Consider the following 57,671-nt stretch of genomic DNA (forward strand, 5'->3'; position numbering starts at 1 on the left):
CTTCAGGAGTTAAGGTCAGAAAAGTTGGATGAAGTCGATGCAATCGCCGATGATATCAGGGAACGCGTAGATCAATGGAAAGAAGAAATGAGCAGAAAAAAAGATGAACAAGGCGACCTGTGGTAATTCGACAAAATTCGGGTGGTGACAGGCACCACATCAAGGAGGAACATCATTGAACAAGAAAGACATCGCCAATATTCGTAAACAATTTAAAGTAAATAATGACCTACTGACGATTAGTGAAATTTTTAATGTGTATATTATGAAAGAGTCCAGCGAGGTTTATCATTATCAAAGCATGCCTTTTGAAATGCTGGAAGAGGAACAGAAGGAACTATTTATGAATAACTTTAAAAAGGTCCTAACCGGTCAGCTCGACCAGAAACTATTTGAACTTAAATTCCAGCGTGATGCGGAAAACAGCAGTCAGCTCATTCTTCATCAGGGAATGCTTAGTCAAACCTCTGAAGACTGGACGAATCAAATGCTTCAAATCGTAGAAAAAATGCTAAAGGATAAGCAGTATGAAATGGATATTGTTGTAACCTTTATCCGCGGCGAATACATGAAGCCAATGAAAAAACGCAATGACGAGGCGGAAGAAAGTGAACGGGACACGGTTTATTCCCATCCTTTTATTCTTTGCAGTGTGAACCAAACGCAGGATCCGAAAAAAGAACTGCTGTTTGACTATGTGGAGAAGGAATTTAAGTATAATATTGCAGTTGATCCCGTTATCGATCTGAAAGCTCCCATCTCTGGATTTTTGTTTCCCACCATTACAGACAATGCGTCAGATGTTAATTACATCCTTTATTCAGCCGGGAAAGACGCTGATATGAATGAACATTTTATTGAGGAAGTCATAAATGCAGAAGAAGTAATCACAGCAGAGGAAGAGAAATTTGTTTTTGAGGAAGTTGTCAAGAACGTAGCCGGGGAACAAATGAATACGTCCACCCTGTCCAATGTTTACGAAGAGGTTCACCGTGTGCTGGAAGAAAATGAGGAAGAGGATACCCCGAAATTAGATTACAAAGATGTTGAAAAGGTTTTAAAGAGCAGCGGAGTCGAGAATATAAATGAGGAAAGGCTGGAAACAGCCTTTAAGAGCGTTGTTGATGATGAAAAGTATGAGCTGAAGGCAAGTAACATCATTCCGAAATATGACTCAAAATCAATCAAAATCAAAACAAAGGTAGCGGATATTTCCATAAGTCCGCAAGACCTTAGTTATGTTCGCCAGGTTGACGTAAATGGAAAGCTTTACTTAATGATTGAAGTTGAAGAAAATACTGTGATAGATGGCTTTGAAATGATCCCGGAGGCTTTATTCAAAAAGGCACCGGAAGATACAGAGTAAGCAGCACGCCCTCATAAGTGAATTCAAACCGAGAATTGATGTCCACACTTGCGCCTTTGTTTTCTTGTCCAGGACTATTTGTGATTAAGAAATCATTAGAAGCTACGTTCGCCTGCAGCGCACAGCGACTAGTGAGATTAACTAGTGAGATTTCCTTCACATAAACCACATTAATCATCAGAGAATAACGCTGCTTTTAATGGACAGACTAAGACTGATATTGTTGGGACACATGTCCAACTTCTATTGGACCTAAGATTAGACCGTCAGTCCCATAAGATCATCAATGGAGGGGCAAAACATGGTTAAAGATTCACATGCACCGAAGAAGCAAAGAAACGATAAGGATCGAATACCTGCTGAACAAAGAAGAGGAAAAGGGAAATCAAATTCCAGAGGTGGACGTAATTAATCAGTGCTTTTTTCTGCATGCAATAGTACAACAAAATAAGGGATGCTGAATGGGCATCCCTTAGCTAAATTCATTCCATTTTCCTTCAGTAACTGAGGATATCGTGTTAAAAGAAATCAGCGAGATAAGTCTGCCGCTTTGGAATAATCATTTCCAATTGCTCAATTGCTTTTTCATCTCCATCCAATAAACCTGCAAGATAATATTCCATGGGGCGTTTAAAGCCCAACAGCATACTGCTTAAAATTTGTATTGAGCAATAAATGGCAGGCTGCTGTATCTGGGAGTGGCTAAATGTCACACTGGTGGTATCTTTGGATAAGTTCAGGATATAAGTCCCTGTATTTTCCGGGAAAAATTCATCATCAACCATAATCCCCAGAGAAAGCAAAACGTTTTTGGAGGTACGATCAAAAGGATAACTTTTTAAAAAGGCTTGGACATCAACAATTCGTGCCATAAAATATGGGTTGATAGTTTGATCAAACCGTGGCTCATCAATGAAAAGGGGAAGGAGGTCATTTTCAGGAACAACCATTTTCACCTTTTTGGCCATGGAGTCATGATTGCCAATAAAATGTAGTAATTGTCTCAGTCCTGCCACATGGCTATATACCATTTCCCCGATATTCATGATCTCATCTTTTACCACATACATCACATAACCTACAGGGGTTTTTTGATTATTATAGGCCACAGCGATGTTATATTCATCCTTTAAGACACGCTGTTTCCACCATTTCTCGTCTCGATTGAGCATCCCGTTAAAGTTTTCTGCGTATTCGTTATATAACTGATTAAGTAAGGGAATATCCTGTTTGATACGCCTTACAAAACCGTTTATTTCCCAGTTCTTTTTAAATTTCTCAGTAAGAATCGTATACGTTTTTTCATTAAAAGCATATTCCCAGCCGTATTTTCGGTAAAAAGGAAAGGAGAAAGGGTGAAGAAACGAGATTGTCTGGCCATTTGCCTTCATATGGTTTAAAGCGTGGAAAAGTAATTGCTTTACCATTCCCTGTCTGCGATATTCCGGCCACGTGGCAACCCCGCCAATTCCTCCCATCTTAAAGTTCTTTCCATTGATATAGCAGTTTAATGGAAGGAGGTGCAATTTAGCCGCCAAACCTTCACGATCCTTCCATCCCCATATGATGTGCCGCTTAGCTTCTTCCTTCTTTTTACTTAATTGTTCCTCACTTAAATTGTATTGAAAGGCAAATTGGGAAAGTTCAAAAATCTCTTCAAAATCTTCAACTGACAATTTATGTATCTTACTCAAGATAGAACCTCCTTCTATAGGTATTGCTCAAACGCTTACTTAGGGGTTATTTTACCATACACTGACATAAATGATATGAAGAACGGGAATTTCAGGTGTGTATGGGCGCAATTGATCTAAAAATACTTCATCACAAAATCTTCTATGGCCACCCCTCTGATAACAGGCATCGTGCTGCATACAAAAATAATCAAGCGCATTAACGGGGGGACCCGGACCTCTGCAGCCCGGGCCACAATAACGATATCCCGGCAGGCACGGCATCGCTTTCACCTCATCAATTCAATGACATATCATTCAGAATTATCCATAGTATATGTAAGAGGAAATACCAGTGTAATAGGCAAAACATAAATGATGAATGAAAAGGGATTTCAAATGGAGGATGTACTTTAAGACAAGCCAGGAGTCATGAATTTTTTATGAAAAATATCTCATTTTTAGCTAAACAGGTTTACAAAAATTTACTTTTTATATATAATATATATTCGTTGTATAATGGAATATATGTTAATCTTGAACATAGATTCTTATGATGAACTGTCGATGGCAAAAATAGGATAAATTGCTGTTAAAATCTATCAGTCTAAAAAACGAAAAAAAGTTGACTTCACGACGAAGGATATATAAAATCATGTTTTATGAAGCTATTAAATTATAAGCCTATGAGGTGAAAAAAATGAAGAAGATATTGTCCTCTAAAATGGGATTCTTCTCAATTGCTGTATTTATTTTCTGGATAAAAACGTATGTTATATATAAAACTGAATTTACTCTTGGTGTAAGTGGATCTATGCAGGAGTTCCTGCTATTCTTTAACCCACTTAGCTCAGGATTGATCTTTATTGGTCTTGCCTTATTTTCAAAAGGACATAAAATAGGAAGAAGAATCATTATCGTTGAAGCGATTATGAGCTTCATTTTGTATTCAAATGTTGTTTATTATCGATTTAACAGTGACTTTATTACACTCGCTACATTAATGCAGACAGATAACTTTGGAAGTCTTGGCGGCAGTATTTTAAACTTGATGGCCCCTTATGATATTCTCTATCTGTTTGACATAGTCCTTTTAATTTTCCTTTATAAGAAATTTAAACCAAACTGGACATTTGAACGTTTGCAATTGCGTAAACCATTGCTTGTATTAGCTACAGGTCTTGTAGTGTTTAGTGTGAACCTGAGTTTAGCCGAAGATGACCGTCCACAGCTGTTGGAGCGGACTTTTGACCGGAATTATCTGGTGAAGTATTTGGGGATGTATAACTTTATCCTCTATGATGCTGCCCAGAATATAGAAAACTCAACCCAGAGAGTTTTGGCAGATAGTGATGATATTACAGAAGTTCAAAACTATACCAAAGCAAAATATGCCCAGCCTAATGAAAAACTGTTTGGTGCGGCTAAAGGGAAAAATATTATAAAGATTCACTTGGAGTCCTTCCAGTCTTTTCTTATTGACTATAAGTTGCATGGAGAAGAGGTTACACCTTTCTTAAACTCATTGGTGCACGATGAGAGTAAGAGTTTCACGTATTTCGATAATTTCTTCCATCAGACCGGACAGGGAAAGACCGCTGATGCGGAATTAATTACGGATACCTCTTTATATGGACTGTCAAATGGGTCTGCATTCTCAACAAAAGCAGACAATACGTTCCAGGCACTTCCGGCTATTCTGGATCAGCGTCAAGGCTACACAAGCGCTGTCTTCCATGGGGATGGAAAGTCATTCTGGAATCGGGATAATATGTATAAAAGTCTGGGTGTCAATGAATTTTACTATGATAGCTATTACGACATGAGTAAGGAAAATGTCATTAACTACGGTCTGAAAGATAAACCATTCTTTGAACAGTCCATGCCATACTTAAAAAACATGGAAAAACCATTTTATGCGCATATGATGACCTTAACCCATCATCACCCTTATTTGATTGATGAAGAGGATGCGACCATTGCACCGGCAGAAACAGGTGATCCATCTGTTGACCGCTATTTCCAGACTGCCCGCTATTTGGATGAAGCTTTAAAACAGTTCTTTGAAGATCTAAAAGAAGCTGGATTATACGAGGATTCCGTGATTATGATTTATGGAGACCATTATGGTATTTCTGAAAATCATAATCGGGCTATGAAGGAAATTACCGGAGAAAAAATTACATCATTTAAGAGCGCACAATTACAGCGGGTTCCGTTTATCATCAAAGTTCCTGGTGTTGAAGGACAGGGAATTAATCATGAGTACACGGCAATGACTGATGTGATGCCTACATTGTTACATCTATTAGGTATAGACGCACAGGATTACATTCTGTTTGGTACCGATATGTTCTCTAAGGATCATAAGGAAATGGTTCCATTCCGTAATGGAGACTTCATTACTGACAAATACAGTTATGTAGATGGAGCTTTTTATAATAATAAAACGGGAGAGAAAATTTCAGATCCTACTGAATCAATGTTAAATATGAAAGAAACGGCACACCATGAGCTGGAGCTTTCAGATAAAGTGTTAAATGGAGATCTGCTTCGATTCTACTCTCCAAATGAACAGTGGGAGCCTGTAAATACCGGAGACTATTTCTATCCAACGTTAAAAGAAAATGAAAAGATTAATGATACTGATGGTGTGAAAGATTTAGAAGATGATACTAAAGCTTCAAATGAAAATAGGGTAGATGTCAGTGAGAATGAAGGCAGCAAAGAAGAAGGTTATGAAGAGGAAGACCAAAATCAAAACGAAACAAAAGCAGAAGAGCAACAATAAAGATCATGATCGCATATTAGCTAAAACACATCCACATCTTTGTGGGTGTGTTTTTTTATCACGTATTAACTGGCCGTAATACCCCCACTTCAAGTTTTGAGGGTAACCCAACAAGACTATGTGGGGGATAAACGGCCAGTAAAAACCTGATAAGTTCAACTAACCATCAGTGGGGGATGGAAAGACCCCCCACTGATGGAAGTTTCACTTTATAAAATCATATCAAAAGGATGAGCGTGTTCGATTCCGGAAAGGATAAGACAAAAACACAGGTGAGAACATGCTTTTGCTCAAAGCTGGAATGTTGCTAACTATTTTTATAATGGGATTAGGGTGTGTGTACTTTATAAAATTAGACTGGAAGAAATACGGTCTTCTATATATATTTGCTGCAGTTTCTGCAAATGTTTTATGCTATCTTTTCACGTGGTCAGGACTGTATTCATTTCCGAATAATCTATTGCATGGTGATTTACTTATGCCGATTGGTCTGGTTTCAACAGCATTTCCCTTAGCTGTACTATTAGGAGTGAGATTCAGTCCTGAAAAGTGGATATGGAAAATCCCTTTCTATTGGGGAATCGTTCATATTGGGATGGTTGCGGAGGCTGTCTTAATGATTACACCGATCTTTAAATTTGGACCAGAATGGGATTTATGGGACTCCTATTCATTACGATGGGGGTACTACCTGTTGTTTGAATTGTTAGGAAGTAAAATGATCCCCCCTCATTTAAGAAAACCGATGTCTCATGAATCCTTCCGATACGGCGGATGGGCCTGGATTGTATTTCATATTGTAGTCATTGTCACCATTTTCTTAATGGGAGTTTATACGGGGATAACTTTATTTTAATTTGGAGTCTGCATCGGATGGGTCCTGTGGTATATAACAGGACCTGAAAGATAAATGGTTAAAAAAGTTAAGCACAGGATTGACAACCAGGTGTATTATGCATATAATACACCTTAGATGTATGAACCAATTAATACACACACTAAAAATGAGGTAGTTACTTCATGGTCGTATAGGAGTTGTTTCGATGAGTGTGAATTTTAACAATCGGGATCCCGTTTATTTGCAAATCATACGGTACTTCAAAGAGAAAATTGCCATTGGTGAACTGGAGCCTGGAGAGGAAATACCATCAAGAAGGGAACTTGCAAACAGGTTGAAGGTGAACCCTAATACGGCGCAACGGGCGTACAAGGAAATGGAGGAGCAGGGTTTGATTTATACAGAACGAAATCTTCCGAGTAAAATTACGACAGATACAGAAATATTGGGAAGGGTGAGAGATGAATTAATTATAGAAGCTGTAGATACCTTTGTTGGATCCGTTCGTTCCATTAATGTACCTGTGGATGAATTGCTTGAATTAGTCAGAAAAAAGTACCTTGAGAGTGATGGGGAGGCGTAAACATGATTGAAGTGAAAGAGGTTGAGAAGAAATTTGGTCGTAAGAAGATACTTAGGGGCGTGTCATTTACTGCGAAAAAGGGTGAAATCACCTGCTTGATAGGGATTAATGGGGTAGGAAAGACAACGATTTTAAATGCAATTATGGCTCTGACCCCGGTTCAAAAAGGGGAGATTCTATTAGATGGAGAGCCGATTAAGGAAAAGACATTTGAGAAAATTTCCTTTATTCCTGATGCACTTACGATGCTCCCAAACATGACTATAGAGAAAGCCATGGAGTTTATGAATGATTTTTATACTTGCTGGAACATGGAACGTGCGAGGGAACTATTAGGCTTTTTCAGATTACATAAAGATGATCGGATTGCCTCCTTATCAAAAGGAAATACAGCCAAGGTAAACCTGTTGCTTGGTTTGGCCTTAGATGTGGATTATATCTTAATGGATGAGCCATTTTCAGGTATAGATATGTTCAGTCGTGAGGAAATCGCAAATGTGTTTACAAGCCACTTGATTGAAAACAGAGGAGTGATTATCACGACTCATGAAGTAAGCGATATTGAACATTTAATCGATAAGGTTGTGCTGCTGGATGACGGGGTGGTTACCAAAGAATTTGACGCTGAAAAAGCACGCGAAGACGACGGAATGTCTGTAATCGATGTGATGAGAGAGGTGTACCAGGGATGAAAAATTACTTAAAGCTCGTTAATTTTGAATTTAACCGAGTTGTGAAACTATTTACCATTTTGCTGGGCATAACCCTTGTAGTCCAGATGGCTGGGGTGATTGTACAGTCAAGAGAGTATCTCGGTAGGGCTAATGAAAAGATGAATGAAGACCTAATGTCGAAAGCACAGTTTTTAACAGATTATGGCCAAATCAGTTTTGCACACATTGTAAGAAGCGTATGGTTTTTGGGACCCATTGCTTTATGTGCAGCTGGTGTAGCATTTTATATTTTTCTGGTTTGGTACCGTGACTGGGTTGGAAAAAACACGTTTATTTACCGTTTGTTAATGCTTCCAACAACGAGGTTAAATATCTTTTTCGCCAAGATTTCAAATATACTCATCATGACACTGGGACTGGTGGCATTTCAATTAATTTTATTACCTTTTGAAGCATTGGTATTGAAATGGATGGTACCTGATGATTTCCGGAATGATATGGGAGTTAAAGAGACAATTACCAGTATACCGGAATTAACGATTATTATTCCGAACAGCTTTGTTGAATTTGTTTTGTATTATGGAGCAGGACTGCTGGCTGTTGCCATTTTATTTACTGCGATTTTAATGGAAAGAAGCTTTAAATGGAAAGGAATCATTGCGGGTGTGCTTTATAGTGCCATGGCTATTCTTGTTCTCATTTCCCCCGTACTCTTACAAGAATTGGTACTAAATGGGTTCTTTTATCCGATGGAACTGTTTGTCATTGAAATTGTAATGGGGATCATTGTACTGGCAGTTTCCATATGGATGAGTGGATTCCTGCTGAAGAAAAAGGTAACGGTATAAGGGAGTGTACACAATGAAAAAATACTGGAAATTTACAGCTATTATTGCTGTTATTGTGCTTAGTATTGGAACGTTCTATGTGAATTCAGCCATATCGGCAGATCAAAACCCTGAATTTGTGATTAAGAAAGAAAGCGGGGATACGAAAGAGCTGGAGCCATTGGTGCTGGAGGGGTCCTATCAGGGTGCTTCCTCAGGGAATTATGTAAGCAGGGACTTAAAAATCACCAGGCAGGGGACAGAATATAGAAATCCATCTTTTCTTAATCGACTGATTGGATCCCCGATGCCTGTGATAGAAAGTCTGCAGGAGCAATATCGGGGCTTCATGCGGGGGAAGAGTCCATCGGAGAATTTGTTTTTTGAGAACGATCGCTTTCTTGCTTATGCAAATGTGGATTATGAAATCGGGTTTAATTCCCGTGAATCAAAGGATTATACATTTGAAATAGATATTTTAAATAAAAAAGAGGACAGCACAGACTCTTTTACTATGAAAGTGCCAGACGCTAACAAAATGGATCATGTTTTTGTGGATGATGTACAGATCATAAATGGTGAATTAAACATCATCACAGAAAATATGGTCAGAGATAATAATAGTGATAGACTCTATGGTGAAAAACATATCTATACAATTGATATGGCCAATCAGAAGTTCATAAAACATGAACCGATTATCAAAGAACCAAAAGGACAGGACAATACTCATTTCGACATAACGTTCATTGAAGCAGAAGGATCAACGAAAATGCATGAAAAGCTATTATTCCTGACAACGGAAAGAGAGGTCATAAAGGATAGGGAATCGACAAGAATTGGTGACACAAGTCGGGAAGCTATATCCTACAATCTGAAAACCAAAGAAAAAAGAAGACTCTCTGAAGACTTAAATTTAGAAGAGAATGAAATAAGTGCATTTGACGGGTCCGCGATTTACCTGACGAAAGTAAATGGACAAAAGGTTATGGTAACGCCTTTTCATTTAGAGAAGAAACAGCTGGGAGATTCCTATTTATTTCAATTATCCGATAAACCCATGAATGAAGTGCCCCCACTGATTAAGATAAAGGATGGGAAGTTGTATGCGGCTTCCAACCGGATGAATTCAAATACAACTGCAAGTGTTATAGTTGCTGACTTGAAGACAGGTGATTCTCTCTTTAAGGGGGAATTAAGAATAAAAAATTCAGAGGATGAGATAGAAGATTATGATTTATATATTCATGATATCTTTGTAAAATAGGGTGTCCTTTTTAAGAAAAGAGGATGATCATATGGAAACCAGTCAAAACAAAGCGGTTTACCTGGCAAACTTAAATCAACGTATGATGGACCAGGATGTAAATGAGCTTTATGCTGAATGTAAAAAGAAAATATTTTCCATCGCCCTTTCCTATGTAAAAGATCATTATTTGGCAGAGGACCTTTCACATGAAATTTTGGTAAAATGCTACGTTACCCGTGATAAGTTCAAAGGTGATTGTTCCTTTCATACATGGATGTGTCGCATTGCAAAAAATCATTGTATTGATTTTTTACGAAAGAGCTATCGGAGCCGTGATTTGCTTTCTGAAGATATCGATTTTATGTACAAAGGCAACATGTCCTCGCCAGAATCTGAGTTCTTAAGGCTGTGTGACAGGGAAGAACTGAAACATCATCTGAGGAAGCTGCCAGCAACATATCTGGAAGTCATAACACGTTTTTACTATAAAGAACAATCCTTGAAAGAAATTGGACATCATCTGAATCTGAAGCCATCGACCGTCAAAACAAGGTTATTTCGGGCAAGGAAAATGTTAAGAGATCAATATCATATCCATATCAATCAGGAGATCAAATGAATCAGAATTTGGTCTCCTTTTTTTGATATAATTGTGGAAACGTATACTTTAGGTAATAGACAAAGGGAAAAGGGGACAATTACTTTGGATAACCAATTTTTAGATTTATTGGCACAAAGATATGACAGTGAAGATAAAGTCGTTACAGAAATTATTAATCTTGAGGCTATTCTTCATTTACCAAAAGGGACGGAGCATTTTGTCAGTGATTTACACGGGGAGTATCAAGCCTTTCAGCATGTACTTAGAAATGGTTCAGGGAAAGTGAAGGAGAAAATCAGAGACCTGTTCAGTGATCGTTTGTCAGAAGATGAAATGAATGAAATGGCGGCTTTGGTCTATTATCCTGAAGAGAAATTACAGCTGCTCAAAAATCGCTTTGATCATCATCAGGAATTAAATGAATGGTATTCACGAACCATTGAGCAATTGATTGAATTGATTGCCTATGCATCCTCGAAATATACACGGTCAAAGTTACGCAAGGCCCTTCCCCGGCAATTTGTTTATATTATAGAAGAGCTTTTATACAAGTCAGATGAATTTACAAATAAGAAATCCTATTACACAAAAATTATTCAGCAGATTCTTTCCCTTGGCCAGGCTGATAAGCTTATTGTCGGTCTTGCTTATACGACTCAGCGACTGGTGGTTGATCATCTGCATGTTGTGGGTGACATTTATGACCGGGGACCGGATCCTGACAAAATTATGGATACACTTATGAACTATCATTCGGTCGACATTCAGTGGGGCAATCATGATGTGCTGTGGCTTGGAGCATATGCCGGTTCAGAGGTTTGCCTGGCGAACATTATTCGCATCTGTGCCCGTTATGACAATCTGGATATTATTGAAGATGTATATGGAATCAATCTTAGGCCTCTTCTCAATCTTGCAGAAAAATACTATGAGGACAATCCGGCTTTTCGACCGAAGCGACCATCCGATAAAAGAATAACGGAATCGGAGCAGCTGCAAATTACGAAAATCCATCAGGCTATCGCGATGATTCAGTTCAAGCTGGAAATACCAATCATTAAGAGACGGCCTTATTTTAATATGGCTGATCGTCTTCTGCTCGAAAAGATGGATTATGAAAATCATGAAATTACTATCCAGGGGAAAACGTATCCTTTGGAAAATACGTGCTTTGCCACTGTGAACCCGCAACAGCCCGATCAGCTATTAGACGAAGAAAAGCAGGTGCTGGAGAGGCTGTTATTCTCTGTTCAGCATTCGGAAAAGCTGGCCAGACATATGAACTTTCTTATGAAAAAAGGAAGCCTATACTTGAAATATAATGGGAACCTCTTAATTCATGGCTGTATTCCTATCGATAAAAATGGAAATATGGAGCATATGCAAATTGAAAATCAAACCTATTCAGGGCGGGATTTGCTTGATAGATTTGAAGACTATTTAAGAGAGGCGTTTGCTCATCCTGAAATAAGTGATGATCTTGCCACCGATATGGTCTGGTACTTATGGACAGGAGAATATTCCTCCCTCTTTGGAAAAAGAGCGATGACCACTTTTGAGCGGTACTTTATTAAGGATAAAGAAACCCACAAAGAGGAGAAGAACCCGTATTATTATTTACGCGAGGATGAAACCATCTGTCGTAACATTTTACAGGAATTTGGCCTAGATCCAGACCAGGGTCACATTATCAATGGCCATACACCTGTCAAAGAGATTGATGGAGAAAATCCAATCAAAGCGAACGGAAAGATGATTGTCATTGATGGAGGCTTTTCGAAACCCTATCAATCAACTACAGGTATTGCAGGTTATACGCTGCTGTATAATTCCTATGGGATGCAGCTTGTTGCCCACAAGCATTTCCATTCAAAAGAGGATGTGCTGCAAAATGGAACAGACGTCTTATCTGTAAGAAGATTGGTAGACAAGGAACTGGAACGGAAGAAGGTTCTGGAAACAAATATAGGAGAAAAGTTGTTAAAGGAAATATCTGTTTTGAAGAGTCTCCTGGAATATCGCTATATGAAATAAGGTTTTAATCTGAAAATGGAAAATGCAACCTTACAAATGCTTCTGTTTAACGTTTGTAAGGTTTTTTATCACGCATTAACTGGCCGTAATACCCCCACTTCAAGTCTTGAGGATAACCCAACAAGACTAAGTGGGGGATAAACGGCCAGTAAATTCCTGATAAGTTATGTACACCGCCTTTGGTTTTCACAAAATATTCATAAAAAAGGACATACAATAATAGGGTATCGACAAAAGGTCTTATTTGATGCTCCCCTGAAAAATCGTGACATACTTCTCCTGGATTGGAGGACATAAAGCGGGATGGCCATCAGACAAGATGCAGCCTTTATTTTTAAGTTTTTAAGAAAAATTGTTAGGAGGGTACCCTATGAAAAAAGTGAAGAATCGCTGGCTCATTGCGGCATCCGCTGTAGGCATCCATATTTCTATCGGTTCTGCGTATGCATGGAGTGTATTCACCAATCCAATGGCCGATTCGTATGGATGGGAAACAACGGAAATTTCCATGGCCTTTAGTATTGCTATCTTTATTCTTGGGCTGGCAGCAGCATTTATGGGAAGGTTTGTAGAAAAACAGGGTCCAAGAAAATCAGGTATGCTAGCAGCGCTGTTCTTTGGTGTTGGTGTTGCGGGTTCAGGGCTGGCAACATCCATTGAGTCTTTGTATCTATTGTACCTGTTCTATGGAGTGATCGGTGGAGTTGGTTTGGGAATTGGTTATATTGCACCGGTATCCACTCTTGTGAAATGGTTTCCGGATAGGCGTGGATTGGCAACAGGTTTAGCAATCATGGGATTTGGCTTTGCATCCTTAATTAGCGGACCAGCTGCCGCAGCGTTAATTGAGTCCGTTGGGATTTCTGCGACCTTCTATATTCTTGGTGTGATTTATTTTGTGGTGATGACTGCATCTTCCCAATACTTAGCACCGCCTCCTAAGGAATGGGTTCCCAAAGGTTTTAAGGCTGACCAGCAGGAGGGTAAAGGGAAGCAAATTAAACCGGATCTCGCTCAATTAACAGCAAATGAAGCAGTAAAAACCCGCCGTTTCTATATCCTCTGGTTCATGTTATTTATTAATGTCACTTGTGGAATCGCTATCATTTCTGTTGCTTCCCCAATGGCACAGGAAATTGCGGGCATGACACCAATAGCTGCGGCTGCAATGGTCGGGCTTACGGGTCTGTTTAATGGATTAGGAAGAATCGGCTGGGCATCCTTATCCGATTATCTGGGCAGGCCCAATGTGTATACAGCCTTCTTCGTAATCCAGATCATTGCTTTCTTCACTCTGCCAGTCGCTTATAGTGCGCTTTTATTCCAGGTATTAGTGTTTGCTATACTCACTTGTTATGGAGGAGGATTTTCTACTGTACCGGCATTTATTGGGGATATTTTTGGAACGAAACAGCTTGGCGCCATCCATGGCTATATTTTAACAGCATGGGCACTCGCCGGAGTTGTGGGACCTATTCTTCTATCAGCTGTCTATGATTTAACCAACAGCTATAATTCTACCTTGTACATTTTTGGCGTGCTGTTTGTGGCAGCATTTGGGCTGTCTCTATGGATACGGTCCGATATTAAAAAGCTGCAGAACGAACAGCAAGAGCCAAATCCAAATATGGCGGGTGCAGAGCTGTAATTATTCTGTGAATCGGAAACGGAAATGTCGTAGTGTCTATCATTAAGATGCATTACGGCGTTTTCGCGTTTTCGGAATTTGAATGGAGAGCCACTGATGTAATCAAACAACCGCTTCATGTTTGAGGTTTTAAATTTCGTACAGGATTCATATAAATAGAATCAAAACTAATCGTAACGGAGGGATTTCTGTGGGAAACACAAAGCACTCCGGTCCTGTTAAGCTGCCGAAAAAACCTGATCCGGACTTATGGGTGAGTAAGGTACCTTTTGGTTTGGGGAAAATAAAGCCCCATCATATTCGGGATATGATGAAGGTTGCCTGGGAAAATAAAGATCATTTACCATATGCAACACGAATTTTACGTAAGGGCGTCTGTGATGGATGTGCTTTAGGGGTGCTCGGTTTACAAGATCAGACTCTTAAAGGTCCGCATCTATGCACAACCAGATTAAACGTACTCCGCCTGAATACTATGCCGGCCATGAAAGAGGATGTGGTTCATGCCGACATTGATGAGTTAAGAAAAATGAGCAGTACAGAATTAAGGAAGTTAGGACGCATTCCCTATCCGCTTATTCGCAAGCCTGGAGAAAAAAGGTTCAGACGTTTGTCCTGGGATGAAGCCCTGGATACCGTGGCGGAAAAAATGAAACAGCTGGATCCCAAACGTTATGGCTTTTATTTAACATCAAGAGGAATTACGAATGAAACGTATTATACAGCGGGCAAAGTCGCTCGTTTCCTAGGAACGAATCATATAGACAATGCGTCCCGTATCTGTCACTCTCCTTCCAAGACAGCCTTATCCCGTTCACTGGGAATCGGGGCATCAAGCTGTAATTATAAAGACTGGATTGGAACCGACGTCCTCGTTTTCTGGGGATCTGTGGCCGCCAATAACCAGCCGGTATCCACCAAGTATATGTATGCAGCAAAGCGCAAGGGAACGAAAATTATCATCATCAATCCTTATTATGAGCCGTCCATGGATCAATATTGGGTACCATCGATTCCGGATTCTGCATTATTTGGAACAAAACTTGCCGATGATGTCTATCAGGTCAACATTGGCGGAGACATTGCCTTTATGCATGGCATCATGAAGCACTGGTTTGAAATGGAGGAACAGGAACCAGGATCGGCCATCGACTATGAGTTTGTTGAGCAGCATGTTAATGGCTTTGAAGAATTAAAGCAAAAAGTTACCGATTATGATTGGGGTATTTTAGAAAAATCATCCGGGTTATCGAAGGAGAGAATGAGGGAACTTGCTGAAATTCTGGCCAAATCCAAGTCAGGTGTTTTTGTCTGGTCCATGGGTCTGACCCAGCATCGTTTCGGTACGGATAATGTGTCACAGGTGGCCAATCTGGCTATGCTTCGAGGCTTTATTGGCAGGGAGAACTGCGGAGTTATGCCTATTCGGGGACATTCTGGTGTTCAAGGCTCCGGGGAAATGGGTGCAGCCCCATTTGTGTTACCTGGAGGACCGATGAATGAAGAAAACCGAAAGCGTGTGGAAAAAGTCTGGGGCTTTCCAATTCCTGACTGGCAGGGCGATATTGTCGGGGTTTCCCTTGAAAATGCTCTTCTTCCCGAGGAGCACGAGCGGAAACTGCAGCTTTATTATATGTCAGGTGGAAACTTCCTGGAGACGATGCCAAACCCTGATTTTGTGAAACAGTGCCTGGAAAATATTGATGTCCGGGTGCATCAGGATATTATTTTTAATACATCCACCTTTGTTGATGCTAAAGAAGCGGTGATTGTGCTGCCTGCCATGACGAGATATGAGCAGCCTGGTGGTGGAACCTCAACATCGACGGAAAGAATGGTCTATTTATCACCGGAAATTAAAGGTCCAAGAATAGAAGAGGCACGGGCGGAATGGGAGATTTACGTGGATCTTGCCAAACGAGTAAAGCCTGATCACCAGCACTTAATAAATTTTGAAACGGCCCAGCAGATTCGAAATGAGATTGCCGAGGCAGCCCCTAATTACGATGGCATCCAGCATTTAAGTGAGGAAGGGGATGTCTTTCAATGGGGCGGTGCCTGGTTATGTGAAGGGGGAGAATGCCCGACTCCGGATGGAAAAGGAAATCTTATTGCTGTGGAGGTTCCGGAGCTCCGGAAGCCGGAAGGACATTTCAATGTAACCACCCGGCGCGGAAAGCAATTTAACTCGATGATTTACAGTGAATCCGACCCGTTTAATAATGCAAGCCGTGATGATGTTCTTATGAATGAAGAGGATGCGAAAAAACATGAAATTCAGGAAGGCGATACCATCATTGTTTACAATCAGCATGGTACATTCAACGGCCGGGCAAAATTTGAACCGATTAAACAGGGGAATATAGAAGTTCATTGGCCGGAAGGGAATGCTTTAATCCCTAAAGGTGTTTATGAAGAATTTGCCGGAATTCCGGAATATAATACATCAGTGATCGTAGAAAAAGCAGAAACCTATTATGCGCATAAGGATACTAAGTATGTAGAAAAACGAATCGAGGAGCTGGAGATGGATCCACATTAACAGGAGTCATGATAGAAACATATGATGGATAGAATAAAAGTGGGAGGCAGCTGCGGATTAGAAAATAACCTGTAGCATCCCTCCCTATTTTACCTCTATTACGTACGGATCAATGGACTGGATTGGGATCTGATTTAAAAAGGGTGAATGTCTATGTCTATGTCAGATGGAACCATAAACCATTGGAATATTATCGAATATGACGGGGAAGCATTATCTGAGAAGGACGAAATGATCGCAACAGAATTGCCAGTTACCGTTGTTGTGAATGGGGTGGAATTTGCAACGATGGTCTGTTCCCCTGAGGATTTACATGATCTGGTCGTCGGTTTTCTTGCTTCAGAAGGTCTTATTCTCTTTTATGAGGACATAAAATCCATCGATATGGATGAGGATGCCGGGTTTATTTATGTTGATTTGCATAAACCCTTACCTGAGGATACTGAGAGTCATTCAAAGCGTTTTATCGGTTCCTGCTGCGGGAAGAGTCGTCAGTTTTATTTTAAAAATGATGTAAAAACAGCGAAAACGGTCCTAAGCCGAATGATGATTACGGTGGATCAGAGCTTATCGCTGATGAAGGAGCTTCAGGAACATTCAGAGTATTTTCATCTGACAGGCGGCGTCCATAATGCTGCCCTCTGTACATTGGATGAAATGCTCACGATCCGTACAGATATTGGACGTCATAATGCTCTGGATAAAATTTATGGTCATGTAATCAAAAACAAAATCAGACTGTCGGATAAACTGATTGTTTTCAGTGGCCGTATTTCATCAGAGGTGTTATTAAAAATATCCAAAATAGGGGTGGGGATTTTAATTTCAAAATCTGCCCCGACGGACTTGGCTCTTCGTCTGGCCAATGATCTTCAGATTACGACGATAGGATTTGTCAGGGGGAATAAACTGAACGTCTATACCCATCCGGAACGATTGCTGGAGGTCAGCGGTACAGAGGCTTGAATCTCTTGAGATAGGATTCTAGCCTATTTTCGTTTTGTGGCTGACAAGCTCATCATTGGACATGCTGGTTTGATACCGATACGATATACATATGTAAGAATAAGGAAAGGATGGTTACAATGAAGGTTCTTGTTGTAGGAGCAAATGGACAAATTGGAAAGCATCTTGTTTCATTTATTCAGGATAGTGATCATCTGGAAGCAAAAGCTATGATCCGAAATCAGGAGCAGGCTTCCTTTTTTGAAGATCTAGGAGCAGAAACCGCAGTGGTCGATCTGGAACAGGATATTGATACGATTGCCAAAGCTGCTGAGGGAGTGGATGCGGTCGTCTTTACGGCAGGATCAGGTCCGCACACTGGAAAAGATAAAACCATCATGGTTGACCTGGATGGTGCGGTTAAGACGATTGAGGCTGCAAAGACGGCTGGTGTGAAGCGGTTTGTGATGATCAGCTCGTTTGATACCACCAGAGAGGCCATCCAGGAAGCCCCATCCTCATTTGCTCCTTATGTTGCAGCGAAGCATTATGCGGACGAGTGGCTAAAAGGTACAGATCTGGATTATACGATCATTCATCCTGGACTTTTAACGAATGATGAAGGAAAAGGTCAGGTGGAAGCAGCCGTTAAAGTGGAGCGAGGTGAAGTACCGCGCGAGGATGTGGCACGTGTAATTGCAGCCACACTGGAAAATGATTCAACCATTGGCAAAGAGTTTCAGTTGGTAACGGGTACAACTCCTGTTAAGGATGCAGTTGATTCGCTTTAATAGCAAGAGTAAATAAGGAGGGCATGTATAGATGATATACATGCCCTTTGTTTGGTCGAATTGCCTGGGTTGGAAAGGCGATTGATTGTTTATAAATGCTCAATCATCTCCGTAAATATCACAGCTATTTCCTGCATATATATCATTACATACATCTTTGTAAAGAGGTGAAGAACCGTATGCCTGTCATATCTGTGATGAACTACAAGGGAGGTGTAGGGAAAACCACATTATCAGCCAATATTGCTGCTGGTATTGCTAACCGTGGGAAAAGGGTGTTAGTCATTGATTTGGACCCGCAGGCTAATTTAACCCTGTCCTTTGTGAGCATTGAGGAATGGAAGGAGCTTGACCACAATGCACGAACCATTAAACATTGGTACGATCAATACCTGGATTATAATCAGGATATTTCGTTAAAGGAGCTCATCATTTCTCCTTCCAGAGTCAACACCAGAATGAATCAACAGGGTCACGGAGGACAGCTGGATTTAATTTGCTCCCACCTTGAATTGGTTGAGGTGGATATGGAGCTTTCCAGTAAATTGGGCGGTCCCAACCATCGGACAATCCAGAATAATTACATAAATGTGCTATCACGTCTTTGCTGTAAAATCAAAGAACTGAAAAAGGATTATGATATGGTCATCATCGACTGTCCACCGAATTTTAACCTCATCACACAAAATGCTATCGTCTCAAGCGATTTCTATATTGTACCTGCGAAAACAGATTACCTGTCTACTCTGGGCATCCATACACTAAAGAAGCATGTCGATTCTCTCAAACAAAAGTATAATCAAACCCTTCAGGAATTAAGTCGCCGTAACATCTCACCTATATCCCCGCAACCCTTGGGCATTATCTTTACCATGGTAGCCTATCACGGTGGAATTCCCATATCTGCACAACGGGAATATATTTCCCAGCTTAAACGGAGCGAACTGCCCTGCTTTGATCATTTACTAAGAGAAAATAAAACCCTGTTTGCCAGTGCTCCGGAATCAGGTGTCCCAGTTGTATTGAAGAAAACCTACAATACCCAGGGAGAAAAAGTTAAATCCGAGATTCAGGGGATGATTGATGAAATATTATTCTCCATTGGTGAAGAGGAGGGATAGAAGGAAATGGGGAAAAAGGATACGCAGAAAATGATTCAGATTGTATCTGATTTCATCAGTGAATTAAGCGATGAACAGTTTACAAATCTGATAAACGGAAATGCCATTATTGAATATAAGACAAATTATAAGAACAGCTTTGATCAGATAAAGGCGTCTGTACAGCAAGGACAATCTATGAGAGAGGTGGAAAAATGTTTTAAGGGAATGTTAAAAAAAGATATTATGGCATTCTGTAAAGATAGTAGAATCGATTTCAGAAAAAAAGACACAAAGAAGGAGCTCTATCATAAAATTGCCGTTCACTTTGATATAAAAAGGTCAACAAAACCGGACGAGAAGGATTTTAAGGCGTTAATAAAAGAATTTGAGCAGTGCACAGATGTGAAGGAAGCAGTAGAGTTTCTGAGTGAAGCCGGAGAGTTAAGGACCAAGGAGGACCTTATTCGTTTTGCCAACGTTCTTGATGTACATATCAGACCGAAAGAGAAGAAAGCAGATATCATTCATCGGATTGCAGAATCAGTGGTGGGATCCCGGATAAGAGCACAAGTGATAAAGAATGTCTAATGCTTCAAGCAGTGAACCAGCTCAACAGCATGGCTTTTAAAAAAGTGTTAAATTTCAGTGAATCATCTGAAATAGGTGCCCGCATCATTATCCTTGTTTTCCTTAACTTGTTATAATGAACATAGATGATTAACCTGCAGCAGGTGTGAACAGCCTGTTTATAAAAGGAGGAATCAATGATGAAGGATACAGTAAAAAAAGGCTTATCTTTAGGTATTGGTTTAGCTCTCACAAGTAAGGAACATGCAGAAAAAGTCCTGGATGACCTCGTCAAAAAAGGGGAGCTGACGAAACAGGAATCAAAGGAGTTTTTTAATGAAATCCGTGAAAGAGGAGAGGAATCACAGGAAGAGCTGGATGGAAAAATACACGAAAAATTAAATAAGGTACTGAACGATCTGAATGTCGCGACGAAGGAAGATCTAAGTGACCTTGAAAAACGTCTGGAGCAAATCGAACAGCAGCTGGATCGCCAAAACTAAACGTTTGCCATGTCAGGAAAGGAGGGGGTCCTTATTTTTGAAAAACGAGTTCGGCATATGCAGCGCTACAGAGAAATTGTGACGGCATTCTCGCGTAATGGCTTTGGTTTTTTTGTCAGGGAATTAGGACTGGATACCATTCTTTCTCTACCAAAGCGGATGATTATTCGTGATAAAGCGGAGAATGTACATACCAAAACCAGAGGAGAGCGGGTCCGGCTATTTTTAGAGGAACTGGGCCCAACCTTCGTTAAACTGGGACAAGTTGCCAGCACACGGCCTGATTTACTTCCGGAAGACATTATAAAAGAGCTGCAAAAGCTGCAGGATGACGTTCCTCCTTTTCCATATGAGGATGTAAAACCCATTATTGAACGTGAACTAGGTGCAGACGTTGATGAAATTTTCGATGCATTTGAAGAAACCCCTCTGGCAGCCGCTTCCATTGGTCAGGTTCATTATGGTGTCTTGAAGTCCGGGGAAAAGGTAGCGGTTAAAATTCAGCGTCCGGATATTGAGGAACGAATTAAAACCGATTTGGAAATTCTGCTGCAATTAGCTCTCATGGCCGAGCTCCGGCTTGAGTGGGCAGCCCATTATCAGGTCAGAGAGATGGTTGAGGAGTTTTCCAAAGCGATTCTGGATGAACTTGACTATACCAAGGAAGGTAGAAATGCCGATAAAATGGCGAGACAGTTTTATGATACACCGACTGTTCGGATACCGGACATTTATTGGAATTTATCAACGAAAAAGGTTCTCACCATGGAATTTGTGGAAGGTACTAAGCTGAACAATGTGGATCAGCTCAGGGACATGGGCTATGACACCAAGCGATTGGGAGAGCGACTAACGAATGCCGTTTTACATCAAGTATTAATCGAAGGCTTTTTTCATGGCGATCTTCACCCCGGCAATATTTCGGTACAGCCGGGCGAGGTCATCATATTCATGGATTTTGGTCTGGCAGGTCGAATCACAGCGGATATGAAGGATAACTTTGCCTCGTTAGTGATTGCGATGATGCGTCAAAATACGGATGGAGTCATCCGGGCCGTCACCAGAATGGGACTGGTTCCGGACGATGTGGATATGAATATACTGCGTGCTGATGTCGATGAGCTCCGGGAGAAATATTACGATGTATCTCTAAGCCAGATTAGTCTGGGGGATGCGGTTAATGATTTGTTTGACGTGGCGAATCGGCATCGGATTAAACTGCCGTCTGATCTGACTTTATTAGGAAAAACCCTTCTCACTCTGGAAGGAATCGTTGAAAAGCTCGATCCTGAGATTAGCATTATAAAGATTGCTGAGCCGTTTGGTAAGCAACTATTAAAAGAACGTTATCACCCCAAAACAATGGCTGAAAATATGTTTAACCAGTGGAGTGGGTTTCGGGACATTCTTGTTGATGCACCGGGAAGTGTCCGAGAGCTGTCGTCCATGATTAAAAAGGGAAAAATTCCTCTTGAACTGTCTATGCCGAGGCTGGAGCAGTTCTTAAATAAATTGGACAGGATCAGTAATCGGCTGTCCTTCAGTATCGTTTTACTGGCATTCAGTATCATTATGGTCGGTTTAATTGTTGGTTCAGCTATAAGTGGAGAATCCTCACTGGTCTGGGATATACCGGCAGTGGAAATCGGATTTGTCGTTGCTTCCCTGATGTTCCTCTGGCTGTTGTATTCGATATTCAAGTCGGGGAGATTTTGATAATAGCTATATAAAAGTCCTTGCAATCATTGGAAACAAAGGTTGCAGGGACTTTTTTTGTGCATCTCAGATTACCGGAGAATATATCGATAAACTTCAATGGGGTTCAAACTGGGACGAAACTGGGCTGGCGCTTCTGTCAAAATGGCGGCCAATCGACTTCACGGATTTATCGATCTAAATTCCCGCTCAATCAGTCGTACCCTCAGTGAAGCCCGTCGCAACCTCATTCCCAGCGTGCACACAACAAAACAGTGACCCAGAAAAAAGCCACCATATCCGCAAATATGATGGTTTTTACCAAAGTAATGCTTTTCCATTAACTTTTAAACATTATTCTCCAGCATTTAGCCCCTTCTGAAGCGTAATCATCTCATCGGCCAGTTTCTCCATACGGCGAATTACTTTTTCGTCCTCGAGGTCGCCTTCTTCAGCAAATGAAGTATTATGAATAAACACATTATGATTCGGGACGATGCCTTTTAAATATGCAAGGATGGGCTTCAGCTGATATTCTCCGACTAGAGCGTGCTTGCCGGATCCGCCTACTGTAATGAAACCGGTCACTTTTCCTTTAAATGCGTTTTGCGGCATGTAATCGAGTAAATTTTTGAAAGCACCCCCAAATGAGGCCTGGTAAATGGGCGTGGCAAAAACGAGAAAATCGGCTGAAGTAATTTTATGAATCACATCCCATGTATTTTGATCGTAGAAGGAAAGGGATGGTCCATGAAATAATTCGATATCTTCATCTTTTAAATCGATAAGTTCTGTTTTAATATTTGGATCCATGGCCTTCGCTGTATTTAAAAAATGATATACGGATTCAAGGATTTTTGAGCCGACCATTGAGCCTGACACACCTACTAATTTCATGAAATGCCTCCTATATCAAAAGTGTTTCCAGTTATATGGTACCACTTTATGAAATAGGTTGACAGGATAGAGGGTTTAAATAGTGTGGTCCTCCTTTATAGTCAGCGTAAAGGTTTGCTCGTTTATTTAAAACTATTAATCAGTTTCAAGTTCATGATAAGCGATGTAAAAATGGCAGGGTATAATATTGCCGAATACCAAAGCTGCCAGCCATTATAATAAAAAAAGCCTGTTTGCAAAGATAGCCATTCAAAAGAAATAGAAAACCCTGACCATAACAGGATATAAAGTACCTTCTGCCCTGCCCGTTTGTTAAACGGATAGAAATTCAGAAAAAGAAAACTGATGGCAGGAAAATACATAATGATTGCAGTCAATCCAAGCCAGTCAAATCCCTCATTGAAATAACCATATAGATTATAATTCAGGTCTAATATCGTATCTGTTAAAAGGCCATAGGTAAAAGCAAAAAATGAAGTTGCATAGATATCCATCTTATTTAGTCTCTTTGGTACATAAAGTGCAATGATATTTATGATGAAGAAGAACACAAATATAAATCTCCAGATAGTCTCTCATCCTCCTGATTCAGCTATTTTTGCTACCCCTAAAGCGTAATGACTCCAAAGAATCTCTTCTATTAATTCTGCCTGGTTTTCATCACAATCAATTATAAGGATAATCTCTGAGTGCTTCCCCTTAAGTATTCTTCTGTTCGTTTTAAAAACCTTTTCAGTAAAAAGACGTATAACAAATCCGACTACAAAACCTGTAAACGCACCGATAAGTCCCCAATATATCGGTCCCCACGCTAATTCAAAACCGATACTGGCACCAATTACCGAAAAAGCTGTTGCAAGTGCCAGACCAATATCAATAAGGGTAGTGCCATCTGAGCGATGTAGGGTATCAAAGACATTACGTTTTTCCTGACGGTTATCGAGTGGAACAGCGTATATCCTACTTTTGTTAATCCCGTTTTTCTCCAATGTAGAAATCGTTAATTCTAAAAATGAATGACTTTCAAACGTGGAAAACACTTGCACCATAATCACTTCACTTTTTGTCCTTTTAATATTTGAAATTCAGGATTTTGATAATTTTCTTTTAAAAATTTTCTCTGTTCTTTTTCATATAATTTGTTGTTTTCAATCGTTGCAGTATAGGAATCATATGTGGCAAAACCATAAAGTGATGGAAAAAACAACAACCACTCAGGATTCAAAACGGAAGTTGCCTTCTGGATTTCTCCCCAAAATAAAAAAGTAATAGCTTCCAGCGCGTGTGAAAAATAAAAAAAGGCCAATGACCAGATGAGGACAAAAGCTGCAGTCAGGATTCTGTGAATGTAAAGCTGACCTAATCCTGGCATAAATAGGGACCATACAAATGCTAAGAATGGATTTCGTTTATCTAAATAGTTAATTTCGATTGGCGAGATGACAAATGTATTATGTATTAAAACGGTGATTTTCCCGTTCGGCTAAAATGTACACCTTGTTCATGTCTACTGTTGTCCGGTAACTATCCCATATCGCAAACAAATAAACAGGAATATAAATTAACAGCCAGCGGGTATCCAATATATCCTTTGCCAGATCAATTTTTCCCTGGAATGAATAAATCATTCCCAGGTTTAGATTTGATTGGACATTCACGACCACCTCCCAAATAAATAACAGATACCCTCGTATATATTTTGATAGTAATAAATGTCCAAAACCAGGGAAAGCCATACTCCACCAGGCAACAATATAGGGATTCCTTAAATGAATTTGGGTCGTTCCCATAACACTGACAAGAGCTTTATATCTTCTGGCTGTATTATCATTTGTGTAATTTTGCATAAAATCCAACCTTATAACACTCGTTAGTAGTAAGTTTTCCGTTCAAAGTGGAACATATACGGCCGGGGGGACGGAGGGACAGGTTCCTTGTCCCTTTCAGTCAGTCTGGTTTTAAGGCTTATCTCCTTTAATCAGATGACATTAGCTTGGTGAATGCGTCTTTTTTTAATTTTATCAATTGATTTTGGATGAGTATCCATCAATTTATCAGATGAATCAATCAAAATGTAGAAAGTATCCGGCAGATCGAAGGTGATATCCGTTAAATTGTAAAGGATATCAATCAGCAATCTCCATGTTTCCGTCGAATTTCGTCATTTATCTGTCGTTTTACCAATCATATCAATCAAACTGCATTCTATCGGTCAAAAAATCAAATGTATCAATCCATTTCCATCAGGTATCGGTCAAATTCCAGTAAATATCAACCATAATCTTCAATGAATCAATAAATCAATAAACCAATCCATATATCCCCATAATCATCAATAAATCAATCAGCCGCATCCATCTGGCACCGTGCACCGGACAAATCCAACTGCCATAGCTGCCGAAAAGGGAAGATAAATGAAAAGAGGAATTGGCCCTATAAAGCCAATCCCCCTGTCATATTAAGCTATACCCATTCAATTTGAAATGCTGTCCCGCCTTTAATATAAGGCAGCAGGCGTTGATCTTCCGGAATGACCTGCCCAATGACATTAACCCTTTCGTCTGCGGGGAGAGTTCTCTTTGTGATTTGAATTTCTCCCTGATATCTTCCATATTTTTCGTTATCGACTGTAATCGATCCTATCGTTCTTTCTACTGTGTGAGATGGTTTTACTGGAAAATCCCCAATCAGGCCATATTGTCTGGATTCGGCTGAACGAATGACATCTCTTGCAGGGTCGAGACGGTTGGTTTGCTTTTCTAGTAACCGGTTTTTTATGTTCTCGTGGTCCGTATCGCATCTTGCTCTTAAACGAATAATCTGATTACAGTAGTCTGCAAATTGATGCTTGGAAGACTCATTAATTGATGGATCTCCAATTAAAATTTTATCGACCCACTTATTGTCCTGAAAATCCATAAAAGATGAGAAGCTTGAGCGATTCCGATGCGTTTCAATCGTTGGAAGCCCCTCAAAAACAGGACCTCTTTGTTTTCCATCTCCGGGAACAAAGGCCATAACTGTTAATCCTTCACTTTTCAAAAACTGATTTTTTTCATTAAAATCCTCTAAACTCAAGCCGGTTTCCGGGCGGGGATAGTAATTATGCCAGGCTTCAATGGTGGAAAAATCGGCTCCGTGTTTTCGTAAATTTTCCATGTTTCCATGAGTAATGGTACTGGCATTTAAGGCAACGGTCATTTTATTCGATAGCTGTGCAATGGTTTTATCAGAAATTCCGTAATCCACACGTAAGCCTGTCAGTCCCCATTCTTTTAAGCCAACCGCATTTTCCCAGTTAAATCCTAAATAGGATAATGACTTAGGAGAAATATCGGCGAATAATTCCATCCTGTACTTTATGGCAAGTTTCCCTAGGTCAGCGAGGCCCTGTTTATAATCTTCAGGGTTGTCCTCAGGAATGTGCAGGGAAGTAAAAATGCTGTTAAAACCGAGTTCGCTCATTTCTTTGATGTAGGTTTCCTGCTCTTCAAATGTTTGATTTGATAAATAGATTGATATACCGAGCATGATGTTCCCTCCCTTATATAAAAGAGGGAGAAAATGAATTCTCCCTTTATTATTGTCTAGGATTTTTATAAAATTACAGATTTGTTGATAAAAAATTATGAGTGGCCACGTCCGGCTCCAGCGCCCAGCGACTAGCGAGACTTCCTTCACCTCCGTCCGATAAGTCAACATCGACTCAACAAAGTTTCGTCGTGTTTCCTTCTCCGCGTGTTAACTGGCTGTAAGACCCCTTTAAGAAATAAGTGGGGGTCAACAGCCAGTAAACACCCGATTTGTTCAACTAACAATCAGTGGGGGATTACCCCCACTGATTGAAGTTTCACTTTATCTCCTCCGGCTCAGTCCAGTCCGTACGTCGCTAATAAGAAAAGCGGAGGCGACCGTTTAGGCCCGACGGCATAAGCAGAATATCCGGAGTGGCCGCTTTTTGGCCATGTAGGGTATTCTGCTTATGACCGCTTGGGCTTGGGAGCCGCAGCTGGACAGAGAAAAGCGGAGGCGACTGTTCAGGTCATGCGGGATAAGACGAAGACATGGAGTGGCACGGGTTTGGCAACGTAATGGCTTTGGATTATATCCGCCTTGACCTAGGAGCCCTAGCTGGCCAAACGGGCGCTACCGCCTTTGTTCTTAGTTCAAGTTATCGGCCATTTCTTCTTTAAATCCGAAGAAGTACGTAAAGATAAATCCTGCTATATAAGCGATGAGTAGTCCCAGGGCATATAATAGGAACTTGTTATCTACAATTAAAGGAATTAATGGAATACCAGATAGTCCGATTCCTGAAGATGCTGTACCTACAACTGCCTGGAAAGCACCGCCGAATGAAGCACCGAGACAAGCTGTGATAAATGGACGTCCCAGTGGCAGCGTTACACCATAAATTAAAGGTTCACCAATACCTAAGAATCCGGTAGGCAGACCACCTTTAATCACATTACGAAGGCGTTTGTTTCTGGTTTTGACAAAGATCGCAATGGCTGCACCAACCTGACTGGCTCCAGCCATCGCCAGAATTGGTAGTAAAGCAGTGGAACCAAGGGAATTAATGAGCTCCATATGAATCGGTGTAAGTCCATGATGGAGACCAAGCATAACCAATGGAAGGAAAAATCCACTGAGTAAGGCGCCGGCAATGGCACTTCCTAATGCACCGCCGAGACTTAATACAGCATTAATTCCAGCTGTAATACCGGTCGAAAGAATTCCGGCGAAAGGCTGAACAACTACTAAAGTGAGAAAACCAACAACTAAGATTGTCAATAAAGGAGTAAATATAATATCGACTGTATTCGGAACAACTTTTCTAAATTGTTTCTCAAAGAATACCATTAACCAGGCAGCAAACATGGCGCCAATTAAACCACCGTAACCGGGGGCTAAATCGTTTCCAAAAATAGTGATGTCTGCTAATGCTGGGTTCATCGTGATAATACCAGCAATACCACCTAATACAGGTGTTCCTCCAAATTCTTTAGCTGTATTCCAACCGACCATGATGGCTAAGTAGGAGAAAATACTGCCACCTAAAACAATCAGGATTTGCATCCAGGTTAAGGACGTATCTACACCTGAGTTATTTAAAAATCCGGCTGTACCATTGATAATACCAGAACCTACAATACCTGGAATGAGCGGAATGAAAATCCCGCCAATTTTGCGAAGGAGATTCTTAAAGGGTGTATTGTTTTTTTCTTTAATTTCTCCTTTTTTCATACTGGCAAGATCATCCTCGTTTACATCGAGTTCCTCACCCATTTGGATTCCTGTTATTTTCGTGATATGGTCAGAAACTTTGTTAACGGTTCCAGGACCAACGACAATTTGCAGGGTGTCATCCTCAACAACCCCCATAACACCTTCTTTTTCTTTTAATTCGTTAATATTTGCTTTTCCATCGTCTTTTAAATTAAGTCGTACACGGGTCATACAGTGGGTAAAGGATTGAATATTTTCTCCTCCACCAATTTCATCAAGTATCTCCCTGGCTAATCTTTCTTCCTTTCTCTCTTTCGCCATTAGGTTTCCCCCCTAATCATTCATCCTATTTTGTGTAACGTATAAACCCTTTTGAATCAGCTAATTTTTGAACCGCCTGATCATAGGTACAATTTAATAGAATCATAACGATAGCTGCTTTAACATTGTGATGAGCTTTTTCGAAATGCTCATCAGCAGTGTCATAATCAACGTTGGTTGCTTCCATAATGATTCGTTTTGACCTTTCTATTAACTTCTGATTGCTGGGCTGCACATCCACCATTAAGTTTTGATAAACCTTGCCTATCCCAATCATTGCTGTAGTTGTAATCATGTTTAAGACAAGTTTCTGTGCTGTACCCGCCTTTAATCGAGTTGAGCCTGTCACTACTTCGGGACCTGTTACCACTTCAATAGCTACCTTGGCTAATGTTCCAATTTTAGACTTTCTATTATTACTGATGCTGACAGTGTTTGCGCCTATATGATTTGCATATTCCAACCCTCCAGCCACATAAGGTGTTCGGCCACTGGCTGCTATTCCAACGACGGTATCATGTTTTGTTAGTGAAATGGCTTTTAGGTCATCACCTCCTAAATGGTCACTGTCCTCAGCACCTTCAACGGCATCGGTAATCGCTTTCATACCGCCTGCAATTAAACCTTGAACCATTTCATGAGATACACCAAAAGTGGGAGGGCATTCTGAAGCATCAAGTATTCCTAATCTACCGCTTGTTCCAGCTCCGATATAGATTAATCTGCCACCTTGATTAAACGATTGAATGACAAAGTGTACAGCCTTTTCAATTTGAGGAATTTCTTCGGCAATAGCTGCTGGAACCTTATGATCCTCCTGATTAATCGTTTGCAGTATTTCTTTGATCGATTTTGTATCAATATCCATACTGGCAGGGTTCCTGGTTTCTGTTGTTAATTTGTTGAGCATCGTTTAACCCTCCTAGGAAATCGCTTTCATACCCACATTTTATAGGTGGTGAAACTATATGTCAATAAATCTATTAAAATTTATGAAATTAAGTTTCATATAAGTCAAAAAATCATTCCTTGAAGAATCAGATCATTATCTTCTAAGTCGAACAACTTCATTTCTGGCTTCATGATATTGAGGCAGGACATCCTCACCCATTGCCTTGAAAACACTGAGATACAGAGCGTCAATAATCGTCAGCTGGGTCATTCTGGACGGAATACTTCCAATTCTGTAATCATGTTCAACTATGGGGGTGCACAGGCGAATATCAGCTTCTTTATAAAGCGGTGATTTATCCAGGTTCGTGATCGCAATGACCGTTGCCTCTTCTTTTTGGGCAAATCGGGATAATTCCAATACATCTTTCGTTTTACCAGACATACTAATGGCGATTATGATATCGTTTTTCTTTAAATAGGGAATGGAGGATAGCAGAAAGTGAAAATCATGATGAGCTGTACATGGATAGCCTAATTTTGTGAATTTATAAAACCCATCGACAGCTGCCGTTGCTGAACCGCCAACGCCATAGAAAACGAGCCTGTTCGCGTGTTGGATAGTATCAACGGCATTCTCAAACTCCCTGCGATCCAAAGACGTAGAAATGGCCTCAATGGCAGATGTATTAACGTGGGTTACTTTTTGAAAAATGTCATAGGGCTCACTTTTATCCTGCAAAAAATTAAAGTCTGTCAGATTATCCTCACTCATGGCTAATTCTTTGACTAACTCCAGTTTAAACGTTTTGAAGCTGCCAATCCCAATAGATTTGCAGAAACGGACTACACTTGATTCACTCGTTCCTGACTTCTGGGCAAGCTCCTTTGTTGTCATATTTGGAACAAGGTCCGGATTTTCCAATACATATAATCCCATCTTTTTTTCTGCTTCAGAAAGGGAGGGGAGGTTTCCTTTAATTCTGTTCAGTAATGTGCCCATATACAATGTTCCTCTCTTTATATAATAATCAATATTATACAGAATATTTAGCCGAGTTGTACAATCCGTTTAAATTGATTGCTGCAAAGGATGAGCTTTAAAGGCAGAGCGCAGACGAACTTTTCTGTTACTCTTTGAAAAAACTTGAAAAATTATCTACTTGAAAAATAAATTGCAAACGCTTACGATAAAATCGTGAGACAGCTTAGAATTTTTCGAATCTATCAAAAGGAGATTTTTACATGAAATTGCAGACGATTATTCCTGATCATGAACGTCTTTTTCTGGATAAGGATGTTCCCGAAGCCTATAAAACCGATCATTCCTGGAAAGATGTTGCTGCTGTAAAAGCTGTAGCATTACCGGAATTGGAACAGGAAATTATAGATTTAGTCACCTATGCCAACCAGGAGGACCTTACGATTATTGCACGGGGAGCTGGAACAGGTGTAGCCGGATCTCAGGTGCCAACTAAGGGTGGAGAAGTAATCATTGATGTTCACCGGATGAACCGGATTCTTGATCTGGATGAAGAGACGATGACGTTAACGGTAGAACCAGGTGTAAAACTACAGGAAATTCAGGAATTTGTGGAAAGGAAAGGCTATTTTTACCCACCTGACCCTGGCTCAAAAAATTCAACCATAGGCGGTAATATAGCTACAAATGCAGGTGGTATGCGTGCGGTGAAATACGGCACCACGAGGGATTATGTACGTGAGCTTGATGTTGTATTGCCGGATGGTCAAAAAGCCACATTAGGAAGCCTGAATATCAAGGACAGTTCCGGCTATGACTTAAAGGATCTCTTTATCGGCTCAGAAGGAACCCTGGGAATTACAACCAGGATAAAGCTGAAAGTACTTCCGATGCCAAAATATAAGCAGTCTGTGATACTGGCTTTTGATTCGTTAAAAGCGGCTACTAATGGTGTATTATCGATTTTAAAAAATGGGGTGGAACCTGCAGCTTTAGAACTATTTGAACGGGGAACCATTGAATATAGTGAGAAATTTACGGAAAAGAAGCTGCCAAGTCAAAAGGGAGACGCCTACATCTTAATGACGTTGGATAGTAATGAGCAGGAGGACCTTTCACGCAGGGTCAGTTTTACAGAAAATCTATTAAAAGGACAGGCGGCGGAAATCCTTCCGTTATCCACGCCGGAAGAGGAGGAAAAAGCCTGGTTCCTGCGTGATCATATTTTAGTAGCCTTAATGCAATTTACAGAGTTCGAAATGCTGGATGAAGTCGTACCAATTAATCGATTTGCTGAGATGATCAGTTATACGAAGGAATTGCAGGAAAAGCATGGGATAAACGTGATAAACTTCGGCCATGCCGGAGATGGAAATATTCATACGGTCCTAATGAAAGAAGGAATGGATGAAGCTGCCTGGCAGACAAAACGAAAAGCCTATCTGGATGATCTCTACAGCAAAGTTCATGAATTAGGCGGTCTCCCTTCTGCTGAGCATGGCATTGGTGTCATTAAAAAGGGATATTTGGAGAAAATGAGTCAGCCAGTGGAAATCCAATTAATGCGTAAAGTAAAAAGAGCTATTGATCCGGACAATCGCTTGAATCCAGGGAAGGTTTTCTAATGTTTTGATCGTAGTGGTCAACCGTAAAACTCTGTTCAACGGACTAAAAATATGATAGGATTAAAATAATTGAATAGGATATCCAGAGTGACTGAGAGATCTGGCTCGTTGACGTCACAGCAACCTGCTTTACGCAAGGTGCTCCTACCAGCAAAGCCTGTGCTTTGAATGATAGATACGGAGGAGAAGCTTCTTTATGCATTCAGGGCATAAAGAAGCTTTTTTTATACCTGTAAAGGAGTGAGTCAAATGGACGTTTTTATTAAAATGGAAAAGTTATTGAATTATCCGAGGAAGAAGCAAAAGAAATCAGGAAGCAGGGAAAACCGGTTACCGAGATCACAAAGAATATGACACAGGAAGAATTGGAAGCTTTTAAAAAAGAGAGGTATCAGAAGTTTATCAAGCCAGTGATGGAGTACAATCAGGAAAAACTACTAGCCAAGAAAAATACAGAGAGAAAGAAGGATGAAAAGGAAATGGAAAGTAAAAAGACATTAAGCTTTGAATATGGCATACAGAAAACTGGTGATGGATATAAGGTTGTCAAAACTCTCGGAAACTTTAAAAGTCATGAAGAGGCGCAGCAGGTAATGATCGATTTGGTGACAGGAAAAAGAACGGATATGGAAGTTATAAATCAAAACAGTGGAGGCGATGGACGATAAAAAACATTTTTGCGAATTGAAAAAGTACAGCACCTGCCGAGCTTTCGTCTTCAGTTATTCACTATTAATTTGTATAATTAGTTTGACAAAGTGGTGAGAATGGTCAAAGTGAACGGCCGTCTTACGATTGCAGCAGGGGAGCAAACAGGAATGATTATAGGATGCTTTGGTTTTTTTGCATTAATCGGATTAATCATCTGGGCATTTATTATTCATCCCTTGATGGGAGCTGTGGCGCTTTTGGCAGGGGCTGGACTTGTGATATGGAACTGGTCCACTTTAAATGTCATCGGGGGATTGTTCCTCATGGCAGCTACGATTTGGGGATTTCAAGTTCACTGGATCCTTGGGGTCATATTTCTTATCGGCAGTTTCTTTATCCTTGGTGTTGATCAAACAGCGAAAGAGGAAGAAGAGGATAAAGAGCAAGCGATTAAAAATCTGCAGGAACAGAAAAACTTTGAGATATCTCACCAATTTGACGGTGAGAAAAAGCAGGTACTCGCTATTGATGAGGATGCAGAAAAAATCGCATATTTAAATGGCACAGACCACCGCCGTATATATCCAATCAGGGAGATTCTTGATGTACAAATGACTAAAGATGATAAGCAGGTTATTAAATCTTCAACAGGTATCAGTACATCGGGTGCAATTCTTGGTGGAGCAATTGGCGGCGGTGTTGGAGCAGTCATTGGCGGTCGCCGTAAGAAACATCGTGTTGAAGATCGGGTAGAACGTATTTCCTTACACATTGTCGTCAATGACACAAACGAACCGACGATCATTTTTGATTTATATAAGGGTTCATTGAGCCGAAACGACAGCAGCGTAAAGGGAGCCTATCAAAAGGCGGAGCAGCTGTATGATTTGCTGCTGGTTTTGAGAAGACAGAGTTAATGTGAGAAAACATCTAGAGTTCATTCGAGCAAAGCTTTTCTAATATGTTAAACCCAATGTGGTCAAGGGAGTCCTTTTTAGAAAAACTTGGTGCATAATTTGAAAGAATGACAACACCTGACTGTTTTTCTTTGTTAAAGCCTATGAAGCTGGAATATCCACCTGTTCCTCCATTGTGCCAAATGACACCTTTTTCTTTATCAATAATCCAATTCATACCTAGGCATATACCCGTCTTATCTTCAAATTGAACGGAGTGTGTCTGTGCCAAAATATCATGGAATTTATCCCCGGATGTTCCTAGATGACTGGCAAGAAACGATAACTGATCTTTTATGGTAGATCGTAGGGCTCCGGCTCCCGCAAGTGTTTCTTTAAAGACTCGTAGTCTGCCAATGATGGAAGATGTTGATCAATAGGATGATTAGGGTCGAGCTTATTCTCAGCAATTGCCTTCGTTAATAATGAAGCAGTAAATACTTTAGTGATAGATCCTATCTCGTAAATCAAGCTTTCGGGAGCATTGCCCTCAAATCCATTTCGATTTCCTTCACTAAAAATTTCCCTTTCTTCTTCCTTAATGACACCAATATTCAGAACGAGATTGGGCCTTTTCTCCTTGTAGGGTAAACAAATCCTATCAATTTCCTGTTTATATTGATTCCTGTCTATCGTCATTAGTCCACTCTCCAGGTTTTAGAAATTTATAAGGTTTTCCAGAAAATTTCTACATCTTCACTATATCTTAATCTACAAATTGACTCAAAAAATATCCTGTAATTATTCATGAAATATGATTTTTCTATGACGTTTACGATCATTTTTTCATTTTGTGCTAAACACAACAGCTAAAACTCATTTATTTTCAAAAAATAGATTCAAAAATGTAATTATTCCTTTAAATCCCTTTGTTGACGGATTTATGGAAATCATATATCTTATTTGTAACAGAGACAGGTAGTCAAGAACCCATCACCTCCCCAAACCTCCCATGTATCTCCTTCACAATGGCAAAACTTATGAACAACATCCTGATCATCTGACAGATTATTAGAATAGGAGCTGATAAGATGAATGATTACAAAATTCAAAACTGTATAAGCTGTGAAAAGGGATGTGAAAGGATATGGAGGTAAACGCGTTTGTCCATAAGTTTTCACATCCAGAAGAACGAAAGAAATATTTGGAAATGCTCAAAATAGGCTCTGCATTTGATATGCGTCCCCGAGCACTTTTTCACTATTACGGTCCTGATTTAATTGCCTATAAAAAGAGATTTCTCTCCAATCCACAGGTTAATTATTTCCTCCGTCTATTTTCCGCTTATTTAACGACCCACTTAGAAGATGATTGCCCGGAATCCTGGGAAGAATGTGGCCCGGAGTTCTGGGAAGAGCTGATCACCGTCTATTATCCCTACTATATGAAAATCACCATAGAGCAAAACCAAACAGAAATCTTTTTTACACAACTATTAAAGTTTGCCCACTGGCTTGATAAACGTACAGGGTGCTCCTGTTATGAAATCGTTAAGAAATGTACGGAAGAAAACTGGTCTGAATTAACTTCTGTTGAAAGCCTATTAAATGACCTTCTGTTATACACTTTTCCCAACCTGTATGAAGAGGGCTGGAATACGAGAGCAGCCTTAGAAGAAATAACGGAACAATTAAGAATGTGCAGTTCAACGGTAGAAAGCTTATTTGAGGTTCGTCAAGTTACGGAAACCATGATTGTCCTCTACGACATAGCTGGAGATCGGACCTATCAGATAAACAATATCTCAAAACATATGTCTCCGGGCATACTTATATTTGGTGAAATTGGCAGGAAGGCCAGGGAACTTTATTGGATTCTGTTTTTTACACAGACGGTCTATCCACCTAAAGCCAAGCAATATATTGTTGTTGGAGGGTGAAAAGGGGCAAACTATTTTTTGTTCAATACGTCTATTATCGCAACTACAAGGTTAATTAAAGCCACGATGAATATTCCTGTTGTTATTGCGATGGTCATATCTTCCATACGACTCACCCCCGTTCTCCACAGGAGATTAAGCCGCTCCACACGCTAATATGTTGTTGGACAAAATTATACCACACTTTTATTACTATCATTTAAAACTTGAATAACAACGTTCATTGGAATTTATAATACGGTTAGTGTTAGAAAAGGTTTAGTCTAATATTAGTGATATTATAATATCATTGTTCTGGATCATGCCCTTATATCATGGAAATCTATTACATATGTTAAGATAAACCTATCATAATTTTTACCTGGGAGAATTTAAAATGAACAACCAAGCTTATTTTTATGAATTTCTAAAACCAATATCAAAAGAACTAGCCTACGTGGCCCGAGAGCTGGAAAACAGCATTTTCACAAGCCCCCGAATGATGCTGACCCATGCCAGGGTATTCGTGGAAAATATTTTGCAGCAGGTGATGCGTGTTGAAGGTCTGCAGGAAGATAAAAGAATCACTTTAATCGAACGAATCGATATTTTAGATGACAATGGCTATTTAACACCAGAAATTCGGGATGCCCTGCACCACGTTCGTAAAATTGGAAATCAGGCGGCTCATGATACAAGGGTATTCCGTTATTCTGAAGCCCTGCTATCATGGGAAGCGGTATATAAAATCGTGAAATGGTATGTTGAGGTATATGGACCGGTAGATTTTGAAGTTCCGGAGTACCAGGACCCATCACCAAAATCCACAGAATCCTATGAAATTAGTGAAATCGAATCGCGGCTAAAAATGCTTGAAAATGTACTCGTTTCATCTGAAGAGAAGGACGAGACCAGGGAAGCAGAGGAGGAAACAGCGGTTGCCACAGAGGTCATTTACGATCAGGTAGAGCCACCAGGGTATACGACCATTCGCACCCTCACCTTTAGTGATGATCAAGTGGATGTCCCCTATTTTCTAAGGGATGTATTCCTCTTACCGCAACGATTTGATAAATCTGAACGGTTTCTGATCCGGCTTGGTGCCGAACAGCAGGCAAGAATCATGAGTGAACTGCCGAATAATATTGAAGGCCTGTCCTCCCACGTCAAACGGTATAATGAGAAAAACGAAGAACAATTTTTCAATGAACTAAAAGGATTTATTGAAGAAGAAAAGGTACGGAGGCAACTGCTGCTGGAACGGCCAGGTGAGCTATTCATCTTCTATAAAACGGATTATATAGTGATCACGGACGAGCTGTCCAAAATACCACTGACAGCGGAAAACTTCACAGGAATTCCGAACCTCTTAAGACAGCTAAAAGAGGACCAGATTGAAACCGTTGGCCAGCTGCCGAAAGAGATTGTCATTCTGGCTAAGTATGAGCATGTGGGTATCGGGACTGTGGAGAAGTTGTTTGAGCAGGTTAAAGAGAAGCAAGGATAGGCCAAGGGAAGGAATATTTTTTCAACTTTCAATTTAAATATACCATCGAGATGAACACACTAGGTTTTTGGTGTGTTTTTTATTACTCAGTAGGAAATTCCATCTGTGATGAATGTTAATCTAGGAGTGCATCCTTTTTTGAAACCCTTCGTCTTCTTATGTGAAAGGAATATAAGAAGGCAGGAGGTTTTATTTTATCATGGCAAATCATGAAACGAACTTATTAGAAACGCTAACGGAACCTACAGAAGAAAAACACAATAAACTTATCATTGATTTTATGTATATCGATTTGGAGGTTTGCTCTCGTTGTAAAGGAACAGAAGCGAACCTAAATAAAGCCATTAACGAAGTGACGCCTATGCTAAACACAGTAGGCTACGATATACTAGTCAATCGTGTTTTGGTTGGCAGTGAAGAACAAGCTATTTCTTTGCATTTTGACCTTTCTCCTACCATTCGAATTAATGGAACTGATATTCAACCGGCCTCAAAGGAAAGTAACTGTGGCTCTTGTAACACGATTACGGGCATAGATGTTGATTGTCGGGTCTGGGTGTATAAAGGAAAAGAGTATACAGAAGCACCTAAAGGGATAATTATGGACGCTATACTAGCAGAAGTATATGGACAATCCTCAGCATCAAATGAAGGTAAAGGGGAAAATTTTGTGCTGTCTGGAAACTTGAAAAACTTCTTTGATCAAAAGGAGAAACAACGTTCTAAAGACGATAATATGTGTTGTTCCTCGGATCAATGTTGTTAGTATTTTTCCTTAAGATTATGGGTTAGGACTATTCCTCAATCGGGCGCAGTTATTTCACTAACCCTAAAATCAACTCTTTATAGATATCAAAAAATGCAAAGTTGTAATCTTTGTATACATATTCATCTGTTTTGTGTGCCATTTTTGTTTCGCCAGGGCCAAACATCATGACTGGGAAGCTTTCATCTTATCCTTGTAATAAGTTTGATGCATCCGTCACCCTGGCGAACCTTTAACAGAAATCTCTAAGTCTAAGTGTTTTTTACCAAGTCTTCCTTAGCAAGGTCAACCATGTCAGACTGTCCTGAAGTGAAAGCACTTGGTAATGACATGGTCATTTCAACATCAATATTAGAGCCTTCTTTATTGTATTTGTTAGCTGTTGTATTGAATAAGTCAATCACTTTATCGTTATCAAATTCTGGAATAGTCCGTACGTTTATTTCAGCTACTGCTTTTTCAGGAACTGAGTTTATTTGGTTCCCTGCATTAAAAATAGTTGTACTCATAACCAATTGATCCAGCTTATTTGTGTGAACGATCTATATTTGGTAAGTAAAAATGTATGCAATGGCATTGTGTATAACACTGGTCAGTCCTGCTTCCTATTAGTGACAGGCACCTGATTGACCGACATGGTCATCTGTGCTACAGTTATATTGACCACAGCGGTCACATCATTGATGAAAGGAGCTTATAACCATTAACGCGAGTTTTAATAAATTAAAAACGGAGAAGAAAAATCTTATTATTAATGCTGCTATAAAGGAATTTGTCCGAAATGGTTTTGAAAAAGCATCAACAAATGAAATTGTAAAAGAGGCAAAAATATCTAAGGGCTCATTATTTAATTATTTTCATAGCAAGAAAGATCTTTATATATATTTGATCGAATACGGGATTCAAGTTATCGAATATCTATATGAACAAATTGATCTAAATGAAACGGATTTATTTAAAAGAATCGAAAATATTGGACTGCAGAAATTCCATATCCACAGAAAATTTCCTCACGTATTTGACTTCCTCGCTTCTTCTATCAAAGAGGAGTCCGCTGAAGTAAAAGATATAATCAGGAACAAAGTAGATCCAATCTATGAACAGGGAACAGAGATCATCTATAAAAATATTGATTATTCCAAGTTCCGCGAAGATATTGATGTCGAAAAGGCCATTGAAATCCTGAATTGGACCATGTTTGGATTTGGGGAGAAAGCCCTTCAGCAAATCAACAGCTTTGAAGATATTGATGAATTTGGAAATCTGTATTTTAAAGAATGGGAGAGATATTCTGAAATACTGAAGGCTAGTTTTTACAAATGAAGTAAAGCAGGAGTTTCGTGGGAATGAATAGTGGGCGTCAAATTTAGAAAAAGGGTACAATTTGTCAGGAATTTAAAGCATATCTTTTAAATGGAAAATTCCATTAATGAGATACATAGTTTCAAAAGGGGAGTGTCCGTATCATGACTGAAATTGTAAATATTCAAGGTTTACAAAAAAAGTTCGGTAAATTTCAGGCACTTAGTGATGTGAACTTCACGGTAAATGCTGGTGAAGTTGTTGGTTTTATTGGTCCCAATGGGGCGGGTAAATCTACAACGCTTCGAATTCTATTAGGGATTATCCAGCGAGATGCCGGTAGTGCAGAAATATTTGGTAAAGACGTTTGGAAAGACAGCCTTGAAATTCATAAACGCATTTCTTATGTCCCAGGAGATGTCTCGTTGTGGGGAAATCTGACAGGCGGTGAAATTATTGATTTATTCTTGAAATTACATGGTGGGGGAGATAAGCAAAAACGAGATTATTTAATCAAACGCTTTGAATTGGATCCAAAGAAAAAAGCAAAAGGGTATTCGAAAGGAAATCGCCAAAAGGTCGGTTTAATCGCAGCACTAGCCGCTGATTCTGATTTATACATCCTGGATGAACCAACTTCTGGTCTTGATCCTTTAATGGAGGCTATCTTTCAAGAAGAAGTAGAAAAACTTAAGGAAAAAGGAAAATCCATTTTGCTATCCTCTCATATTTTGAGTGAAGTTGAACGATTGGCAGATAAGGTTGTCATTATCCGACAAGGTGAGATTGTGGAAACAGGGACCCTCGATGAACTGCGTCACTTGACACGCTCTACTGTAACTTTAACGACAGAAGGTGATGTGGCTGAAATGGCTGGTATCAATGGTGTATTTGATTTCAAACAAAAAGATAATCAAGCAACATTCTCCGTGGATTCTCAACACCTTGATGATGTTTTAGTCAAAGCAAGTGAATTAGGGGTCAAGAAATTTGAATCCGTGCCACCGACTCTTGAGGATTTATTCATGCGGCATTATGAAGGATAAACGGTTTGAAGGGAGGGTGAAAGATGAAGGAAAAGTTTGCACGCTGGAATACATTGTTCCTGCTCTATTTAAAACGAGACTGGAAAAAAATTATAATTTGGGTATTAGGACTTGGCTTGTTTTCAGCTGCTTATGTTCCGGCCTTTGAAGAAATAGCAAAAGGCCAAGGGTTGCTGGGCATGTACGAAACACTGCAAAATCCTGCTATGACCGCTATGGTAGGTCCTACGCCCATTGAAACAGCAAGTGACTTTACTTTAGGAGCCATGTATGCACATGAGATGTTACTCTTCTGTAGCTTATTTGCGATGATAATTGCTGTTTTACATGTGGTTAGTCATACTCGTAAAGAAGAGGACCTTGGATTGACTGAACTTGTTCGCTCATTTCAGGTAGGCCGCCAAGCAAATTCTCTTGCTGCAATGATAGAGATCGTTTTTATTAACATTTTATTAGCACTTGTTATAAGTGGAGTTATGATTAGCTTTGGTGCTGATACGATTACTGTTGAAGGTTCTCTTTTATTCGGAGCTTCAATCGGAATGGCCGGTATTCTCGGTGCTGTGATTGCTCTGGTTATGGCCCAAATTATGTCTGCTTCATCCGGGGCAACAGGGTCAGCGCTTGGAATGATAGGACTGCTTTATATTATTCGTGCAGGGACAGATGTCTCTAATGTAGATTTATCCATGTTTAATCCTTTAGGCTGGACATATTTAACCTATCCTTTTACAGAAAATAATTGGATTCCACTGCTATTTGCCTTCATTTTTAGTATCATTATGATGGTGATTGCTTTTAGCCTTGAAGGAGCTCGTGATATGGGGGCTGGTTATCTTCCTGAAAGAGAAGGAAGAGATCGTGCAAAGAAATCCTTGCTGTCTATCCGTGGTTTATTTATCAAAATTAACAAAGGCGTGATGATCAGCTGGTTTATTGCTTTTGTTATTATGGGGGCTGCCTATGGTTCCATTTTTGGAGATATGCAGACCTTCCTTGCAAGTAATGACATAATGAAGGAAATGTTTACTCATTCAGGTGTTACCATTGAAGAATCATTTACAGGCACCATTATGATGGTCATGATAGGCTTGGTTTCAATTTTACCGATTGTCATTGTAAATAAACTTTTCTCTGAAGAAAACCAACAGCGCTTAAGTCAGATTTTTGCTACAAAAGTTACCCGCAGTCAACTTTATTGGATCAATTTGGGTTTAGCTATTTTTTCAGGTGTAGCAGGAACTTTATTAGCCGTAGTTGGCCTTGGGGGTACGGCTATTGCGTCCATGGGCGACCAATTAACAATGGATATCTTTGATTTTCTTGCTGCTGGTTTTAACTTGTTCCCATCCGTATTATTCTTTACTGGTTTGGCAGCTTTGGCACTTGGTTGGGCACCGAAACTGGGGAAAGTGGTGTATATATATCTAGCCTATTCCTTTCTATTAAACTACTTTGGTAATATATTAGACTTATCTGAATGGTTTTCCAAAACAGCCATTCAAAGCTGGTTCCCCCGAATTCCAATTGAAGATTTTGATGCAACAGTTTTCATAACCATAACGGTGATTAGCATCGTTTTCTTGATTATTGGTTATTTTGGTTATCATAGACGGGATATGCTTGAATAGGAGAGAAACAACCCCAAATGCAACTGCCAAAAATAAAAGTAACATATTAGAAGGAACAACGATGACGCTAATGATGTCCTTAGGATGTTATTAGCGTTTTTTATTTCTGATACTTTATTAAACATCTAGTTCCATAAAATCCACTTCATCGCTTTATCTATTACTCATTCTTGAATAAGCTTATCCGAATAATAGCGAACGAACAATATCGATTGGTAAGCACTACTCTCAGGGACAGAAGTTCAGCGATAAACTGACCTAAAACGATTGGTTAGTATTTACGGCGATAGAAAAATAAATAAATGAATTGAATGAATGGGACTCCTGCTACCATGATAGCTATAGCGTCTCTAAATTGATCATAGGTTAAGTGGTAGAAACTATTGATGAAATAAATAATTGTCCACCCAATCAAAACATATGTAAAAGTTCTTGAACGAGATTTGTAGAGAATCATCTTACCTCTTTCGTCATGGCCTTCCTTTAACATAAAGCGTTGTTCATATTGATAAAGTATCCACACTAATGTGACAACGGCCAACCATTTAATCATCTAAAAACTCCTCTTCTGAATGATATTGAAATACGTCATTAATATCTTTGTCAAATAAATGAGCAATCTGAAAGGCAAGCATTAAAGATGGACTGTATTTATTGGCTTCAATTGAAATTACTGTTTGTCTGCTAATTCCCAGTAGTGTAGCAACTTTCTTTTGAGACCAACCTTTTTCAGCACGAAGTACATTTAATCGGTTTGTTAAAGATCCTTTACGATTCATTCATATCACTCCAAAAACAGTGTAAAATAATTCTTACTAAATGTCAAAAAAACATTACATATATTGAAGAAGGTTTGAATCACGAATAAGGATTTGTGGCCTTTTTGCTAAAAAACTAATTAGAATGAGATTTTTATCGCAGTAATGGTTTGGGCAGTAATTATAAAGGTGGAAAACGAATGATAATGTTTAGAATTTGGTGTGGAGGTTAATTTTGCACTGATTAAAATTTGATTGTGCTAAAATGAGGAATAGTACTTTCGTAGAGGAGACATTGGAATGACTTGGAGAAATCTGAAAAACCGATATTTCATGGTTAATTGCTTCTTACTTTATTATTAGCGCAATTTTTACGCCATTAATTGGTAAATTGAGTGATATTTATGGGAGATTAAGAAAGAAAACTGGTCTTTTAGTTTAACGACTTATTTCGACATAAAACGGGTGGTGACAGGCACCTAAAAAAAGATGAAACTTTTATTCCATTAAACCGTAGATATTTATAGGTAAAAAGATAGGAGTCGATGATTTTTGTATAAATTTCTAACAATCGTCATTCGAATAGCTATTGCAATTCCGGCGATGATTACCGTATGGCTGATTAGCTATTTCTTATTCGATCTTTCCTTCCTGAGCTCATCAGGAGTATCATTGATCGGAGCGGCTTTGACATATGGGATTCTATCCGGCGCAATTTATTTCCGTTCGCTTAAAAAGAATCAGTTGACGATGAAAGAGTACCGATATATTCGTAAGCAGTTAACCGAAGCCAAACATAAAATCCGCCGAATGCATAAAACGCTGTTATCGATTCGCCAAATGTCCTTTTTTAAAGAGATGTTTGATTTATTACGATCCATTAGAAAAATCTATCAAGTGACGAAAAAGGAGCCCAGGCGGTTCTATCAGGGAAATCAGTTTTATTTTTCCCATTTGGATTCGGCCGTTGAACTAACAGAAAAATATGCATTTCTCTATTCGCAGCCTAAGAAGAGCAGTGAGATGGAGCAGGTGCTTGATGAAACCCGTGCGGCTATAAAAGACATAAAAACCGCCATCGAAAATGACCTGTATCATATTCTTTCAGATGATATTGAGGAGCTTAACTTTGAAGTAGACTACACGAAGTACACGACAAATCCAAAAAAAGAAAGGCTGGATTTTGATGGACAACAAAAATGAAACCATTCATAAAGATGATGGAATTTTAATGGACGAGCTGTTGGCCAATCCGTTTGGAGAGGATGAAGGGTCGGACACTGAAATAAAAGAAGAGGGAGAAGGGTCCAAGAAGCTTGTTGATGTACTGCCGGCAGAGGATAAAGAGAAGGCGCAAACCCTCGCGACGCAAATTGATGCCAAGGATCATGAGGCTATTATTTCCTATGGCACGCAGGCACAGTCGAAATTGCTGGATTTTTCCCATTCGATGCTTGAGCATGTCCAGAAGAAGGATATGGGTGAGGTTGGCCAGGTTATCAGTGATTTAATGAAGAAATTTAATGAGATGGACCCGGATGATTTAAGGCCGGAAAAGCAAAACGTGATCAAACGGATTTTCGGGAAGCTGCGCGGCTCAGTGCAGGAGATTGTATCGAAATACCAAAAAACCGGCGCACAGATTGACCGGATTAGTGTGAAACTGGAGAAAAATAAGGATGGGCTTTTATCCGATATCGCTATGCTGGAAAAGCTGTATGAACATAATAAGGAGTATTTTAAAGGGCTGAATGTCTATATCGCAGCAGGCGAACTCAAGCTTGAGGAAATCCGTGAAAAGGAAATTCCTGCTCTCAGAAAAGCAGCGGAATCTACTGATGATCAAATGAAGTATCAGGAAGTAAATGATCTTATACAATTTGCAGAGCGCCTGGAGAAGCGTATTCATGACTTGAAGTTAAGTCGGCAAATCACGATTCAGAGTGCACCGCAAATAAGATTGATCCAAAATACAAACCAGGTGTTAGTGGAAAAAATTCAATCCTCGATTTTAACGGCCATCCCATTATGGAAAAATCAAATCGCGATTGCACTTACGATGTTCCGGCAGAAAAATGCCGTTGAAGCTCAGAAGCAGGTGTCCAAAACAACGAATGATCTATTATTGAAAAATTCTGAGATGTTAAAGACCAACACGGTTGAGACAGCCAAGTTGAATGAGCAGGGGCTTGTCGACATTGATACGTTAAAGCAGACAAAGGATAATTTAGTTTCTACACTTGAAGAAGTATTAGAAATCCAGGACGATGGGCGCCGTAAACGACTGGAAGCAGAACAGGAAATTGGCACGATGGAACAGGAGCTGAAACAGAAGCTGTTGCACTTAAAAGATGGAGAGGAATAAGGCTTTTTCATGAAATAACAAGAAACAATATAAGAGCCTGTCTGTTTAAATGGCTGCCCTCCCATTTTATTGATTCTTGGAGTTAAAGGTTTGCGCGGAGTTTTAACAAAGTTTGATAAATTGGTAGGCATGGACATTAAAGCATTGTTTTTTTGGTGTTTTAACCTCTTATGTAGGTGAACCCCTGTTTGTCTGGGCAGGGTATTATATTTTAACTGGATGGCATTATTTATATTCTTTGCCGATTTATGCAATTATCTTTTTATTTGCAGACTGGCTGACGAAGAGGGAAGCATTTTCAGATGCAAGCGGTAAATAGGAAATTTATAAAAGACAAAATTATTTCAAACGGTATACCAATCAATATTTGATTTGGTATACTTTTTTAATGAGTTTGTAAAATTGCCTAAGTAAGCCGTGCACATCTCCGTTCATTCGACAAAATTCGGGTGGTGACAGGCACCATCCCAAAGAAGGTGCTTTGCAGTGAAATCAAATATTTTCGATAAGATTTATTATGGTTGGTTCATCGTTTTTATCGGTGCTTTAGGGGTCTTTTTCTCAGGACCCGGACAAACGTATTCAAATTCGGCCTTTATTGATCAGTACATAGTAGATTTTGGCTGGTCCCGTTCTGAGGTTTCAGGGATGTATTCGGCTGCAACTTTAGTGGCGGGGTTTATGATGATGTTTGTGGGTAAGTTTATTGACCGGCTTGGTCCACGTATTATGATGGTGACAATCGGTTCTCTTTTTTCATTGGCATTATTTTGGAATAGTATGGTTTCGAGTCTATGGATGCTTGTGATTGGCTTTTTCCTGATTCGTTTACTTGGTCAGGGAAGTATGACACTGATTCCGAACACACTTGTAGCCCAATGGTTTGTTCAGAGAAGGGGCTTTGCGTTTAGTATTATGACGCTCGGCAGTTTCATCAGTGCAACTGTGTTTCCAATCATAAATACCTGGCTAATTAATACATGGGATTGGCGTTTTGCCTGGCAGTTCTGGGGAATCTTGTTGCTCGTTGTTTTCGTGCCGTTTGCTTTATTTGGCGTACGGAACAAGCCTGAGGATATCGGCCTGGAACCAGATGGATTTGCAGGGAACAAGCGTAAAAAAACGAAACCTGTTCTTGGGGCCACAAATATAAATGCTGATACGGAAGACTGGACGTTAAAAGAAGCCCGAAAAACGAGAACATTTTGGGCCATTTTGATTTGTATTGGAATTCCAGCGATGGTGAATACAGGGATCACGTTCCATATTATTTCAATTTTTGGCTCCAACGATTTATCACCGACCCTGGCGGCAACAGTTCTCAGTTTAATGGCCGCAGTCGGCATTCCTATGTCATTTGTTTCAGGCTATATTACAGACAGGGTGCCAACGAATTACCTGCTTGTTGTTATTTTCATTGTTGAGATGGTCTTATTAACCATGCTCTTGTTTACGACGAATATCTTCCTGGCAATTCTATTCGGAGTGATATGGGGTATTGCCAATGGCCTTGAGCGAATCACCATTAAGGTTATCTGGCCAAACTTTTTTGGGCGGAAATATATTGGAAGTATCAGTGGGGTCGGGGTAACCATGACGGTAATTGGATCTTCACTCGGACCGCTTCCATTTGGCGTAGGTTATGATTTATTCCACAGTTATACGCCAGTGATTCTCGTGACGATGATATTCCCTGTAATCGGTATAATTTGCGGCTTGATTGCAAAGAAACCAAATAAGGCACAGATAGAGGTATAGAGATTAGATAGGTATTGTATGAGTGATGAAAGGCTTTTTTCTGAGTGTATGGACTGTTGTTCTGCATTTGGAAGGGAGTCTTTTTTATTTTTTCCTTAAGACAATGGGATTTATTCAATGAGCTAATGAAGGCCAATAATCCCCAATAACATATGAAAACAGTCCTTCATACCCCGCTAAACCACTAAAACCCAGGAGGAGACATCAACCCGAGATTTTTCGACAAAACTCGGGTGGTGACAGGCACCTTTGGAGGTGCGACACCTATCTGGTGATTCTCCGCATGCCCTCTGATATGAGGTCGACGAGCAGGACGAGAATGAGATAGCAGAATAGGAATAGGGTGACTTCGGTATAGTGGAACCAGCTCATGCTTAGCTTAAATTGATGGCCTAAGCCACCGGCACCTACGAATCCGACAACAACTGTGGTCCGAATGATAACCTCCCAGCGATAGACGATATACGTGATAAACTTGGAAAAGACGGTCGGAAAAAGTCCATATAAAAAAATTTGAGACTTTTTGGCCCCGGAAGATGCCAAGCTTCGTATAGGTCGTAAATCAATGTCTTCTATGGTTTCCGCACACAGCTTGCCAAGGATTCCAAAATTGTGTAAGGCAAGAGCAATCGCACCAGGCAGGATCCCCGGTTTGAAAATAAAGATAATCATCATCGCCCATATCAATTCGGGAATGGCTCTTGAGAAAATATAAAAAACGCGAATGATGCCATAAATGATCCAGCCATACCAGGTCTTCTTAAGGGTCAACGTTCCATTTGCGGCTGTTCTGGCTGCAGGAATCACAGTGAGAATCATCCCAATGGTTGCAAATCCAACGGCCATAATACTCATAACTAAAGTATCAAAGGATAGCTTAGCTGCCGTTTTCCAACTTTCCAAGCTTGTGAACGCAGGGGTTTCGGCATTCACACCCAACATATTTTGCAGAAACTCAAGAGTGTATTGTCGATTTTTTTCCGAAAAAAGTCCAAAGAAATCCGCGCCTTCAACGGTAAAAATAAAAGACCAGGAAGCAACCATAAGCAATAAAGCGACAAAAAAGGAGCCACGGACAAATCCTATTTTAAATTTTCTATGTTTCATGCGACCAGCCTCTTTCGTACCATCTGGCTCCAAACGTCAACAATAACGACAATTCCAATTAAAAAGAACAGAAACGTCCAGACTTCATCATATTTTAAATCCTGCAAAGACAGCTGAATTTGAAATCCAAGTCCGCCAAGACCAACAAAGCTCATGATGGCAGAGGAGCGGATGGCACATTCAAATCTGTAAAAAACATAGCTCATCAAATCAGGGGCTGCAAAAGGAATATATCCATAGATCAGTTGCTGCATTCTCGTTGCACCACTTGACCGTAACGCATTCAATGGCTGACTTGAAACTTCATTTAACATATCAGCAAAAATTCTTCCTAAAATTCCTCCATAGGGAATGGCAATGGCAAAAATAGCTGCAAAAGGAGTTAACCCGGATGCCGCAACAAAAAGCCAGGCCCAGACAAGTTCATGAATGGCGCGCATAAAGCCAAGTAAACCACGAAAAATACTTTTGGATAAAAAGCGGCCAATTCCTTTGTCAGACATTAAAATTCCTGAAGATAGCACACCTAAAACAACTCCCAGGATGAGAGCTAACGTCATCCCTGCCACTGCATATGCCAGTGTGCGCCAGGTTGAAACTAGAGCGAGCTGCAAAATCTCCGGAGATAAATCAGGCTGAAAAAGTCCCTGAATCATCTGTGCGAGTGTGGAAAGGCCTCCGGAGTGAAAGAGATTTTTACCCCAGTCAACGAAAAAAAGGCTCCCGATAAAAACCATGAGCATCACGAAGGTTAATATATTTTTTCTATGAAAGTGGAGGAGTTTTGTCTGCATGTTCGTTCAGCTCCGTTAATTGATAAAGATTCGTAAGGTCTGCATCTGACACTTCCGCCGCCCGCTGATCAAAATAGATTTTCCCTTCTCTAACTGCAATAATCCGGTCAAAATAGTTTCTCGCTAATTCAACAGAGTGAAGGCTTGTCACCAAGGTCTGTTTTTCTTCCTTTACGATTTGAATTAAAATATTAAGAACATCTTCAGCTCTGGCCGGATCCAGTGATGATACGGGTTCATCAGCTAAAATGATTTCAGGACGCTGAACGAGCAAGCGGGCCAAAGCAACACGCTGCTGTTCGCCTCCAGACAATTTGGAGGTTCGATCATACATTTTATCAGCTAATCCTACTCGTTGCAGTGCTTGAATGGCGATATCCTTCTCCTGTGGAAAGAAAAATGACCAAAATGACTTCCAAAATCCCCAGTCTGTGAAGCGACCCACAAGAACATTGTGTATGACAGGAAGGGAGCCCACTAAATCGAACTGCTGACGAATGATTCCTACTTTTTTGGCCAGCTCCTTGGGATTCCGGTATTCACTGGTTCTTTTTTCAGCGATTTTAATTGTTCCATTATCTGGTGTTTCAATGGTGGACAGCATATTAAGCAGTGTCGTTTTTCCAGCGCCACTTGGACCAATAATCGCCGTCACTTCTCCTTTTTTAATGCTTAAAGAAAGAGGAGATATGGCTTTCATCTCCCCGTAAGTCTTTTCTACGTTTTCCAATGTAAAAGCATCAGTTGATTCCATTTCTGTCACCTACTATTTAATAATCCCGAGACTTTTAGCAACGTCTTCAATGGCTTTATAGTTTTCGTTATTTGTTTCGATAAACTGATCGGTATGGAAAAGCTCCAGAATATCCTTTTGATCTTCTCCCATATTCAGCAGGGCATCCTGTACTTTCTGCTTCGTTCCCTCGCCAAAGTTGTCATTGACGTTGTTAATCGTCCAGTTATAGTCATAATAAGCGGGCGTGGTGTAAAATACGTCGACCTTATCTGTATCGACTTTTCCTTCTTCAACGGCACTCTGCCAAACGAGTTCATTTAATGCACCGGTTTCAAATGACCCTGCTTCCACGAGCTGGTATGTGGCATCGTGTGAACCGGAATAATTCGGCTCGCTCGCAAAATCTTTTTCAGGGTTGATTCCTGCCTCTGTCAGAAAATGCCGGGGCATTAAGTGACCGGATGTAGAGCTTTCACTTCCGAATGTAAAGCTTTTTCCCTTTAGTTCCTTCAGGCTTTCAACCTCCAGCCCTGCTTGTTTAATAAAAACAGAATGAAACTCTTTATCACTCGGCCTCTGTGCAATGGCTTCAGCACCTTCCACCTGACTTCTGGCCTGCACCCCTGTTAAACCGCCAAACCATCCGAGCTGAATTTCTCCGCGATTAAAGGCCGTAACAAGTGCCGCATAATCCTGTGAAGGAACATATTCCACATTTAATCCCGTTTGTTCACTTAAATAGGTAGCAAAATCATTAAAGCGTCGATTTAAATCTGAAACATCCTGGTCTGGAATCGCACCTATTTTAAATGTTTTGTCGTTGGTGTTGTCTCCATTTGAGGAATCTGCCTCGTTATCCGTATCCCCACAAGCTGATAATAAGACAGCAAACAGGGTGATTAACAATAGAATAATGACTTTACGCATGTAAAAATCCTCCTTATAAGAAAAACTTATATGATGTAAAAAAGTATCTTATGTACAGTAATTAACATTATAAAGTTTATTTTTAAATTCGTGAAGTCATTAATTCATATTCGAGTCATACAATTGCAGCCATATAAGTGTATAATATGGGAAGAGAATTTTTTAGAAATGGGGAAGAGTCAGGTGAATCTTAATCAACTTAAAGCATTTGTAAAAGTGGCTCAGGTTAAAAGTTATCAGGAAGCTGCAGAGCTCCTGGGGGTATCTCAACCGGCAATTACCCAGAGAATCAAGGTGCTGGAGCATTATTTTCAAACAAAACTGATAACAAGAAGTAATGAAGGCTTTTCTCTGACGCCACAAGGAGAGACGTTCTATCAGGCAAGCTTGGAAATCCTGGAGAAGTGGAGTCAGCTAGAGTACCACTTTCTGGGGAATCAGCCGACAGGGAATTTAGTGATTGGTGCAAGCACAATCCCCTCCGAATATCTGCTCCCGTCACTATTAAAACAATTTCGGATCAAATTCCCTGCTGTTCATTTTCGTATGCAAGTGTCCGGGTCCGCAGAGATTGAGAAATTGCTCATGAACAGAAGTGTGGACCTTATTGTGACAGGACAACCTGAACATGAGGAAGAAATTGAGTCCATACCTATTTTTGATGATGAATTAAAGGTCATTATGCAGCCAGGAGAAGAAAACAGTAAACTGGAAATGAATGATTTATTTCGTTTTGACTGGATTCTTCGTGAACCCCATTCCAATACAAGACAGGCTTTTGAAAAAGCACTATTGAAGCAAAATCATACCATTGAGGAGCTTCATGTTGTTGGGGAGATGGGGAGTACAGAAGCGGTGATTTCAGCTGTGGAAGCTGGACTTGGGATATCAGCCGTCTCTTCATTGGCGGCTAATCGCGCACAAAAATTCGGCAGAGTCGAGGCCATTTCAATTAAAGACCTTGATATTTCAAGAAAATTTTATGTGTCCTATTTAAAAGAGAATCAAAATGCCTTAACCATCGCTGCTTTTCTGGATTTTATCAGGCAATATCCGTTTGAATGAAGGCATTCGACAAAATTCGGGGCGTGACAGGCACCACCCAATAGAAAGGAGCTTCGATATGAAGGATCAATTGATGAAAATGCTGGAAGAACGGGAAGATAAGATGATTGAAATCCGCCGTTATTTACACGAGCATCCCGAGCTTTCTTTTGAAGAAGAGAAGACAGCAGAATACATTGCCGATTTTTATCAAGATAAGGATGTAGACATCGAAACGAACGCGGGAAATGGTCACGGCGTTATTGTCACGATTAATGGTGGATTGCCAGGCAAAACAGTCGGTCTTCGTGCTGATTTTGATGCACTGCCGATTAAAGAGGAGACAGATGTTCCGTTCAAATCAAAAAACGATGGTGTGATGCACGCATGTGGCCATGATGGTCATACTGCTTATTTGTTAATTCTCGCTGATTGTCTTATCCAATTAAAGGATCAAATCAAAGGCACGATCAAGATTATTCATCAGCATGCAGAGGAACAGCCTCCAGGTGGGGCAAAAAGCATTGTAGATTCAGGCAAGTTGGACGACCTGGACTCCATCTTTGGTATTCATCTTTTACCAATGGCCGAAGCAGGTACAGTAGGCTATCATAGTGGCTATTCCTTTAATGGACGTACTTATTTTAAATTGAAGATTCAGGCAAGTGGAGGGCATGGATCATCCCCGCATAAAGCGAATGATGCCATTGTCGCAGGTTCCCATTTTGTTACCGCCGCACAAACGATTGTCAGTCGCAGGGTAGACCCGCTTGCTGCTGGGGTCGTAACAATCGGCTCATTTGACGGGAAGGGCAGCTTTAACGTAATCAAAGACAGCGTAGAGCTTGAAGGCGATATCCGTTATTCCAATGATGAAACTCAGGAAGTTATTAATAAAGAATTTCAACGGATTGTGAACGGGCTGGAAGAACTATTTGGTGTTACATGCGAGCTTACTTATACACCGGATTATCCACCACTATACAACGATCCGGAATTAACCCAGTTTGTAGCTGATACTTTGAAAGAAGCTAATGATAGAAAAATTAAAGTAGTCAAGGAATTTCCAAAAATGTCACCATCCGATGACTTTGCCTATTATCTTGAAAAAATTCCTGGTTCATATTTCTATATTGGCTGCACGCCAAAAGGGGTTAAGGATCCTTACTTTAACCACCACCCTAAATTTGATATTGACGAGGACGCATTACTCGTTGCAGCAAAATCTGTTGGGCATGTGGCCTGCAGTTATTTGGATGTTGAATAAGAAACACTACCATGAAGAGACGCTTGGATTTTAAATCCAAGCGTCACTACTCTTTATATAACTTCAAACCTAATTTAAAAAGAAAAAGTACTAATACAATTGCAAAGAAATTTCCTATTGTATCCCAATTAATCTCTTTGTGGTGAACGATTTTCGCAAGCATAATTCCTATGAGTACACCTGTAATTCCATAAAAGAATGATGTTAAACTATTGGCCAAAAGATCCCTCCTTTAGCTTCAATAAAGATGACAATTACACCTGAAATTAACTCTGTGATTCAAAAGATAAATCGCTCATTCTATCTATGTTATTTTTTTGAAGTAGCCTTTACAATCAGGAAATGTGGATTCGTCATTAGATAGTGATAGGCTTTTTCTTTTATCTCTTTCATTTTTGTCTGCGGTTTAGGTTCTCTTAGTGTTTCCAGGTTGAAAAATTGAGTGGTATTGTTCACGATTGTTTGCAAAGGTCTTCGGTAAAAGCTGACATCAATTGTAAGGTTGGGTTTGTTCCAGGTTTCTGTTAAAAATTGGGTTTTAAAATAATCTTCACACTGATGTCTTGTAAAGTCCATAAATGGATGATGGACCGAAAATAAAATGGTTCCATCAGCTTTTAAAATTCTGTTAAATTCCTGGAATGTGTACGTCCAATCTTTTAGATAATGAAGCGTCAGAGAACTTATAATAACATGAAAAGTATCGTCCTCAAATGGCAAGGGCTCTCTAAGATCATGACAGAGAAATGTTGCTTTTTCTCCTAAACGATGCTTTGCTGCTTTTATCATTTCAGGACTTACATCTATACCTGTAACTTCTGCCCCTTGAGATAATAGCTGAGAGGAATACCAACCAGCAGCACAGCCAGCATCCAGTATCTTTTTCTCTGTTAATTGTGCGGGTAAGGCATTCAACATTGCAGGACGCTCATAATAAGCGTTATAAGGATTTTCTTCATCAATATCGTTTTGATAAACATTGGCTAGCTTGTTATACGTATTTTTGGCATAATCACCCATGTAAAACTCTCCCTGGAATATTAATAATCATCAAGTTTACGTGACATCTGAAATGGCGAACATCTCAATCAATAATAACATAAAATTCCAACTTATTAAGCCATTCGACAAAATTCGGGTGGTGACAGGCACCAGGATTATTTTTAAAGGAATTTTTTTACCTTTTATAGAAATACAATATCTAACAAATGATTTAGGTATTCTTCAAAAAGAATAATCACTGTTTTTTTATGAGGAGGGAATGATGCAATATTTCATTGGAATTGTACCTGCTGAAAATTTCAAAAAGAAAGTAACAGACTTCCGTGGTAAATGGAAAAATAATTTAATTAATGAGGTTGTAGAACCACATATTACTTTAAAAGCCCAGGGCGGTTTAACTCCGGATGAAAAATGGATCAGTAAAGTGAAACGTGTATGTGGAGAAACAAGACCATTTCATATAAAAATAGAAAAGCCGATGTTTTTTGGCGAAGAAATTTTATTTTTTAGCGCATCATCGGAACAATTGTATACTTTACACAAAGATATTGTTCACGCGGTCGAGCCTTCTAAAGAACAAATAGAGAGATATTTTAAACTGGAAAACTTTGTTCCACATATGACATTAGGAAAGACCACTTTGGGATTACCAAAACGGGATTTAAAAGATATGGCAACATTAGCACAAACAGAAATGCAACCTTACCCTACATTGAATGTGACTTTTGTAAGAGTTTATAAGGAAATAGAACCGAATCATTATGTAAAGCTGGAAGATATTCCTTTGGCCGAAAAATAATAAGCTGGTGATCTTAGTCAAATTACTTATAAACGAGGTGCATGATGGGGTTTCTGAAATCCAAAAAATTTCTAGTAATAGGAATCGTTTTATTTAGCTTAATCGGATTTATATTTTATTTCTTTTACGGAACACCCTGGGACTTGATTTCATATAAAGACAAGTTTGAGACCTATCTGGAAGAGAGATATCATCAGGATTTTGTCATTGATGAAATCTCCTATGATTTTCTGCATGGAGGAACCTATCATGCTTATGCATTTTCTGAAACGAACCCAGAGGTAACCTTTCATGTAGGTCAAAACTCCAAATCAGCTGAAATTGATGACGCATATCATTATGAATTGTGGAGATATCAGGCAAGAAATGAGGTAACACCTATAATAGAAAAGACATTTCCTGACAGGTTGAACCACGCAGTAGAGGTTAGGGATTCCTTATACCCGGATGCTACTCAAAAATCAGAAGTCCCCAATTATAAAAATATGGTTACTTTAGAAATCGGCATTGCAAAGGATCATACGAAAATTACTGAGAATAAAGAAGCAGAGCTGGAAAAAGCCTTTAAGTTAATTGAAGAATTAAATGAAAAAGATTTAAATATGGATCACTTTAGTATTAGCTATAAATCTAAGACACTGCAATTAAGCGGAACTGAAATGAAATCTATAAAAAAGCATAATGATTTTAGAAAAATGGTTAAAGGATTATAGGAAATAAATTTTTAGGAAGATTGTTCGTTTGTTTCTGAAGATGTGTTTTTTGTAAGGCATAGCCTCTTTTAGTAGGGAGGGATACTTTGGAATTTATTTTAAATCTCATCGAATATTTATTCTCCAGTAAGAAGACCTTGGTGTATACCGCCATGAGACAGCAGGATTATTATAAAGCCGTTTCAAAGCTGGAGGCGGATCTGATTAAATTTAGAGTGTCTGTGACAGGCAATGCCAATGCATCGCCTGGTACTCCATACAGTGATTTAGGGAGGATTTATAAAATATATGTGAGGAAAGAGGATGAAGGGAAAGCGTTAAGATCAATTCATACAAAAAGGTAAAAATATTGGGAGGAGATGTGAATGAAACGTATTCGCCGTTGGTTTGTTGCAGTAGTTCTTGTTCTTTTGACTGTTCTCTTTTTGAATAAAGGTTTGAACTTATGGTCTCTTGGATCAAATGTGGATGGACAAGGAATTGGTTTATCTTTATTAGGATTCGAAATTAATGATCGGGTACTTGAAGAAAGCATACCTTCCTATGCAACCGGATTTTTTATATTGGCTGGAATTGCATTCGTGATTTCCATGATACTAGTAGGAATGAACCTGAAGATAAAGTCACAAGAATAATGGAAGCTTAAATTAGGAGGAAGAAGGATGGACGTAAGAGATGTTTTACTGGCTCAGTTAAATGCCTGTCAGGAAAATACCTGGTTTGTCGCATTACGAAACGCCATTGAGGGTCTTACCGAGGAACAGGCAGACTGGAAGCCCTCTGAATCTGCAAACTCTATATTTGAAATGGTGAATCACTTAATTTTCTATAACCAACGATATTTGAATCGGTTTAAAGATCTCCCAAATGAGAAAAATTCAGATAGCAACACATTCAGTAATCGAGAAGATCTAAGTTGGCCAGACGCCGTTAAACGATTGAATGACTTGATGTCTGAATGGAGGAGCGTTGTGGAAGAAGCTGACGACCATAAGATTGATGAATGGTCAGCTGAACTGGCACACCTTACGATTCATATAACCTATCACACAGGACAGATCATTTATATTAGGAAGCTGCAAGGCTCGTGGAATCCGGAGAATGGTGTGAAGGGCTAAACATTGGTAAAGGTAAGGGTAAAGAAATAACACATCAGACTTTCTGTGTCAGCAGATGGGTTGAGGAAACATCGGATCATCAATAGGTGATGGTCTTTTTTTGTGTCTGGAAGGGCACGATCCACGAGGACTTAAATCAGCTTATAATGAATGACAAACCAATTTAGAAATGAAGAAGATATGTCCTTCATAAACGGCGGAGTAAGTGGAAATCCGGCAGCAGATATCGCAGGTCCGAGTGAAGCCAAGGATATTATACGAATGACCTTTTCCAATGCCGTTAATGCTTCCCTGCTAAGTTGTGTTGTTATAGCTGTTTTAGGTGCAGGAATAGCTTTGTTGTTCTTAGATAAAAGGAACTAGATTTCAACATAGGTTTAAGAAAGATATATAGAATTAGAGGACAGAAATTTTCTTATCCATAGAAAAAACACCTCCATTAAGTGCTAACTATTGAATGGAGGTGTTTATTTAAGAAAATCCGGTGCAGTTTCTATACCGATAATTCGACAAAATTCGGGTGGTGACAGGCACCTGCATTAAAAAATTTCCAAAAAGTCTCCGGCATTACGAATAATCATCTCTTCAATTTTATGGTCAACATTTAAATTGGCCTGACCCTTTAAATGTCCAACTTCTGATTGTTCGCTGCCATCTTTCTGGTACTCGACCTGAACAGTGAAATCATAAATGTCTTCTTCGGATTTTGTTTTTTCATATGTGGCCTTTTTAAGCTCCAGTCTGTAATCACTATGATGTGCTTCTAACAGAAATGTCATGCCATAAACCCCGGCGTATTCCAGGTAAGCATTTTCTGTAAAATAATCTTTAAATAGTTTCTCTGTGTATGGACCTATTGCTTTCATCTTTTCCTCTACGTCACTCTCCCATATTTGTTTCAACTCATCGTCAGGTCCTGTAAAAGTATTCTCTAAAACAGCTTCAATGGTTTGTATATTTTCATCCTGTGTTTTCGTTTTTTCTGTGTCTTCACTGCAGCCGGCAATATACAAGACTAGTAAAGCAAAGAACATAGTCACGAAAAATTTACCCGAACGTTTTTTCATAAAAAAACCTCCTTAAAATTGTCATACGTTTAAGGAGGCTTACAGGTTTCAAGTATAGGAGTGATCATTCCTTATCGGTAACAACGATACCCGCCTGCTCAAGCATCTCCCAGTTTACCACTTT

The 57,671-nt window shown here is 39.7% G+C and carries 61 protein-coding genes, 2 pseudogenes and 1 riboswitch (2 of these 64 running past the window's edge); of the genes and pseudogenes, 39 read left to right on the plus strand and 24 right to left on the minus strand.

The window, feature by feature from the left end; genetic code table 11:
• Both ACZ5OK_RS03210 and ACZ5OK_RS03215 read left to right on the plus strand, forming a co-directional pair.
• On the plus strand, window positions 1–126 hold the end of the coding sequence (locus ACZ5OK_RS03210) for a vWA domain-containing protein (protein WP_343839119.1). The gene continues 1,281 nt to the left of window position 1, outside the view; only the last 126 of its 1,407 coding nucleotides appear in the window; the start codon falls outside the window, past its left edge; its stop codon occupies window positions 124–126.
• A gap of 49 nt (window positions 127–175) precedes the next feature.
• On the plus strand, window positions 176–1,366 hold the full coding sequence (locus ACZ5OK_RS03215; protein ID WP_343839121.1) for a DUF4317 domain-containing protein: 1,191 nt from the start codon (window positions 176–178) through the stop codon (window positions 1,364–1,366).
• A 518-nt stretch (window positions 1,367–1,884) separates the two neighbouring features.
• On the opposite strand, the gene ACZ5OK_RS03220 is transcribed toward ACZ5OK_RS03215, so the two are convergent.
• Entirely contained in the window at window positions 1,885–3,060 is a 1,176-nt protein-coding gene (locus ACZ5OK_RS03220; protein WP_343839123.1) for a GNAT family N-acetyltransferase, read from the minus strand.
• A 51-nt stretch (window positions 3,061–3,111) separates the two neighbouring features.
• Entirely contained in the window at window positions 3,112–3,324 is a 213-nt protein-coding gene (locus ACZ5OK_RS03225; protein WP_343839125.1) for a hypothetical protein, read from the minus strand.
• Window positions 3,325–3,739: 415 nt separating this feature from the next.
• Here ACZ5OK_RS03225 and ltaS point away from each other — a divergent pair, with 415 nt between their 5' ends.
• From ltaS to ACZ5OK_RS03265, 8 genes are all read left to right on the plus strand, one after another.
• Complete coding sequence (gene ltaS / locus ACZ5OK_RS03230) at window positions 3,740–5,830, plus strand: lipoteichoic acid synthase (RefSeq protein ID WP_343839127.1); 2,091 nt, start codon at window positions 3,740–3,742, stop codon at window positions 5,828–5,830.
• A gap of 337 nt (window positions 5,831–6,167) precedes the next feature.
• Entirely contained in the window at window positions 6,168–6,686 is a 519-nt protein-coding gene (locus ACZ5OK_RS03235; protein WP_343839129.1) for a CBO0543 family protein, read from the plus strand.
• Window positions 6,687–6,873: 187 nt separating this feature from the next.
• Window positions 6,874–7,251: a GntR family transcriptional regulator gene (locus tag ACZ5OK_RS03240; RefSeq protein ID WP_343839131.1), complete on the plus strand. Its 378-nt coding sequence runs from the start codon at window positions 6,874–6,876 to the stop codon at window positions 7,249–7,251.
• Window positions 7,252–7,253: 2 nt separating this feature from the next.
• A complete protein-coding gene (locus ACZ5OK_RS03245) occupies window positions 7,254–7,943 on the plus strand; it encodes an ABC transporter ATP-binding protein (protein WP_343839133.1) in 690 nt (229 codons plus the stop codon).
• Complete coding sequence (locus tag ACZ5OK_RS03250; RefSeq protein ID WP_343839135.1) at window positions 7,940–8,773, plus strand: hypothetical protein; 834 nt, start codon at window positions 7,940–7,942, stop codon at window positions 8,771–8,773. The genes ACZ5OK_RS03245 and ACZ5OK_RS03250 overlap by 4 nt, the downstream gene beginning before the upstream one ends.
• A gap of 13 nt (window positions 8,774–8,786) precedes the next feature.
• A complete protein-coding gene (locus tag ACZ5OK_RS03255; protein ID WP_343839137.1) occupies window positions 8,787–10,019 on the plus strand; it encodes a hypothetical protein in 1,233 nt (410 codons plus the stop codon).
• Window positions 10,020–10,050: 31 nt separating this feature from the next.
• Window positions 10,051–10,620, plus strand: a complete 570-nt coding sequence (locus ACZ5OK_RS03260; protein ID WP_343839139.1) for an RNA polymerase sigma factor — start codon at window positions 10,051–10,053, stop codon at window positions 10,618–10,620.
• Window positions 10,621–10,704: 84 nt separating this feature from the next.
• The gene (locus tag ACZ5OK_RS03265; protein WP_343839141.1) at window positions 10,705–12,636 is read left to right on the plus strand and encodes a fructose-1,6-bisphosphatase; all 1,932 of its coding nucleotides are present in this window, start codon (window positions 10,705–10,707) and stop codon (window positions 12,634–12,636) included.
• Window positions 12,637–12,682: 46 nt separating this feature from the next.
• On the opposite strand, the gene ACZ5OK_RS03270 is transcribed toward ACZ5OK_RS03265, so the two are convergent.
• Window positions 12,683–12,931 (minus strand): hypothetical protein, encoded by a 249-nt coding sequence (locus ACZ5OK_RS03270; protein WP_343839143.1) that lies wholly within the window; start codon window positions 12,929–12,931, stop codon window positions 12,683–12,685.
• Window positions 12,932–13,006: 75 nt separating this feature from the next.
• Here ACZ5OK_RS03270 and ACZ5OK_RS03275 point away from each other — a divergent pair, with 75 nt between their 5' ends.
• The 8 genes from ACZ5OK_RS03275 (at window position 13,007) to ACZ5OK_RS03310 (ending at window position 22,451) form a co-directional block, all read left to right on the plus strand.
• Window positions 13,007–14,284, plus strand: coding sequence for an L-lactate MFS transporter (locus ACZ5OK_RS03275; RefSeq protein ID WP_343839145.1), 1,278 nt, complete (start codon window positions 13,007–13,009; stop codon window positions 14,282–14,284).
• Between the two features lie 190 nt (window positions 14,285–14,474).
• Window positions 14,475–16,826 carry an FdhF/YdeP family oxidoreductase gene (locus ACZ5OK_RS03280; RefSeq protein ID WP_343839147.1) on the plus strand — a complete coding sequence of 784 codons (2,352 nt, stop codon included), beginning with the start codon at window positions 14,475–14,477 and terminating at the stop codon, window positions 16,824–16,826.
• A 159-nt stretch (window positions 16,827–16,985) separates the two neighbouring features.
• Complete coding sequence (fdhD, locus tag ACZ5OK_RS03285; RefSeq protein ID WP_343840246.1) at window positions 16,986–17,792, plus strand: formate dehydrogenase accessory sulfurtransferase FdhD; 807 nt, start codon at window positions 16,986–16,988, stop codon at window positions 17,790–17,792.
• Window positions 17,793–17,911: 119 nt separating this feature from the next.
• Window positions 17,912–18,562, plus strand: a complete 651-nt coding sequence (locus ACZ5OK_RS03290) for an SDR family oxidoreductase (protein ID WP_343839149.1) — start codon at window positions 17,912–17,914, stop codon at window positions 18,560–18,562.
• Between the two features lie 179 nt (window positions 18,563–18,741).
• Window positions 18,742–19,683: a ParA family protein gene (locus tag ACZ5OK_RS03295; RefSeq protein WP_343839151.1), complete on the plus strand. Its 942-nt coding sequence runs from the start codon at window positions 18,742–18,744 to the stop codon at window positions 19,681–19,683.
• A gap of 6 nt (window positions 19,684–19,689) precedes the next feature.
• A complete protein-coding gene (locus ACZ5OK_RS03300) occupies window positions 19,690–20,253 on the plus strand; it encodes a hypothetical protein (RefSeq protein WP_343839153.1) in 564 nt (187 codons plus the stop codon).
• Between the two features lie 176 nt (window positions 20,254–20,429).
• The gene (locus ACZ5OK_RS03305; protein WP_464758410.1) at window positions 20,430–20,735 is read left to right on the plus strand and encodes a phasin family protein; all 306 of its coding nucleotides are present in this window, start codon (window positions 20,430–20,432) and stop codon (window positions 20,733–20,735) included.
• Between the two features lie 57 nt (window positions 20,736–20,792).
• On the plus strand, window positions 20,793–22,451 hold the full coding sequence (locus ACZ5OK_RS03310; RefSeq protein WP_343839157.1) for an ABC1 kinase family protein: 1,659 nt from the start codon (window positions 20,793–20,795) through the stop codon (window positions 22,449–22,451).
• Window positions 22,452–22,784: 333 nt separating this feature from the next.
• On the opposite strand, the gene ACZ5OK_RS03315 is transcribed toward ACZ5OK_RS03310, so the two are convergent.
• From ACZ5OK_RS03315 to ACZ5OK_RS03350, 8 genes and pseudogenes are all read right to left on the minus strand, one after another.
• Window positions 22,785–23,327: an NADPH-dependent FMN reductase gene (locus ACZ5OK_RS03315; protein WP_343839159.1), complete on the minus strand. Its 543-nt coding sequence runs from the start codon at window positions 23,325–23,327 to the stop codon at window positions 22,785–22,787.
• A gap of 122 nt (window positions 23,328–23,449) precedes the next feature.
• Window positions 23,450–23,878 carry a CBO0543 family protein gene (locus tag ACZ5OK_RS03320; protein ID WP_343839161.1) on the minus strand — a complete coding sequence of 143 codons (429 nt, stop codon included), beginning with the start codon at window positions 23,876–23,878 and terminating at the stop codon, window positions 23,450–23,452.
• A gap of 24 nt (window positions 23,879–23,902) precedes the next feature.
• Window positions 23,903–24,373, minus strand: coding sequence for a hypothetical protein (locus ACZ5OK_RS03325; RefSeq protein ID WP_343840249.1), 471 nt, complete (start codon window positions 24,371–24,373; stop codon window positions 23,903–23,905).
• A gap of 5 nt (window positions 24,374–24,378) precedes the next feature.
• Window positions 24,379–25,174 (minus strand): annotated as a pseudogene (locus ACZ5OK_RS03330) (hypothetical protein).
• A gap of 616 nt (window positions 25,175–25,790) precedes the next feature.
• Entirely contained in the window at window positions 25,791–26,858 is a 1,068-nt protein-coding gene (locus ACZ5OK_RS03335) for a DUF871 domain-containing protein (protein ID WP_343839164.1), read from the minus strand.
• 630 nt (window positions 26,859–27,488) lie between these two features.
• A complete protein-coding gene (locus tag ACZ5OK_RS03340) occupies window positions 27,489–28,877 on the minus strand; it encodes a PTS transporter subunit EIIC (RefSeq protein WP_343839166.1) in 1,389 nt (462 codons plus the stop codon).
• A gap of 25 nt (window positions 28,878–28,902) precedes the next feature.
• Window positions 28,903–29,787 carry an N-acetylmuramic acid 6-phosphate etherase gene (murQ, locus tag ACZ5OK_RS03345; RefSeq protein ID WP_343839168.1) on the minus strand — a complete coding sequence of 295 codons (885 nt, stop codon included), beginning with the start codon at window positions 29,785–29,787 and terminating at the stop codon, window positions 28,903–28,905.
• Between the two features lie 135 nt (window positions 29,788–29,922).
• A complete protein-coding gene (locus ACZ5OK_RS03350) occupies window positions 29,923–30,771 on the minus strand; it encodes a MurR/RpiR family transcriptional regulator (protein WP_343839170.1) in 849 nt (282 codons plus the stop codon).
• A 242-nt stretch (window positions 30,772–31,013) separates the two neighbouring features.
• Here ACZ5OK_RS03350 and ACZ5OK_RS03355 point away from each other — a divergent pair, with 242 nt between their 5' ends.
• The 3 genes from ACZ5OK_RS03355 (at window position 31,014) to ACZ5OK_RS03365 (ending at window position 33,943) form a co-directional block, all read left to right on the plus strand.
• Window positions 31,014–32,375 (plus strand): FAD-binding oxidoreductase, encoded by a 1,362-nt coding sequence (locus ACZ5OK_RS03355; protein WP_343839172.1) that lies wholly within the window; start codon window positions 31,014–31,016, stop codon window positions 32,373–32,375.
• 75 nt (window positions 32,376–32,450) lie between these two features.
• A riboswitch (SAM riboswitch) is annotated at window positions 32,451–32,553 on the plus strand.
• Window positions 32,554–32,725: 172 nt separating this feature from the next.
• Window positions 32,726–33,043 carry a hypothetical protein gene (locus ACZ5OK_RS03360; protein ID WP_343839174.1) on the plus strand — a complete coding sequence of 106 codons (318 nt, stop codon included), beginning with the start codon at window positions 32,726–32,728 and terminating at the stop codon, window positions 33,041–33,043.
• Window positions 33,044–33,142: 99 nt separating this feature from the next.
• Entirely contained in the window at window positions 33,143–33,943 is an 801-nt protein-coding gene (locus ACZ5OK_RS03365) for a hypothetical protein (RefSeq protein ID WP_343839176.1), read from the plus strand.
• Between the two features lie 13 nt (window positions 33,944–33,956).
• Here ACZ5OK_RS03365 and ACZ5OK_RS03370 read toward each other — a convergent pair whose 3' ends face one another.
• A complete protein-coding gene (locus ACZ5OK_RS03370) occupies window positions 33,957–34,343 on the minus strand; it encodes a serine hydrolase (protein WP_343840252.1) in 387 nt (128 codons plus the stop codon).
• The gene (locus ACZ5OK_RS03375; RefSeq protein WP_343839178.1) at window positions 34,277–34,621 is read right to left on the minus strand and encodes a serine hydrolase; all 345 of its coding nucleotides are present in this window, start codon (window positions 34,619–34,621) and stop codon (window positions 34,277–34,279) included. The genes ACZ5OK_RS03370 and ACZ5OK_RS03375 overlap by 67 nt, the downstream gene beginning before the upstream one ends.
• A gap of 448 nt (window positions 34,622–35,069) precedes the next feature.
• On the opposite strand from ACZ5OK_RS03375, the gene ACZ5OK_RS03380 reads away from it, so the two are divergent.
• The 3 genes from ACZ5OK_RS03380 to ACZ5OK_RS03390 all read left to right on the plus strand — a co-directional run bounded on the left by ACZ5OK_RS03380 (window position 35,070) and on the right by ACZ5OK_RS03390 (window position 38,113).
• Window positions 35,070–35,861 carry a hypothetical protein gene (locus tag ACZ5OK_RS03380; RefSeq protein ID WP_343839180.1) on the plus strand — a complete coding sequence of 264 codons (792 nt, stop codon included), beginning with the start codon at window positions 35,070–35,072 and terminating at the stop codon, window positions 35,859–35,861.
• 376 nt (window positions 35,862–36,237) lie between these two features.
• Window positions 36,238–37,347: a DUF4145 domain-containing protein gene (locus ACZ5OK_RS03385; protein ID WP_343839182.1), complete on the plus strand. Its 1,110-nt coding sequence runs from the start codon at window positions 36,238–36,240 to the stop codon at window positions 37,345–37,347.
• A 199-nt stretch (window positions 37,348–37,546) separates the two neighbouring features.
• Window positions 37,547–38,113: a DUF2703 domain-containing protein gene (locus ACZ5OK_RS03390; protein WP_343839184.1), complete on the plus strand. Its 567-nt coding sequence runs from the start codon at window positions 37,547–37,549 to the stop codon at window positions 38,111–38,113.
• Window positions 38,114–38,364: 251 nt separating this feature from the next.
• Here ACZ5OK_RS03390 and ACZ5OK_RS03395 read toward each other — a convergent pair whose 3' ends face one another.
• Window positions 38,365–38,622, minus strand: coding sequence for a peptidase dimerization domain-containing protein (locus ACZ5OK_RS03395; RefSeq protein WP_343839186.1), 258 nt, complete (start codon window positions 38,620–38,622; stop codon window positions 38,365–38,367).
• Between the two features lie 241 nt (window positions 38,623–38,863).
• Between ACZ5OK_RS03395 and ACZ5OK_RS03400 the strand changes: the two are divergent.
• The 4 genes and pseudogenes from ACZ5OK_RS03400 to ACZ5OK_RS03415 form a co-directional block, all read left to right on the plus strand.
• Window positions 38,864–38,983: pseudogene (locus tag ACZ5OK_RS03400) on the plus strand (TetR/AcrR family transcriptional regulator); the annotation flags it as partial.
• A 15-nt stretch (window positions 38,984–38,998) separates the two neighbouring features.
• Complete coding sequence (locus tag ACZ5OK_RS03405) at window positions 38,999–39,436, plus strand: hypothetical protein (protein ID WP_343839188.1); 438 nt, start codon at window positions 38,999–39,001, stop codon at window positions 39,434–39,436.
• 143 nt (window positions 39,437–39,579) lie between these two features.
• Window positions 39,580–40,461, plus strand: a complete 882-nt coding sequence (locus tag ACZ5OK_RS03410; RefSeq protein WP_343839190.1) for an ABC transporter ATP-binding protein — start codon at window positions 39,580–39,582, stop codon at window positions 40,459–40,461.
• A gap of 23 nt (window positions 40,462–40,484) precedes the next feature.
• Complete coding sequence (locus ACZ5OK_RS03415) at window positions 40,485–42,092, plus strand: ABC transporter permease (protein WP_343839192.1); 1,608 nt, start codon at window positions 40,485–40,487, stop codon at window positions 42,090–42,092.
• Between the two features lie 271 nt (window positions 42,093–42,363).
• Here the strand turns inward: ACZ5OK_RS03415 and ACZ5OK_RS03420 are convergent, their stop codons facing one another.
• Entirely contained in the window at window positions 42,364–42,645 is a 282-nt protein-coding gene (locus ACZ5OK_RS03420; protein ID WP_343839194.1) for a hypothetical protein, read from the minus strand.
• Entirely contained in the window at window positions 42,638–42,871 is a 234-nt protein-coding gene (locus tag ACZ5OK_RS03425) for a helix-turn-helix transcriptional regulator (protein ID WP_343839196.1), read from the minus strand. Before ACZ5OK_RS03425 ends, ACZ5OK_RS03420 begins: the two co-directional genes overlap by 8 nt.
• Window positions 42,872–43,402: 531 nt before the next feature.
• Here ACZ5OK_RS03425 and ACZ5OK_RS03430 point away from each other — a divergent pair.
• From ACZ5OK_RS03430 to ACZ5OK_RS03440, 3 genes are all read left to right on the plus strand, one after another.
• The gene (locus tag ACZ5OK_RS03430) at window positions 43,403–44,053 is read left to right on the plus strand and encodes a 5-bromo-4-chloroindolyl phosphate hydrolysis family protein (protein ID WP_343839198.1); all 651 of its coding nucleotides are present in this window, start codon (window positions 43,403–43,405) and stop codon (window positions 44,051–44,053) included.
• Complete coding sequence (locus ACZ5OK_RS03435; RefSeq protein ID WP_343839200.1) at window positions 44,037–45,215, plus strand: toxic anion resistance protein; 1,179 nt, start codon at window positions 44,037–44,039, stop codon at window positions 45,213–45,215. Before ACZ5OK_RS03430 ends, ACZ5OK_RS03435 begins: the two co-directional genes overlap by 17 nt.
• A gap of 486 nt (window positions 45,216–45,701) precedes the next feature.
• Window positions 45,702–46,973 carry an MFS transporter gene (locus tag ACZ5OK_RS03440; RefSeq protein WP_343839202.1) on the plus strand — a complete coding sequence of 424 codons (1,272 nt, stop codon included), beginning with the start codon at window positions 45,702–45,704 and terminating at the stop codon, window positions 46,971–46,973.
• 264 nt (window positions 46,974–47,237) lie between these two features.
• Here ACZ5OK_RS03440 and ACZ5OK_RS03445 read toward each other — a convergent pair whose 3' ends face one another.
• Genes ACZ5OK_RS03445 through ACZ5OK_RS03460 form a run of 4 tightly spaced genes read right to left on the minus strand, consistent with a single transcriptional unit; the run spans window position 47,238 to window position 50,537 of the window.
• Window positions 47,238–48,080: a PhnE/PtxC family ABC transporter permease gene (locus ACZ5OK_RS03445; protein ID WP_343839204.1), complete on the minus strand. Its 843-nt coding sequence runs from the start codon at window positions 48,078–48,080 to the stop codon at window positions 47,238–47,240.
• Window positions 48,077–48,874 carry a PhnE/PtxC family ABC transporter permease gene (locus tag ACZ5OK_RS03450; RefSeq protein ID WP_464758420.1) on the minus strand — a complete coding sequence of 266 codons (798 nt, stop codon included), beginning with the start codon at window positions 48,872–48,874 and terminating at the stop codon, window positions 48,077–48,079. The genes ACZ5OK_RS03445 and ACZ5OK_RS03450 overlap by 4 nt, the downstream gene beginning before the upstream one ends.
• Window positions 48,846–49,628: a phosphonate ABC transporter ATP-binding protein gene (locus tag ACZ5OK_RS03455; RefSeq protein WP_343839208.1), complete on the minus strand. Its 783-nt coding sequence runs from the start codon at window positions 49,626–49,628 to the stop codon at window positions 48,846–48,848. The genes ACZ5OK_RS03450 and ACZ5OK_RS03455 overlap by 29 nt, the downstream gene beginning before the upstream one ends.
• Window positions 49,629–49,640: 12 nt before the next feature.
• Window positions 49,641–50,537, minus strand: coding sequence for a putative selenate ABC transporter substrate-binding protein (locus tag ACZ5OK_RS03460; protein WP_343839210.1), 897 nt, complete (start codon window positions 50,535–50,537; stop codon window positions 49,641–49,643).
• A gap of 168 nt (window positions 50,538–50,705) precedes the next feature.
• On the opposite strand from ACZ5OK_RS03460, the gene ACZ5OK_RS03465 reads away from it, so the two are divergent.
• Entirely contained in the window at window positions 50,706–51,602 is an 897-nt protein-coding gene (locus ACZ5OK_RS03465) for a selenium metabolism-associated LysR family transcriptional regulator (RefSeq protein WP_343839212.1), read from the plus strand.
• 58 nt (window positions 51,603–51,660) lie between these two features.
• Window positions 51,661–52,848: an amidohydrolase gene (locus tag ACZ5OK_RS03470; protein ID WP_343839214.1), complete on the plus strand. Its 1,188-nt coding sequence runs from the start codon at window positions 51,661–51,663 to the stop codon at window positions 52,846–52,848.
• 46 nt (window positions 52,849–52,894) lie between these two features.
• On the opposite strand, the gene ACZ5OK_RS03475 is transcribed toward ACZ5OK_RS03470, so the two are convergent.
• Entirely contained in the window at window positions 52,895–53,068 is a 174-nt protein-coding gene (locus tag ACZ5OK_RS03475; RefSeq protein ID WP_343839216.1) for a hypothetical protein, read from the minus strand.
• 89 nt (window positions 53,069–53,157) lie between these two features.
• Window positions 53,158–53,868: a class I SAM-dependent methyltransferase gene (locus ACZ5OK_RS03480; RefSeq protein ID WP_343839218.1), complete on the minus strand. Its 711-nt coding sequence runs from the start codon at window positions 53,866–53,868 to the stop codon at window positions 53,158–53,160.
• A 241-nt stretch (window positions 53,869–54,109) separates the two neighbouring features.
• On the opposite strand from ACZ5OK_RS03480, the gene ACZ5OK_RS03485 reads away from it, so the two are divergent.
• The 6 genes from ACZ5OK_RS03485 (at window position 54,110) to ACZ5OK_RS03510 (ending at window position 56,843) form a co-directional block, all read left to right on the plus strand.
• Window positions 54,110–54,649, plus strand: a complete 540-nt coding sequence (locus tag ACZ5OK_RS03485) for a 2'-5' RNA ligase family protein (protein WP_464758424.1) — start codon at window positions 54,110–54,112, stop codon at window positions 54,647–54,649.
• A 41-nt stretch (window positions 54,650–54,690) separates the two neighbouring features.
• The gene (locus tag ACZ5OK_RS03490) at window positions 54,691–55,362 is read left to right on the plus strand and encodes a hypothetical protein (protein ID WP_464758426.1); all 672 of its coding nucleotides are present in this window, start codon (window positions 54,691–54,693) and stop codon (window positions 55,360–55,362) included.
• A gap of 86 nt (window positions 55,363–55,448) precedes the next feature.
• The gene (locus ACZ5OK_RS03495) at window positions 55,449–55,706 is read left to right on the plus strand and encodes a hypothetical protein (protein ID WP_343839224.1); all 258 of its coding nucleotides are present in this window, start codon (window positions 55,449–55,451) and stop codon (window positions 55,704–55,706) included.
• 21 nt (window positions 55,707–55,727) lie between these two features.
• Window positions 55,728–55,997 (plus strand): hypothetical protein, encoded by a 270-nt coding sequence (locus ACZ5OK_RS03500; protein ID WP_343839227.1) that lies wholly within the window; start codon window positions 55,728–55,730, stop codon window positions 55,995–55,997.
• A gap of 27 nt (window positions 55,998–56,024) precedes the next feature.
• Window positions 56,025–56,480: a DinB family protein gene (locus ACZ5OK_RS03505; RefSeq protein WP_343839229.1), complete on the plus strand. Its 456-nt coding sequence runs from the start codon at window positions 56,025–56,027 to the stop codon at window positions 56,478–56,480.
• A 150-nt stretch (window positions 56,481–56,630) separates the two neighbouring features.
• The gene (locus ACZ5OK_RS03510; RefSeq protein WP_343839231.1) at window positions 56,631–56,843 is read left to right on the plus strand and encodes a hypothetical protein; all 213 of its coding nucleotides are present in this window, start codon (window positions 56,631–56,633) and stop codon (window positions 56,841–56,843) included.
• Window positions 56,844–57,019: 176 nt separating this feature from the next.
• Here the strand turns inward: ACZ5OK_RS03510 and ACZ5OK_RS03515 are convergent, their stop codons facing one another.
• Window positions 57,020–57,547: a hypothetical protein gene (locus ACZ5OK_RS03515; RefSeq protein ID WP_343839233.1), complete on the minus strand. Its 528-nt coding sequence runs from the start codon at window positions 57,545–57,547 to the stop codon at window positions 57,020–57,022.
• 64 nt (window positions 57,548–57,611) lie between these two features.
• A protein-coding gene (locus tag ACZ5OK_RS03520) for a hypothetical protein (protein ID WP_343839235.1) crosses the window boundary here: on the minus strand, window positions 57,612–57,671 show its 3' end. It continues 1,044 nt past the right edge of the window; only the last 60 of its 1,104 coding nucleotides appear in the window; the start codon falls outside the window, past its right edge; its stop codon occupies window positions 57,612–57,614.

This window comes from Salinibacillus aidingensis (genome assembly GCF_055393355.1).

Coding starts and splice junctions, on each gene's coding strand:
- ACZ5OK_RS03225 (WP_343839125.1), bottom strand. CDS start 3,324: ATGCCGTGCCTGCCGGGATATCGTTATTGTGGCCCGGGCTGCAGAGGT.
- ltaS (WP_343839127.1), top strand. CDS start 3,740: ATGAAGAAGATATTGTCCTCTAAAATGGGATTCTTCTCAATTGCTGTA.
- ACZ5OK_RS03240 (WP_343839131.1), top strand. CDS start 6,874: ATGAGTGTGAATTTTAACAATCGGGATCCCGTTTATTTGCAAATCATA.
- ACZ5OK_RS03245 (WP_343839133.1), top strand. CDS start 7,254: ATGATTGAAGTGAAAGAGGTTGAGAAGAAATTTGGTCGTAAGAAGATA.
- ACZ5OK_RS03250 (WP_343839135.1), top strand. CDS start 7,940: ATGAAAAATTACTTAAAGCTCGTTAATTTTGAATTTAACCGAGTTGTG.
- ACZ5OK_RS03255 (WP_343839137.1), top strand. CDS start 8,787: ATGAAAAAATACTGGAAATTTACAGCTATTATTGCTGTTATTGTGCTT.
- ACZ5OK_RS03260 (WP_343839139.1), top strand. CDS start 10,051: ATGGAAACCAGTCAAAACAAAGCGGTTTACCTGGCAAACTTAAATCAA.
- ACZ5OK_RS03270 (WP_343839143.1), bottom strand. CDS start 12,931: ATGTCCTCCAATCCAGGAGAAGTATGTCACGATTTTTCAGGGGAGCAT.
- ACZ5OK_RS03275 (WP_343839145.1), top strand. CDS start 13,007: ATGAAAAAAGTGAAGAATCGCTGGCTCATTGCGGCATCCGCTGTAGGC.
- fdhD (WP_343840246.1), top strand. CDS start 16,986: ATGTCAGATGGAACCATAAACCATTGGAATATTATCGAATATGACGGG.
- ACZ5OK_RS03290 (WP_343839149.1), top strand. CDS start 17,912: ATGAAGGTTCTTGTTGTAGGAGCAAATGGACAAATTGGAAAGCATCTT.
- ACZ5OK_RS03295 (WP_343839151.1), top strand. CDS start 18,742: ATGCCTGTCATATCTGTGATGAACTACAAGGGAGGTGTAGGGAAAACC.
- ACZ5OK_RS03300 (WP_343839153.1), top strand. CDS start 19,690: ATGGGGAAAAAGGATACGCAGAAAATGATTCAGATTGTATCTGATTTC.
- ACZ5OK_RS03305 (WP_464758410.1), top strand. CDS start 20,430: ATGATGAAGGATACAGTAAAAAAAGGCTTATCTTTAGGTATTGGTTTA.
- ACZ5OK_RS03310 (WP_343839157.1), top strand. CDS start 20,793: ATGCAGCGCTACAGAGAAATTGTGACGGCATTCTCGCGTAATGGCTTT.
- ACZ5OK_RS03315 (WP_343839159.1), bottom strand. CDS start 23,327: ATGAAATTAGTAGGTGTGTCAGGCTCAATGGTCGGCTCAAAAATCCTT.
- ACZ5OK_RS03335 (WP_343839164.1), bottom strand. CDS start 26,858: ATGCTCGGTATATCAATCTATTTATCAAATCAAACATTTGAAGAGCAG.
- ACZ5OK_RS03340 (WP_343839166.1), bottom strand. CDS start 28,877: ATGGCGAAAGAGAGAAAGGAAGAAAGATTAGCCAGGGAGATACTTGAT.
- murQ (WP_343839168.1), bottom strand. CDS start 29,787: ATGCTCAACAAATTAACAACAGAAACCAGGAACCCTGCCAGTATGGAT.
- ACZ5OK_RS03350 (WP_343839170.1), bottom strand. CDS start 30,771: ATGGGCACATTACTGAACAGAATTAAAGGAAACCTCCCCTCCCTTTCT.
- ACZ5OK_RS03355 (WP_343839172.1), top strand. CDS start 31,014: ATGAAATTGCAGACGATTATTCCTGATCATGAACGTCTTTTTCTGGAT.
- ACZ5OK_RS03360 (WP_343839174.1), top strand. CDS start 32,726: ATGACACAGGAAGAATTGGAAGCTTTTAAAAAAGAGAGGTATCAGAAG.
- ACZ5OK_RS03365 (WP_343839176.1), top strand. CDS start 33,143: ATGGTCAAAGTGAACGGCCGTCTTACGATTGCAGCAGGGGAGCAAACA.
- ACZ5OK_RS03375 (WP_343839178.1), bottom strand. CDS start 34,621: ATGACGATAGACAGGAATCAATATAAACAGGAAATTGATAGGATTTGT.
- ACZ5OK_RS03380 (WP_343839180.1), top strand. CDS start 35,070: ATGGAGGTAAACGCGTTTGTCCATAAGTTTTCACATCCAGAAGAACGA.
- ACZ5OK_RS03385 (WP_343839182.1), top strand. CDS start 36,238: ATGAACAACCAAGCTTATTTTTATGAATTTCTAAAACCAATATCAAAA.
- ACZ5OK_RS03390 (WP_343839184.1), top strand. CDS start 37,547: ATGGCAAATCATGAAACGAACTTATTAGAAACGCTAACGGAACCTACA.
- ACZ5OK_RS03395 (WP_343839186.1), bottom strand. CDS start 38,622: ATGAGTACAACTATTTTTAATGCAGGGAACCAAATAAACTCAGTTCCT.
- ACZ5OK_RS03410 (WP_343839190.1), top strand. CDS start 39,580: ATGACTGAAATTGTAAATATTCAAGGTTTACAAAAAAAGTTCGGTAAA.
- ACZ5OK_RS03415 (WP_343839192.1), top strand. CDS start 40,485: ATGAAGGAAAAGTTTGCACGCTGGAATACATTGTTCCTGCTCTATTTA.
- ACZ5OK_RS03420 (WP_343839194.1), bottom strand. CDS start 42,645: ATGATTAAATGGTTGGCCGTTGTCACATTAGTGTGGATACTTTATCAA.
- ACZ5OK_RS03425 (WP_343839196.1), bottom strand. CDS start 42,871: ATGAATCGTAAAGGATCTTTAACAAACCGATTAAATGTACTTCGTGCT.
- ACZ5OK_RS03435 (WP_343839200.1), top strand. CDS start 44,037: ATGGACAACAAAAATGAAACCATTCATAAAGATGATGGAATTTTAATG.
- ACZ5OK_RS03445 (WP_343839204.1), bottom strand. CDS start 48,080: ATGAAACATAGAAAATTTAAAATAGGATTTGTCCGTGGCTCCTTTTTT.
- ACZ5OK_RS03450 (WP_464758420.1), bottom strand. CDS start 48,874: ATGCAGACAAAACTCCTCCACTTTCATAGAAAAAATATATTAACCTTC.
- ACZ5OK_RS03455 (WP_343839208.1), bottom strand. CDS start 49,628: ATGGAATCAACTGATGCTTTTACATTGGAAAACGTAGAAAAGACTTAC.
- ACZ5OK_RS03460 (WP_343839210.1), bottom strand. CDS start 50,537: ATGCGTAAAGTCATTATTCTATTGTTAATCACCCTGTTTGCTGTCTTA.
- ACZ5OK_RS03465 (WP_343839212.1), top strand. CDS start 50,706: ATGGGGAAGAGTCAGGTGAATCTTAATCAACTTAAAGCATTTGTAAAA.
- ACZ5OK_RS03470 (WP_343839214.1), top strand. CDS start 51,661: ATGAAGGATCAATTGATGAAAATGCTGGAAGAACGGGAAGATAAGATG.
- ACZ5OK_RS03480 (WP_343839218.1), bottom strand. CDS start 53,868: ATGGGTGATTATGCCAAAAATACGTATAACAAGCTAGCCAATGTTTAT.
- ACZ5OK_RS03485 (WP_464758424.1), top strand. CDS start 54,110: ATGATGCAATATTTCATTGGAATTGTACCTGCTGAAAATTTCAAAAAG.
- ACZ5OK_RS03490 (WP_464758426.1), top strand. CDS start 54,691: ATGATGGGGTTTCTGAAATCCAAAAAATTTCTAGTAATAGGAATCGTT.
- ACZ5OK_RS03500 (WP_343839227.1), top strand. CDS start 55,728: ATGAAACGTATTCGCCGTTGGTTTGTTGCAGTAGTTCTTGTTCTTTTG.
- ACZ5OK_RS03505 (WP_343839229.1), top strand. CDS start 56,025: ATGGACGTAAGAGATGTTTTACTGGCTCAGTTAAATGCCTGTCAGGAA.
- ACZ5OK_RS03510 (WP_343839231.1), top strand. CDS start 56,631: ATGACAAACCAATTTAGAAATGAAGAAGATATGTCCTTCATAAACGGC.
- ACZ5OK_RS03515 (WP_343839233.1), bottom strand. CDS start 57,547: ATGAAAAAACGTTCGGGTAAATTTTTCGTGACTATGTTCTTTGCTTTA.